This is a genomic window from Nostoc cf. commune SO-36 (assembly GCF_023734775.1).
Lineage (GTDB): Bacteria > Cyanobacteriota > Cyanobacteriia > Cyanobacteriales > Nostocaceae > Nostoc > Nostoc commune_A.
In genome coordinates this window covers 2,146,200-2,203,870 of sequence record NZ_AP025732.1, presented here as the reverse complement: position 1 = coordinate 2,203,870, position 57,671 = coordinate 2,146,200, and the positions used below count along the sequence as shown (strand labels likewise).

At 41.9% G+C, this 57,671-nt stretch carries 43 protein-coding genes, 1 other RNA gene and 6 pseudogenes (2 of these 50 cut by a window edge); 29 read left to right on the top strand and 21 right to left on the bottom strand.

The genetic code is table 11. The annotated features are described in order from the left end of the window. Window positions 1-651, bottom strand: the 5' portion of a protein-coding gene (gene moaA / locus ANSO36C_RS09695) for a GTP 3',8-cyclase MoaA (protein ID WP_251959354.1). Its footprint begins 336 nt before the window's first position; the window shows 651 of its 987 coding nt (coding positions 1-651); it begins with the start codon at window positions 649-651; the stop codon falls past the left edge of the window. A 162-nt stretch (window positions 652-813) separates the two neighbouring features. Between moaA and ANSO36C_RS09690 the strand changes: the two genes are divergently transcribed. Beyond that, window positions 814-1,845: a hypothetical protein gene (locus ANSO36C_RS09690; RefSeq protein ID WP_251959353.1), complete on the top strand. Its 1,032-nt coding sequence runs from the start codon at window positions 814-816 to the stop codon at window positions 1,843-1,845. A gap of 133 nt (window positions 1,846-1,978) precedes the next feature. On the opposite strand, the gene ANSO36C_RS09685 is transcribed toward ANSO36C_RS09690, so the two are convergent. From ANSO36C_RS09685 to ANSO36C_RS09665, 5 genes are all read right to left on the bottom strand, one after another. Next, complete coding sequence (locus ANSO36C_RS09685) at window positions 1,979-2,209, bottom strand: hypothetical protein (RefSeq protein WP_251959352.1); 231 nt, start codon at window positions 2,207-2,209, stop codon at window positions 1,979-1,981. Continuing rightward, window positions 2,187-2,474 carry a BrnT family toxin gene (locus tag ANSO36C_RS09680; RefSeq protein ID WP_251959351.1) on the bottom strand — a complete coding sequence of 96 codons (288 nt, stop codon included), beginning with the start codon at window positions 2,472-2,474 and terminating at the stop codon, window positions 2,187-2,189. Before ANSO36C_RS09680 ends, ANSO36C_RS09685 begins: the two co-directional genes overlap by 23 nt. Window positions 2,475-2,658: 184 nt before the next feature. Further along, on the bottom strand, window positions 2,659-5,025 hold the full coding sequence (locus ANSO36C_RS09675) for a filamentous hemagglutinin N-terminal domain-containing protein (RefSeq protein WP_251959350.1): 2,367 nt from the start codon (window positions 5,023-5,025) through the stop codon (window positions 2,659-2,661). A gap of 510 nt (window positions 5,026-5,535) precedes the next feature. Beyond that, window positions 5,536-5,847, bottom strand: coding sequence for a hypothetical protein (locus ANSO36C_RS09670; protein WP_251959349.1), 312 nt, complete (start codon window positions 5,845-5,847; stop codon window positions 5,536-5,538). A gap of 532 nt (window positions 5,848-6,379) precedes the next feature. Then, window positions 6,380-7,207, bottom strand: coding sequence for a carbohydrate ABC transporter permease (locus ANSO36C_RS09665; protein WP_251959348.1), 828 nt, complete (start codon window positions 7,205-7,207; stop codon window positions 6,380-6,382). 181 nt (window positions 7,208-7,388) lie between these two features. Between ANSO36C_RS09665 and ANSO36C_RS09660 the strand changes: the two are divergent. The 5 genes and pseudogenes from ANSO36C_RS09660 (at window position 7,389) to folE (ending at window position 12,274) form a co-directional block, all read left to right on the top strand. Then, a pseudogene (locus tag ANSO36C_RS09660) lies at window positions 7,389-8,084 on the top strand (aldehyde oxygenase (deformylating)). A gap of 220 nt (window positions 8,085-8,304) precedes the next feature. Beyond that, window positions 8,305-9,325, top strand: a pseudogene (locus ANSO36C_RS09655) (long-chain acyl-[acyl-carrier-protein] reductase). Between the two features lie 102 nt (window positions 9,326-9,427). Then, window positions 9,428-10,429, top strand: coding sequence for an acetyl-CoA carboxylase carboxyltransferase subunit alpha (locus tag ANSO36C_RS09650; RefSeq protein ID WP_251959347.1), 1,002 nt, complete (start codon window positions 9,428-9,430; stop codon window positions 10,427-10,429). Between the two features lie 334 nt (window positions 10,430-10,763). Beyond that, window positions 10,764-11,489: an SDR family oxidoreductase gene (locus ANSO36C_RS09645; RefSeq protein ID WP_251960291.1), complete on the top strand. Its 726-nt coding sequence runs from the start codon at window positions 10,764-10,766 to the stop codon at window positions 11,487-11,489. 77 nt (window positions 11,490-11,566) lie between these two features. Then, entirely contained in the window at window positions 11,567-12,274 is a 708-nt protein-coding gene (gene folE, locus ANSO36C_RS09640; RefSeq protein ID WP_251959346.1) for a GTP cyclohydrolase I FolE, read from the top strand. 72 nt (window positions 12,275-12,346) lie between these two features. Here the strand turns inward: folE and ANSO36C_RS09635 are convergent, their stop codons facing one another. Continuing rightward, complete coding sequence (locus ANSO36C_RS09635) at window positions 12,347-12,976, bottom strand: phosphoribosylanthranilate isomerase (protein ID WP_251959345.1); 630 nt, start codon at window positions 12,974-12,976, stop codon at window positions 12,347-12,349. Window positions 12,977-13,087: 111 nt separating this feature from the next. Here ANSO36C_RS09635 and psaK (ANSO36C_RS09630) point away from each other — a divergent pair, with 111 nt between their 5' ends. The 4 genes from psaK (ANSO36C_RS09630) (at window position 13,088) to ANSO36C_RS09615 (ending at window position 17,716) form a co-directional block, all read left to right on the top strand. Continuing rightward, a complete protein-coding gene (gene psaK, locus ANSO36C_RS09630) occupies window positions 13,088-13,342 on the top strand; it encodes a photosystem I reaction center subunit PsaK (RefSeq protein WP_251959344.1) in 255 nt (84 codons plus the stop codon). Between the two features lie 510 nt (window positions 13,343-13,852). Next, window positions 13,853-15,049, top strand: coding sequence for a site-2 protease family protein (locus ANSO36C_RS09625; protein WP_251959343.1), 1,197 nt, complete (start codon window positions 13,853-13,855; stop codon window positions 15,047-15,049). A gap of 258 nt (window positions 15,050-15,307) precedes the next feature. After that, complete coding sequence (gene der / locus ANSO36C_RS09620; RefSeq protein ID WP_100898952.1) at window positions 15,308-16,678, top strand: ribosome biogenesis GTPase Der; 1,371 nt, start codon at window positions 15,308-15,310, stop codon at window positions 16,676-16,678. Window positions 16,679-16,798: 120 nt separating this feature from the next. Then, window positions 16,799-17,716 (top strand): energy-coupling factor transporter transmembrane component T family protein, encoded by a 918-nt coding sequence (locus tag ANSO36C_RS09615; protein ID WP_251959342.1) that lies wholly within the window; start codon window positions 16,799-16,801, stop codon window positions 17,714-17,716. A gap of 250 nt (window positions 17,717-17,966) precedes the next feature. Here the strand turns inward: ANSO36C_RS09615 and ANSO36C_RS09610 are convergent, their stop codons facing one another. Beyond that, a complete protein-coding gene (locus ANSO36C_RS09610) occupies window positions 17,967-18,644 on the bottom strand; it encodes a hypothetical protein (RefSeq protein WP_251959341.1) in 678 nt (225 codons plus the stop codon). A 112-nt stretch (window positions 18,645-18,756) separates the two neighbouring features. Further along, on the bottom strand, window positions 18,757-20,751 hold the full coding sequence (locus ANSO36C_RS09605; protein WP_251959340.1) for a heavy metal translocating P-type ATPase: 1,995 nt from the start codon (window positions 20,749-20,751) through the stop codon (window positions 18,757-18,759). A gap of 569 nt (window positions 20,752-21,320) precedes the next feature. Between ANSO36C_RS09605 and ANSO36C_RS09600 the strand changes: the two genes are divergently transcribed. Further along, window positions 21,321-21,701, top strand: coding sequence for a hypothetical protein (locus ANSO36C_RS09600; protein ID WP_251959339.1), 381 nt, complete (start codon window positions 21,321-21,323; stop codon window positions 21,699-21,701). Between the two features lie 136 nt (window positions 21,702-21,837). Here the strand turns inward: ANSO36C_RS09600 and ANSO36C_RS09595 are convergent, their stop codons facing one another. Beyond that, window positions 21,838-23,037 (bottom strand): ISAzo13 family transposase, encoded by a 1,200-nt coding sequence (locus ANSO36C_RS09595; RefSeq protein WP_251960248.1) that lies wholly within the window; start codon window positions 23,035-23,037, stop codon window positions 21,838-21,840. A 378-nt stretch (window positions 23,038-23,415) separates the two neighbouring features. Here ANSO36C_RS09595 and ANSO36C_RS09590 point away from each other — a divergent pair, with 378 nt between their 5' ends. The 10 genes and pseudogenes from ANSO36C_RS09590 (at window position 23,416) to ssrA (ending at window position 32,102) form a co-directional block, all read left to right on the top strand. Continuing rightward, the gene (locus tag ANSO36C_RS09590) at window positions 23,416-24,618 is read left to right on the top strand and encodes a class I SAM-dependent methyltransferase (protein WP_251959338.1); all 1,203 of its coding nucleotides are present in this window, start codon (window positions 23,416-23,418) and stop codon (window positions 24,616-24,618) included. A 529-nt stretch (window positions 24,619-25,147) separates the two neighbouring features. Beyond that, window positions 25,148-25,588 carry an ATP synthase subunit I gene (locus ANSO36C_RS09585; protein ID WP_251960290.1) on the top strand — a complete coding sequence of 147 codons (441 nt, stop codon included), beginning with the start codon at window positions 25,148-25,150 and terminating at the stop codon, window positions 25,586-25,588. A gap of 57 nt (window positions 25,589-25,645) precedes the next feature. After that, window positions 25,646-26,408 (top strand): annotated as a pseudogene (gene atpB, locus ANSO36C_RS09580) (F0F1 ATP synthase subunit A). Window positions 26,409-26,556: 148 nt separating this feature from the next. Next, on the top strand, window positions 26,557-26,802 hold the full coding sequence (gene atpE / locus ANSO36C_RS09575; protein WP_251959337.1) for an ATP synthase F0 subunit C: 246 nt from the start codon (window positions 26,557-26,559) through the stop codon (window positions 26,800-26,802). Between the two features lie 181 nt (window positions 26,803-26,983). After that, window positions 26,984-27,415, top strand: coding sequence for a F0F1 ATP synthase subunit B' (locus ANSO36C_RS09570; RefSeq protein WP_100899338.1), 432 nt, complete (start codon window positions 26,984-26,986; stop codon window positions 27,413-27,415). A gap of 188 nt (window positions 27,416-27,603) precedes the next feature. Beyond that, window positions 27,604-28,176 (top strand): F0F1 ATP synthase subunit B, encoded by a 573-nt coding sequence (locus tag ANSO36C_RS09565; protein ID WP_190940135.1) that lies wholly within the window; start codon window positions 27,604-27,606, stop codon window positions 28,174-28,176. Beyond that, window positions 28,173-28,727 (top strand): ATP synthase F1 subunit delta, encoded by a 555-nt coding sequence (gene atpH / locus ANSO36C_RS09560; RefSeq protein WP_251959336.1) that lies wholly within the window; start codon window positions 28,173-28,175, stop codon window positions 28,725-28,727. Before ANSO36C_RS09565 ends, atpH begins: the two co-directional genes overlap by 4 nt. 176 nt (window positions 28,728-28,903) lie before the next feature. Continuing rightward, window positions 28,904-30,424, top strand: coding sequence for a F0F1 ATP synthase subunit alpha (gene atpA / locus ANSO36C_RS09555; RefSeq protein ID WP_251959335.1), 1,521 nt, complete (start codon window positions 28,904-28,906; stop codon window positions 30,422-30,424). A 165-nt stretch (window positions 30,425-30,589) separates the two neighbouring features. Continuing rightward, window positions 30,590-31,537 (top strand): F0F1 ATP synthase subunit gamma, encoded by a 948-nt coding sequence (locus tag ANSO36C_RS09550; RefSeq protein ID WP_251959334.1) that lies wholly within the window; start codon window positions 30,590-30,592, stop codon window positions 31,535-31,537. A 172-nt stretch (window positions 31,538-31,709) separates the two neighbouring features. Further along, window positions 31,710-32,102: a transfer-messenger RNA gene (gene ssrA, locus ANSO36C_RS09545) on the top strand. Between the two features lie 305 nt (window positions 32,103-32,407). On the opposite strand, the gene ANSO36C_RS09540 is transcribed toward ssrA, so the two are convergent. Continuing rightward, window positions 32,408-32,866, bottom strand: coding sequence for a helix-turn-helix domain-containing protein (locus tag ANSO36C_RS09540; RefSeq protein WP_251959333.1), 459 nt, complete (start codon window positions 32,864-32,866; stop codon window positions 32,408-32,410). Window positions 32,867-33,809: 943 nt separating this feature from the next. Here ANSO36C_RS09540 and ANSO36C_RS09535 point away from each other — a divergent pair. The 3 genes from ANSO36C_RS09535 (at window position 33,810) to ANSO36C_RS09525 (ending at window position 37,932) form a co-directional block, all read left to right on the top strand. Further along, on the top strand, window positions 33,810-35,549 hold the full coding sequence (locus ANSO36C_RS09535; protein ID WP_251959332.1) for a diflavin flavoprotein: 1,740 nt from the start codon (window positions 33,810-33,812) through the stop codon (window positions 35,547-35,549). A 140-nt stretch (window positions 35,550-35,689) separates the two neighbouring features. After that, window positions 35,690-37,402 carry a diflavin flavoprotein gene (locus ANSO36C_RS09530; protein ID WP_251960289.1) on the top strand — a complete coding sequence of 571 codons (1,713 nt, stop codon included), beginning with the start codon at window positions 35,690-35,692 and terminating at the stop codon, window positions 37,400-37,402. A gap of 350 nt (window positions 37,403-37,752) precedes the next feature. Next, complete coding sequence (locus ANSO36C_RS09525; RefSeq protein WP_251959331.1) at window positions 37,753-37,932, top strand: hypothetical protein; 180 nt, start codon at window positions 37,753-37,755, stop codon at window positions 37,930-37,932. A gap of 20 nt (window positions 37,933-37,952) precedes the next feature. Here ANSO36C_RS09525 and ANSO36C_RS09520 read toward each other — a convergent pair. After that, window positions 37,953-39,247, bottom strand: a pseudogene (locus tag ANSO36C_RS09520) (dicarboxylate/amino acid:cation symporter). 192 nt (window positions 39,248-39,439) lie between these two features. On the opposite strand from ANSO36C_RS09520, the gene ANSO36C_RS09515 reads away from it, so the two are divergent. The 3 genes from ANSO36C_RS09515 to ANSO36C_RS09505 all read left to right on the top strand — a co-directional run bounded on the left by ANSO36C_RS09515 (window position 39,440) and on the right by ANSO36C_RS09505 (window position 42,793). Then, window positions 39,440-42,070, top strand: a complete 2,631-nt coding sequence (locus ANSO36C_RS09515; RefSeq protein ID WP_251959330.1) for a DNA polymerase III subunit alpha — start codon at window positions 39,440-39,442, stop codon at window positions 42,068-42,070. A 290-nt stretch (window positions 42,071-42,360) separates the two neighbouring features. Continuing rightward, entirely contained in the window at window positions 42,361-42,573 is a 213-nt protein-coding gene (locus tag ANSO36C_RS09510; RefSeq protein ID WP_251959329.1) for a type II toxin-antitoxin system HicB family antitoxin, read from the top strand. A gap of 1 nt (window position 42,574) precedes the next feature. After that, entirely contained in the window at window positions 42,575-42,793 is a 219-nt protein-coding gene (locus ANSO36C_RS09505) for a type II toxin-antitoxin system HicA family toxin (protein WP_251959328.1), read from the top strand. Between the two features lie 98 nt (window positions 42,794-42,891). Here the strand turns inward: ANSO36C_RS09505 and ANSO36C_RS09500 are convergent, their stop codons facing one another. Next, entirely contained in the window at window positions 42,892-44,610 is a 1,719-nt protein-coding gene (locus ANSO36C_RS09500; RefSeq protein WP_251959327.1) for an Rqc2 family fibronectin-binding protein, read from the bottom strand. Between the two features lie 320 nt (window positions 44,611-44,930). Continuing rightward, a pseudogene (locus tag ANSO36C_RS09495) lies at window positions 44,931-46,258 on the bottom strand (glycosyltransferase family 4 protein). Window positions 46,259-46,878: 620 nt separating this feature from the next. Between ANSO36C_RS09495 and psaK (ANSO36C_RS09490) the strand changes: the two are divergent. Further along, the gene (gene psaK / locus ANSO36C_RS09490) at window positions 46,879-47,139 is read left to right on the top strand and encodes a photosystem I reaction center subunit PsaK (RefSeq protein ID WP_251959326.1); all 261 of its coding nucleotides are present in this window, start codon (window positions 46,879-46,881) and stop codon (window positions 47,137-47,139) included. Window positions 47,140-47,232: 93 nt separating this feature from the next. Here psaK (ANSO36C_RS09490) and ANSO36C_RS09485 read toward each other — a convergent pair whose 3' ends face one another. The 5 genes and pseudogenes from ANSO36C_RS09485 to ANSO36C_RS09465 all read right to left on the bottom strand — a co-directional run bounded on the left by ANSO36C_RS09485 (window position 47,233) and on the right by ANSO36C_RS09465 (window position 52,569). Continuing rightward, entirely contained in the window at window positions 47,233-47,973 is a 741-nt protein-coding gene (locus ANSO36C_RS09485) for a DUF3891 family protein (RefSeq protein ID WP_251959325.1), read from the bottom strand. Between the two features lie 511 nt (window positions 47,974-48,484). After that, window positions 48,485-49,177: a manganese catalase family protein gene (locus tag ANSO36C_RS09480; protein WP_251959324.1), complete on the bottom strand. Its 693-nt coding sequence runs from the start codon at window positions 49,175-49,177 to the stop codon at window positions 48,485-48,487. Between the two features lie 161 nt (window positions 49,178-49,338). Then, window positions 49,339-49,639, bottom strand: a pseudogene (locus tag ANSO36C_RS09475) (GlsB/YeaQ/YmgE family stress response membrane protein). Between the two features lie 704 nt (window positions 49,640-50,343). Then, window positions 50,344-51,726 (bottom strand): oxygen-independent coproporphyrinogen III oxidase, encoded by a 1,383-nt coding sequence (gene hemN / locus ANSO36C_RS09470; protein WP_251959323.1) that lies wholly within the window; start codon window positions 51,724-51,726, stop codon window positions 50,344-50,346. A gap of 120 nt (window positions 51,727-51,846) precedes the next feature. Further along, entirely contained in the window at window positions 51,847-52,569 is a 723-nt protein-coding gene (locus ANSO36C_RS09465) for a biliverdin-producing heme oxygenase (RefSeq protein ID WP_251959322.1), read from the bottom strand. Between the two features lie 591 nt (window positions 52,570-53,160). Between ANSO36C_RS09465 and ANSO36C_RS09460 the strand changes: the two genes are divergently transcribed. Next, on the top strand, window positions 53,161-55,404 hold the full coding sequence (locus ANSO36C_RS09460; protein WP_251959321.1) for a DUF1796 family putative cysteine peptidase: 2,244 nt from the start codon (window positions 53,161-53,163) through the stop codon (window positions 55,402-55,404). A 66-nt stretch (window positions 55,405-55,470) separates the two neighbouring features. On the opposite strand, the gene ANSO36C_RS09455 is transcribed toward ANSO36C_RS09460, so the two are convergent. Together ANSO36C_RS09455 and ANSO36C_RS09450 are read right to left on the bottom strand one after the other, a co-directional pair. Further along, a complete protein-coding gene (locus ANSO36C_RS09455) occupies window positions 55,471-56,322 on the bottom strand; it encodes a hypothetical protein (protein WP_251959320.1) in 852 nt (283 codons plus the stop codon). Between the two features lie 269 nt (window positions 56,323-56,591). Next, window positions 56,592-57,671 carry the 3' portion of an acyl-CoA synthetase gene (locus ANSO36C_RS09450; protein WP_251959319.1) on the bottom strand. It continues 423 nt past the right edge of the window, so the window shows 1,080 of its 1,503 coding nt (coding positions 424-1,503); its start codon lies off the right edge, out of view; its stop codon occupies window positions 56,592-56,594.

Below are 57,671 nucleotides of genomic sequence, written 5' to 3'. Positions count from 1 at the left end.
GCCCCAGCGATCGCGGATTTGTTGCCGTAAATCGGCTGAAGATACCCAACCGCGATCGCCAAATAAATCCACATTACCAATGGGCATAAATTCAATAAATCGAACGTGCCACTGTTTATCAATTGTCAGGGCGGCTAAATCGAGAACTTCGTGGTCATTAACGCCCCTGATCACCACCACATTCAGCTTCAGGGGGTCGAATCCGACGTGATGGGCAGCTTGGATTCCCTGCCAAACTTGTTGCCAACGAGAACGCCCTTGATTACCAATAATTTGATCGAAAATGTCGGGATCAAGAGAGTCCAGACTAATATTAATTCGTCGCAGACCAGCATTGTAGAGGTTTTGTGCCATCGGAGCCAGCAAAAAACCGTTGGTGGTCATTGAGAGGTCTTTAATTTGGGGGAGACTTGCGATCGTACTTACCAAATCCACCACACGCGGACGCAATAAGGGTTCGCCCCCAGTCAAACGAAATCTGGTAAAGCCTACGGGAATAAATACTTCTTGAATTAAGGTGAGTAGTTCCTCATCACTCAATAACTGTTGCTTGAGAATATAGTCCAGTTCTACTCCCTCTGGCATACAATACTGACAACGAAAATTGCAGCGATCGATTAAGCTAATGCGGAGGTAATCTACCTGGTTCATCGTTTTATTTTTATTGTCTCTGATTAATTAAAGACTTTACAAAAATGGTTTACCCCTCCCTACTATATTTGTTGTAACTCAAAATACCTTACTCCCCCTTAAGTATGAGTCCACAGATTGTGGCATAATAAGCCGATCGCATCCACTAGTTAGTCATCAATCGTGCAAGACACCGACTCCATCAACGACCTTGCTGCTGCTTTACTACAGCCAGCCGATATCAGCTTTGAACTGCCCGATCCAGAAGATGAACAGATTCTAGAGTCAGATTTTCAACAGCAGCTAGAAATAGCTTGGCAGGTATGCGATCGCTTTGATTTGCAAACTGAAATCTGGCGGGGGCGAATTTTACGCGCCATCCGCGACAGAGAAAAAGTGGGTGGTGACGGACGCGGTACTGGCTTTTTGCGATGGTTAAAAGAGCGGGAAATCAGTAAAAGTCAAGCTTATGCCTGGATTCAACTGGCGAATAGTGCTGATACTCTGATTGAAGACGGTAAACTTGACCCCGGTTCTGTGAACAACTTCAGCAAACGGGCATTTATTGAAACCTCCAAAGCAGTCCCAGAAGTGCAACAGATGGTGAGTGAAGCCGCCCAAAAAGGCGATCGCATCACTAGGCGGGAAGTGCGTCAACTCAGCGATGAATGGACAGCCATGTCCTCAGATTTATTACCTGAAGCAGTCAAAGAAAAAGCAGCAGATAACACCCTTCCCCCACGTTACATTGCCCCTCTGGTGAAGGAAATGGAAAAACTGCCAGAATCGCACCAAAAGTTTATCCAAAAGGAAATTGCTGCTAACCCTGATGTGGATACCCTGAAACAGGTAACTACCGAAGCGCGTAACTTGGCCAAATATCTCAAAGGGGCGGCTCAAGTTCAAGCGCTGACGAAAGAAGATGTTGATATTGAAACAGCCTTAGAAGAGGCGCAAAGAGTCGGCTGTTTGAGCATTGCTGCTGATTTGGTCAATCAAGCATCGCAAATTGAACAAACGATCGCCAAATTGTACATGACTTGGAAACGCATTGGTAATTTAGCAGATCGATTATATGTAGATACTGGCGCAAGTACACCCAACTTGCGATCGCTCCTCACTTGCTTGGAACCTCTGGGTGGTGAAATCATGGAATTGCAACTTAGTGGCGCGACTGAACACACTATACGTTTGCAAATTCAGGAGACGAGTTAGGGAGTAGTGAGTGGGCGATGCTTACGGTGGTCACGTAGCTCTGCCGTACCACTTCCCTACGGGACGCTGCGCGAACGTGGAAGCAAGCTACGCGCAGCGTCTCGTAGAGAAGTGCTGGCTACACCTACGCAGTTTATTTTTCAGTCTTTGGAATTGCTGAGATTAAGGCACGGAGAGCCTTGTTAACAGCTTCTGATGTTTTGAATATCTCAGCAATATCAGCATCAAGGATAACTGTCAAAGGAGCTTTTTCTTGCTGACTGGCGAAACGGTTTGGCAAGGCTTTGCGATAGTCAAAGTTATACTCTAGAAGCAAGTCATCATCTGCGTTGTTGTGGAATTCAGAACCCTGTGAATTCTTCATAATCTCTTCGTTCTTTCTTGGTTGCTAGACGTGCGCTAATGATACGGATAATGTTTGCTCTTTCTGTAAAACAGACCAATAACAGGCGATTGTCTTGGTCGTGTCCGATGATGATTTGCCGACATTCACCAACAGAGTGCCATTCATCGTTGAATATGTAAGCTAGAGAGTCGTTGAAGACTGTCTTAGCTGCTTCAAAGCTGATGCAGTGCTTGTTGAGATTCAAACTAGCTTTTTGTTTATCCCACTCAAATTCTAAATTCATGCCCTGATATCAGGCTACTCCACTTGCGATGAAATCCTAATTTGTGGAAAGCATAACGATCGCAACAAGAGTAGTAATTGCGATCGTTAATACTGTCCTAAATCAATTGGTCATCTGTCCTTTGAAATACAAATAACTAATGACAACCCTCACGAGTAAATATACAACTTAAATGCATAACAGCTTACTTAGCAGCGCAAGATGTAGCGGTGAGCGAGGAATTATGGGGCGAAGCAGTGGGTACTTGAGCAACCAGAACCACGTTCCCATCGGCATCTGTAACCCATCCTTGGGCTTCTACAATTTCTGTAGGTTCATTGGCAGAATTAACTTTCTGTGATTTATCTTCTGTGTTTTGCTGCGCCTGAGCAACGATTTTTTTCTGAATACTGACAGTACGATTCTGGCTCTGTGGTGAGAGTGTGATCCAATCTGCCAGCACTGCATCCTCAGCTATCAATGGCTGCGTGGGATCGGCTACTAATCCTCCACGTCCAGTAGTAATAAATGAACTCCTTGCAATTTTTTCACCAGAACTACAACTAGCAGCAATTTGCTGCGAAGCATCAACCAGATTCACGGGTAATTCCACTAATCCTTTACTAGGGTCAGCATCTGGTGAATTGATTTGTATGATGCCATCTAATGAAGGATTTTGCTGAGAAAATGCGGTGATATCGCTGGTTGGAATATTACTTGGTTTTAATTGATTTGCATCTCTAGTGTTGAACAGCTTCTCTACGTCTGCACGGGTGCGCGGCACAAACCCAAAGCTGTTTTTAGCGGTGATGGTGATTTTACCACCAGAGCCAAAGAAGCCGTTGGCAGTGATATCGTTGTTTCCGAAGGGAGTGGCAACAAGGAAACCATTAGGTGCTTTGATGGTGATATCACCGCCAGTTTCCTCGCCCCCTCCATTAGTGGATATTTGACTATTGCGGCGCATCAGTAACAAGTCCCGCACCTCTAGCGAAATATCACCACCCTTACCTGACTCACTATTAGATGTAAGTTTTCCTTGGTTGTCCAACAGTATGGAGTGAGCAGTTATATTGAGTTCACCTGCTGATCCTAAATTATTCACATCTCCTTTGTAGATTGCATTCGGTAGAAGTTTTGGAAGTTCACTGCTCACAGTTATTGCAGCTCCATCCTGTACAATTAATTGTCCTGTGGCGATTGTCACTTTTCCAGCATCTCCAGAGCCTAAAGTCCCAGCGAACAAGCCGCTGGGCAAGCCATTTGGTGCCGTTCCAATTAGTTCTATAGACTCTGAGGCGTTGACAGTCAAATTTCCTCCTGAACCTATGGCTGGTATAAATTCTAGTGGAGTCCGATATGCTCCACTAGACTGTGTTGATACTTCTGCCCCACCTTGGATAAGCAATTTCCTAGTGTTGATTGTAAGTTCACCTGCCTTTCCATCAGATGTAGTTATGCTAGAAAGTGTACTAGGTAAAACCCTGTTATCGGACATAGTAAAGGTACCAATTAGCTCCACTGAGTCGGAGGCGTTAACGGTCAAATTTCCTCCTTTACCATTGCCTCTAGTAGAACTAAATACTTGTGCGCCATCTCGAACAATTAATTTTTTGGTGGTAATTGTTAATTCTCCACCATCACCGACGCCGTTATTGCGATTTCTCAAGCGCACGAAAGGGCCATTTAGTTCCACGACATTGCCGTGTACCTGGATGTTACCACCACCGACCCCACTGACATCCACAGTAGATGGAATTTCAGAACCGTCAACACTTCGCCGAATGAGTTGAATGTTCTGGAAATTCTGCACACCTTCATATCTTAAGACCCAATTTTGGTTGTTTGAATTCAGATTGACTAGGCTATTACCAGCGACACTTCCTAACTCAATCCGTCCTGATACTGCTGTTAAACTTCCGCCCTCTAGCGTTATATCACCGCCTATGAGTGCCAAGGTTTTACCTCTCGGCACCTGTAAACCAACAGGTTCACCAAAACTATTAATTGCACCATTTGGGCTTGCTTGGGATTGATTGCGGATGGGAGCCGCATTGGCTCCGAATTGTAAGCCAATGGGAACGCTTACTGTCAGCAAGGGTGTGGTTTGGGGATTTGTAGCACTAAACTTTGTACCATCGTCAAAGTTTAGACTACTCGCTGTACTTGCAATAAATGAACCGCCGATGTTTAAACTAGCATTGTTACCAAAAATAATCCCGTTGGGATTAATCAAAAACAGGTTAGCTGGGCTGTTAGCTTTAAGGATGCCATCAATATTAGAAATAGAGTTACCTGTTACCCGGCTAATAATGTTCTGAATACCCTCAGTATTTTTAAACTCAGCCGTAGTCCCATTGAGTACAGAAAACTCCTTAAAACTGTGGAACAAGTTGCTTTCTAGTTGGGTTCCACCTTCAATAGTTGTGATATTGTCCTGTGTTGTAACTTGAGAATTATTAGGTAGAGTACTATCAGGAGTAATTTGGGCAAAAGCACAATTAGCAGAGAAAGCTATTGCGCCACCTATTACAATTCCTAACCCTTGAAACCAGCCACGCAAAATACTCATAGCGAATAATAAACTCCTAAAAAAAAGTACTACTTGCTAAATAGTAGTAACACTATACCTCTATTCAGTAAACTATATCTATCTCAAGAAACTACAATATTTAAATCGTTAATATACGATTTGCTATTCCCTAAATCTGATAATATTCGTCATTACAAATAATATAATTAAAGGCACAACAAAGTTATGCCTCTACGGAAAATTTTTATTCTACCCGGCTAAAAGCAATATTGTTAACTTAACTACTGATAAACTTGCTAATTGAGAATAAAAACACAATTTTGTGACACTACTAACAAAATAATTGTGTTTTTCGAGGAACGTCAATTATGAATCGCCAAGAAATAAGTTATCCAATCTTGTGGGGTGGGTATCTTGTCCGCTTTTTTTATGAACGATCAAGACACTCACCCACAATAAATAGTTGGATATTTTTTATTTACAATTTCCTTACCTTTCTTCTCAATTAATCGAGATTAGGTGTGAAGTTGACAATACTGCTACGGTTTTCTAGCATTTAATGCAATTTCCCTGCCAGTCTTCGCAGCATTGCAATTTCAAGACAACAGGGCCTAAACCTGCTGGCAAAAATCCCTGTGGTTGCTTGTTATCAACAGCACCAGTGGATGGAATTGGAGCTAATTCAATATGGCACTCAAGCTTAATTTTCAGGACTCTATCTTTTGATATACCGTTTTCTTCGAGTAGGGTGCGGAAATTAGAGATTTTCAAAATTTCCATAATTTCCTGCTGAATTTTCTCTTCTACCCGCTCTAAAGTTTCAGACTCAATGACTGCTTGTTGTGAAGTTTGAGATTTCATGAATTTTGCTCTCCTTGCAGACTGGTAAATGTGTGAATTTATCTTGTGGTGTACTAAATTAACGTGATTTCAAGTAGTACAGTTTGGCAACAAAAAAATCAAGGATACAGAGTCTAGAGTGGCGCTACAGCATTAGGTTTCTAAAGCTCTTGCGAACTCCCATAATTATTACTTCAATTCGACTAGTAACAATTACGCATTGCGTAACAAAACTTCATATATTTTTGCCGGATTTCCTTAAAGCCTTCATGAATCTGGCGACCGTTGACCACTCAAGAGGATTGAGTAATTGATAACTCCTCACACTCTGCTTACGGTTTGGATAATACCATTTCATTAAATAGCTGATACAAATACATAGGTAGGGGCGTACAAATGTACGCCCCTACCTATGTATTCTGTTGCAAGGATTTTTGAAAATGGCGTGGCGAAAAAGTGATACTTTCGATGGGCTACGCCAACATACTACACCTAAGTTTGGTAGAAACTGCGAGTCGCTTGTGCGAAGGTTATTAAAAGCGATCGCACCACACTAATTTTTAATCCCCGTTGCAGCAATACCCTGAATAAACTGACGCTGACCGATGAGAAATAATACCATTACCGGAACCGTCGCTATAGTTACCGCCGCCATCATTAAAGGCCAATTATTTGTAAATTGCTCTTGAAACTCAGCTAACGCCAGTTGCACCGTCCTTAATTCCGGTCGTGTCGTAAATACCAGAGGCTTAAACAAATCATTCCATTCGCCGATGAAGGTGAACAAAAACAGCGTCACCAAGGCCGGACGGGCTAAAGGTAACATCACCCGCCACAAAATTTGCAGTCGGTTCGCCCCATCTATGGCGGCGGCTTCCTCTAACTCCACCGGAATTGTCTGGAAATACTGACGTAACAAGAAAATCCCAAAACCGTTGACAGCAGTGGGTAAAATCAGCGCCCAGTATGTATTTATCAGGTGTCCCCACTTCAAAACCAAAAAAATAGGAATCACCAATAACTGAAAGGGAATCACCAAAGTTGCTAAAACTACCAATAGCAGTGCTTGGCGTCCCCGAAACTTCAGCCTTGCTAGGGCATAACCAGCCAAAGCAGAAGTGACAATTTGAAACGCCGTCACAGCGATCGCTACCAAGGTAGAATTAGCAAACGCCAGCAAAAATTTCCCCTGTTGCCAGGCAACGCGGTAATTAGCTAAAGACCAGTTATTTTTGGATAAATTATCTGGGCTGGTGGTGGTTGATGCAAAGGAGGTGAGAAAGACCACAAACAATGGTAGTAGAACGATAAATGCCCCTAGCAGTAAGACTACTAGGCTCAAAAAATTGCCAGATTTTAGATTCGGGTTTGGTTTGGACATAACTTGAGTTTCAAAGCATTTATTTCGCTAGTACTAGAGCATCACCCTCAGCAAAAGTTAATCTATAAACATAGTTACTTGTTAAGTTAAATTAAAACCACAGTGATTGTTACTCTCAGTTCATGAGGTAAATTCAATCCTGGTGTCAAATAATTCTTCCCTTACAGGAGTAAACATAACCATGCAGCAGCTTACAGGCCAGTTAAAGAATTAGATTTCAAGAGCGAAACATACAAAGATGCTTATAGCCGGATTAATGCGATCGTGATTGAAGGGGAACAAGAAGCCCATGAAAATTACATCACGCTAGCTCAACTGCTGCCAGAATCTCATGATGAACTGATTCGCCTCTCGAAGATGGAAAGCCGCCATAAAAAAGGATTTGAAGCTTGTGGACGTAATTTGCAAGTAACCCCAGATTTGGAATTTGCTAAAAAGTTTTTCTCTGGACTACACCAGAATTTCCAAACAGCAGCAGCAGAAGGCAAGGTAGTTACCTGTCTGTTGATTCAGTCTTTGATTATTGAATGTTTTGCGATCGCAGCATATAACATTTACATCCCCGTCGCCGACGACTTTGCCCGCAAAATCACTGAAGGAGTAGTAAAAGAAGAATATAGCCACCTCAACTTTGGAGAAGTTTGGTTGAAAGAACACTTCACAGAAGCTAAAGCTGAACTTGAACTTGCAAATCGCCAAAACCTACCCATCGTCTGGAAAATGCTCAACCAAGTAGAGGGTGATGCCCACACAATGCAATGGAAAAAGATGCTTGGTAGAAGACTTTATGATTCAGTACGGTGAAGCATTAAGTAACATTGGTTTTACAACTCGCGATATTATGCGCTTATCAGCCTACGGACTCATAGCCGCTTAAAAAAGTTAGGAGTGAGAAATTATGAGTCGAACTCTAATACCATTCAGTTAAGCCCAAAGTCCTTGAGAGAGAAGCGAAATGCATCTCTACAGATCAAAACTCAGAACCAAAAACCCTTAACCCATGAGGTATTGAGTCGTACTCCTAACTCCTAACTCCCAACTCCCAACTCTCGGAAATTTACACGCGCTCAGGACAGCATAAGCTTAATAATCACTACATGTTTGGTCTAATTGGACATCTGACTAGTTTAGAACACGCTCAAGCGGTAGCTAAAGAATTGGGATACCCAGAATATGCCGATCAAGGGCTAGACTTCTGGTGCAGCGCCCCGCCGCAAATTGTTGATAGCATTATTGTCACCAGTGTAACTGGGCAACAAATTGAAGGACGGTATGTAGAATCTTGCTTTTTGCCGGAAATGCTAGCTAGTCGCCGCATCAAAGCCGCAACGCGCAAAATCCTCAACGCAATGGCCCATGCACAGAAGCATGGCATTAACATCACAGCTTTAGGGGGATTTTCCTCGATTATTTTTGAAAACTTTAAGTTAGAGCAATTTAGCCAAGTCCGCAACATTAAACTAGACTTTGAACGCTTCACGACAGGAAACACACATACTGCTTACATTATTTGTAAGCAAGTAGAAGAAGCATCAAAACAACTAGGAATTGATCTATCAAACGCTACTGTTGCTATATGTGGGGCAACTGGGGATATTGGTAGTGCAGTTACTCGCTGGCTAGATGCGAAAACAGATGTCCAAGACCTTCTGCTGATAGCCCGCGATCAAGAACGTCTCAAAGAGTTGCAAGGCGAACTGGGGCGAGGAAAAATCATGGGTTTGACAGAAGCACTGCCCCAAGCTGATGTTGTCGTTTGGGTTGCCAGTATGCCTAAAGGCGTGGAAATCGACCCCACTACTTTGAAACAACCCTGTTTATTGATTGATGGTGGTTATCCTAAAAACTTAGCAACAAAAGTTCAGTATCCTGGTGTATATGTGTTAAATGGTGGGATTGTAGAGCATTCCCTGGATATTGACTGGAAAATTATGAAAATCGTCAATATGGACGTGCCAGCCCGCCAGTTGTTTGCTTGTTTTGCTGAATCAATGCTGCTGGAATTTGAGAAGTTATATACGAAACTTTTCCTGGGGGCGCAATCAGATTACCGTAGACAAAATGGAGCAGATTGGTAAGGTATCAGTGAAACATGGATTTAGACCTCTGCTGGTTTAGTCATTAGTCATTTGTCCTTGGTCATTAGTCATAAAGGACAAAGGACAAAGGACAAAGGATAAAAGATAGATAACTTATAACTCGTAACTTATAACCCCTACGATGGCAACTACCGAGCGTAAACCGCTACTGTTAGATTTTGAAAAACCCTTAGCAGAACTCGCAACCCGAATAGATCAAATTCGGCAACTTGCAGAAGAGAATGGGGTCGATGTTTCTGGTCAAATTCGCCAACTAGAAGCTCGTGCCATGCAACTGCGTGAGGAAATTTTCACTAGTCTATCCCCGTCCCAGCGATTGCAAGTCGCTCGTCATCCCCGTCGCCCCAGTACTCTCGATTACATTCAGGCTATTAGTGATGAATGGATGGAATTGCATGGCGATCGCTGTGGTGGTGACGATCCGGCTTTAGTTGGTGGTGTTGGTCGTCTGAGTGGGCAACCTGTGGTGATGTTAGGTCATCAAAAAGGTCGTGATACCAAAGACAATATTGCCCGTAACTTTGGAATGCCTTATCCTGGCGGCTACCGCAAGGCGATGCGGTTAATGGAACACGCCAATAAATTTAGTATGCCGATACTAACTTTTATTGACACGCCAGGAGCTTGGTCTGGGGTAGAAGCAGAACACCAAGGTCAAGGAGAAGCGATCGCTTACAACTTGCGGGAAATGTTTTGCTTAGATGTGCCAATTATCTGCACAGTCATTGGTGAAGGTGGTTCCGGTGGCGCACTCGGTATTGGCGTAGGCGATCGCCTACTCATGTTTGAACACTCCGTTTATACCGTCGCCACTCCCGAAGCCTGCGCCGCAATTTTGTGGAAAGATGCTGGCAAGGCTCCCCAAGCTGCCGTGGCTTTGAAAATTATTTCCCACGACCTGAAAAAATTGGGAATTATCGACCAAATACTGCCTGAACCCACTGGTGGCGCTCATTCCGATCCTTTAAAAGCTGCTACCATTCTCAAGCAAGTGCTGCTAGAAAATTTGGACGAACTCAATCGTTTAACCGCTCCAGAACGCCGCCAACTGCGTTATGAAAAATTCCGCAAAATTGGTGTTTTTACAGAAGTTGGCCCACTAACGGCACTGCATAATGATTGATTAATAAAGCAAAAATGCTATAATTGCCTATGTGCTTAAAGATTTTTAACAATCTAGCCATAGGCATTTGTATGTTTGATAAATCTACTCAATTTCATTGAGTAGCTTTTGTGTTATTGAGTAATCTAATTTCAGTGTCCGGCGTGGTTTTCCAGGCGATGATTTGTTGTCTTCACTGTTAAAACCCACAATACGCCTAGTATTGCACTGAATCATAGCAGTTACTTAATTGAAATCATCAGATTTTTAGATTCCTTTAATCTATCCAAACCGAGAAGTGTGAATAATTGGGTGGTAATAGGCTTTGGGAACTGCCAAAAAATTGGGAGACACCATGAGTGTTGAGCAAAAACGACGCGCCCTGATTACAGGGGCAAGTAGTGGGATTGGGAAAGCAACGGCTTTAGCCTTTGCGAAAGCGGGAATAGATGTCGCCCTAGTTAGCCGTTCTTTGGATAAGTTGGAGGCGGTAAGAGAAGCAGTCAAGCATACTGGGGTGGAAGCGAAAGCTTACGCTGTAGACTTAGCGCGGCTCTCCGAAGTCAAAGAGAAGATCCAAGCGATCGCCCTTGACTTTGGTGATATAGACATTCTGGTAAATAATGCCGGCATCGCTTATACAGGCAATTTGAGCGAAACCCCCTTAGAGGACTGGCAGCAGGTAATTGACTTAAATCTTACCAGCGTGTTTCAGTGCATTTTGGGAATTTTACCTTCAATGCGCGATCGCGGCACAGGCACAATTATCAACGTCGCCTCAATTGCCGCCAAGCAACCCTTTGCCGGTTGGGGAGCATACAGCATCAGCAAAGCTGGTTTGATAGCCCTCTCTCAAACCCTGGCACAAGAAGAACGCATCCACGGCATTCGTGTCACATCTATCTGTCCCGGCGCAGTCAATACCGAACTTTGGGACACAGAAACAGTTCGTGTCAGCTTAGACCGTTCCAAAATGTTAACCCCGGAAATTGTGGCTGAATCAATTCTCTACACAGTTCTGTTACCACAACAGGCAGTTATTGATGAATTGACCCTAATGCCCAGCGCTGGCGCACTTTAATTAGTCTTTTGCCCTTTGTCTTTTGCAAATGACTAATGACTAATAACTAATGACTAAACCATAACCAAGACTTAATCATGACTACTGCTAGTTCCAACGGTTCTAATTCCTCTCAATCACCTCTGATTCCCGACTTGGCAGAAGCCATAACTCCTAGACCCGATCGCAATACTCATAACGGGCGACAAGCGGATGTGTTCCCGCCAAAAGAGGAGCAGATGGAGGAAATGAAGGAGGCCGTGCGGACACTAATATTGGGCGTTGGTGAAGACCCCGAACGTGAAGGACTCCTCAAAACACCCAAACGAGTAGCCGAGGCAATGCGGTTTCTTACCAGTGGCTATAACCAATCCCTTGAAGAACTCGTTAATGATGCCATCTTTAATGAAGGTCATAGCGAGATGGTACTAGTTCGAGATATTAATTTCTTTAGCCTGTGTGAACACCACATGCTGCCATTTATGGGTAGAGCGCACGTTGCTTATATTCCCAACCAAAAAGTTGTCGGACTGAGTAAGCTAGCCCGTATTGTTGAGATGTATTCCCGGCGCTTGCAAGTACAAGAGAGGTTAACCCGCCAAATTGCCGAAGCAATCCAGACCATTTTAGAACCTCAAGGCGTAGCCGTTGTCATGGAAGCTAGCCACATGTGTATGGTAATGCGAGGCGTTCAAAAACCAGGTTCTTGGACTGTAACTAGCGCAATGGTTGGTGTCTTCCAAGAAGAACACAAAACCCGCGAAGAATTTTTTAACTTGATTCGCCACCAAGCGGCATTCTTTTAAAGAATTGGGCATTGGGCATTGGGCATGGGGCATGGGGCAATAGTCCTCTCCCTCTGCCTCCCCTGCTCCCTACTATCTACTAGCTAATTTTTCAAACAACTTAGCTACTTTATCTAAATCCTTATCTCCAGGTGTCCGTTCCACACCACTAGATAAATCAATGCCGCTAGGATTAACCTGACTGAGGGCTTCCAAAATATTATCGGCTGTTAATCCTCCTGCTAAAAACCAAGGACAATTGGGATTAAATTGCTCTAGCATTGTCCAATCTAAGGTTTTGCCCGTACCACCCAATTGTTGCGGATGGTATGCATCAAGCAGTAAAGTATCTACGTATTTTGTGTAATCAACTACTGTGTCTAGATGCTCAAGACTATTAATTCTCATAGCTTTAAGAATTTCGACATTGGGTAAAGCTTGACGCAATTGGTAGCAAAAATCTGGTAACTCATCTCCGTGTAGCTGTACACCAGTCAACCCAGAATCAAGGACTATCTGACTGATTTCGGGGATACTAGCGTTGGCAAAAACACCAATTGTGTCAATATTTGCCGGGAGTTCTGCTACTGCTGCCCGAATTTGGGATGTAGTCACGTAGCGAGGTGAGGTTGGCACACAAATAAATCCTAGTGCCGTGGCCCCCATAGAGGCGATCGCTACAGACTGCTGTGGTTGAGTAATGCCGCAAATTTTAACGCGCATGAAAATTTAACAAATTTAAAATAATCCTCAAGAAAGTCTAAACTATCCGCAAAACTTTTGTACCTTGGTAATTTTATAATTTTGTAGGTCTACATTTTAGGAGACAAAAGCTTGATTTCATCTATTTTACTAGCAGCCCAGGCAACTGTTCCCACAACACCTGCGTGGAATCCTACAGTTGGCATCATCATCAGCATCACTTGCTTAGTAATTGTTTTGCTAAGTACTAGGATCGAAAAACCCTTAGTTGGCCCCAAGTTCCCCATCCTGCCGATTAGTGTTCCAACATTCGTTGCAGCGATGGCTTTTGGTCATATTATCGGCGTTGGCATCGTTTTAGGACTGACTAACATCGGTCGTCTGTAGTTTTGCGATGATGGCGGCGTTACAACTAACGCCGCCATCAATACAAAACTCCTAAAAACGATTTTGGTTCCTTCTCCAGCAAAATAACTCATGAGCATTAGCCAGTCAGTCTTCGCGTAGTCAGCCTAACTGAGGGGGGAGATACTAACCTTCCCTTGAGGGACGATTCCAGCTACTTCATCAACGGAGGATTGATATGGCTTTAGAAACAGGTTAATCCCCTTTACAAGGCTTATTCAGTTAATTTATGCAGGAGAAAGAACGGGGAAGCAGGGGAAGAATAAAAATTACCTATTTCCCCTCTGCTCACTGCTCCCTGCCCCTTTGCCTCTTCCCAATGCCCCACTTCAGAGCTTTGCTCACAGGCATTAATTAGCTATTCTAGAAATAAGAGCAGAGCATTTCGTCACTCGGCACTATCGAATTGATGCTCGGAAATATATGTATAAGTATATACGCAAATATTGCAGTACAGAAACTACTGGCGATATCTAGTTTTAGGACAATGTAATGCAAACAAATTGGAAAATTGGGTCTTTATTTGGAATTCCCCTGTTTTTAGACCCGTTATGGTTTGTGATTTTAGGGTTGGCAACTCTTAACTTTGGGGTAGCTTATCAAGAATGGGGGACTGTTATAGCTTGGAGTGCTGGAATAGTTATGGCACTGTTGCTATTTGGTTCGGTATTGTTACATGAGTTGGGGCATAGCTTAGTAGCCCGATCGCAAGGCATTAAAGTTAATTCAATTACCCTATTTCTATTTGGCGGGATTGCTGCTATTGAAGAAGAATCTAAAACTCCGGGCAAAGCTTTTCAAGTAGCGATCGCTGGGCCTATGGTGAGTATCATCCTATTTTTCCTGCTCCGGCTAGTATCTATTGTGATACCTGATACTAATCCACTCAGTGTCATGGTTGGAGATTTGGCGAGAATTAACTTGGTGGTGGCGCTATTTAACCTGATTCCCGGTTTACCTCTAGATGGAGGACAAGTGTTAAAAGCAGCACTATGGCAAATCACAGGTAATCGTTTTCAAGCCGTACACTGGGCTGCAAGGGCTGGGCAAATTTTGGGTTATGGTGCGATCGCTTTAGGATTTGTTGTCGATTTCGTGACGAGGGAGTTAGTACTTGGTTTGTGGATTGCGCTGTTAGGTTGGTTTGCTGTCCGCAACGCTAACACCTATGACAACATGACAACATTGCAAGAAGGCCTACTAAAAGTGGTGGCAGCCGATGCGATGACACGCGATTATCGAGTTGTTGATGCTGATCAGACATTGCGTTCTTTTGCTGACTTATACCTGTTGGAAACCACTCCCTCACAGGTTTATTTTGCTGCTTCTGATGGGCGTTACCGGGGTCTAGTTTCCATTGACGATTTCCGTTTAACCCAAAGGAGTGAATGGGAAACTCAAACTTTACATAGCATTGTGCATCCGTTGACAGAAATACCCACTGTTACAGAATCAACATCGATCGCTGAGGTGATTAACAAACTGGAGAATGAGCAATTACCTCGAATTACTGTACTTTCTCCGGCTGGCGCTGTCGCTGGTGTCATTGATCGAGGAGATATTGTGCGATCGCTAGCACAAAAGTTAAATTTGCAGATAACCGATGCTGAAATTAAGCGCATCAAGGAAGAAGGGAGTTATCCACCTGGTTTGCAATTGGGAGTAATTGCAAAGTCAAGTACAAATTAAGCGTCACACCTTCGTCATCTGTTTGCAATAGATTCGTCAAAAGCGTGTGTGATAGTTAATTTGGTATTTAGTTACAAAATGCTTTTTTTGGGTAAAAGGTAGGAGTTCCCTACCTTTTTTATTTTTGAAACTATGCCGTTACTCATTAGCCCATCGTAGATATCGCCTCAGATAATTGGGAAATTATTAAAACTTCAAGTTTAAAGAGAGTAAAATGTAAGTACGTGATATACTACGTCTCTCACTTACCCTGGTTTTATGGCACTGCCAATTGTTGCAATTATCGGACGCCCAAATGTAGGCAAATCCACCCTGGTTAATCGACTCGCCGGGGAACAAACGGCGATTGTCCATGATGAACCGGGAGTGACACGCGATCGCACTTATCTACCAGCTTTCTGGAATGGTCGTGAATTTTTGGTGGTAGACACTGGTGGTTTAGTTTTTAATGATGATACCGAATTTTTACCACTAATTCGCCAACAGGCAATGACAGCCCTGGCAGAAGCATGTGGCGCTATCTTTGTCGTAGATGGTCAAACAGGCCCCACCTCAGCAGATTTAGAAATTGCCGAATGGATGCGCCAACAAACTGTACCTGTGCTACTAGCTGTAAATAAATGTGAATCCCCAGAACAAGGCTTAATGCAAGCTGCCGAATTTTGGGAATTGGGATTGGGCGAACCTTACCCCATCTCCGCGATTCATGGAAGTGGCACAGGAGAGTTACTCGACGAGTTAGTTAATCACATCCCTGCTATTGAAGACATTCCAGAAACGAATGAAATCAAAGTAGCAATTGTGGGACGCCCGAATGTGGGCAAATCGAGCTTACTAAATTCTTTTGTTGGGGAAGAGAGGGCAATTGTCAGCCCAATTTCTGGTACTACCCGCGATGCTATTGATACCGTCATTGAACGGGAAGGGCAAACCTACCGCTTGATTGACACCGCCGGTATTCGCAAAAAGAAACACATCGAATACGGCACAGAATTTTTTAGTATTAACCGTGCTTTCAAAGCGATTCGTCGCGCTGACGTGGTTTTATTAGTAATAGATGCCGTAGATGGAGTCACTGAGCAAGACCAAAAATTAGCTGGGCGAATTATCGAAGAAGGTCGAGCTTGCATCATCGTCGTTAATAAGTGGGATGCCGTCGAAAAAGACTCTTACACAATCTACGACTACGAAAAAACTCTGCAATCACGGTTACATTTTACCGAATGGGCAGAAACAATTTTTGTGAGTGCCTTGTCAGGACAACGGGTAGAAAAGATTCTCGAATTGGTGAAAACTGCGGCTGAATCACATAAACGCCGTGTTAGTACATCAGTAATTAACGAAGTCTTAACAGATGCCGTTAGCTGGCATTCACCCCCAGCATCCCGTGGTGGGCGTCAGGGCAAGATTTATTATGGTACACAAGTAAGTAGCCAACCACCAACGATCGCCCTATTTGTCAATGATTCCAAACGATTCAACGACAACTACCGCCGCTACATTGAACGGCAATTTCGGCAACAGCTAGGATTTAAAGGCACGCCAATTATTTTACTGTGGCGGAGCAAAAAAGTCCGTGATGCCGAAAGTGGTAATGTTAATAGAGCAACTCGCGTCAAAATAAGTTAGGAGACGCGATGAATCACATCTGCACAACAGAGACGTGATTAATGGTGTCTTTACAGGAGTTATGAGTTAAAGTCAAGACTTCAAACTGCAAACTCCTCATTCCTAACTCCCAATTTTAAAATGGATTTATTGCGATCGCTGCCACTTGGACTTTATTTAGAACAACCTCAAACTTGGCTGCATAAAATCGATCCGCGAGTTAAGTTCGCCTGGTTGATGAGCTTTTTAACCAGCTATGTTTTAGCTAACAATTTTTGGCGGGTGCTGCTGGTGGTAGTATTGATTCTTGCAACCTTAATTGCGAGAATTCCTCGACGAGTATGGCAGCAGCAAATGGGTTGGCTCTTAATGTTATCGTTTTTTGTATTAGCGATCGCAGCCATAAGTCCTGATGCAATGGGAGTAGATTATCAACCACGCCTGCCAGCTAATGAACAAATATTAACCCAGCCACCAAACTCCAATAATGTTGTTCAAGAGCAAGTAAGTAATAAGAAATACAGCTATGTGCTATTTCACAAAGGCCCAGTCAAAGTAACTCGCCGCTCTTTGGATTTGGCAGTACGCCTGAGTACACTTATATTTACCGTAATTTACAGCACCAACCTATATCTGCTAACAACCGCACCAGAAGAAATTACATCTGGTATAGAAAGTTTAATGCAACCACTGCGACGCTTTAAGTTACCTGTCACAGAAATTGCTTTAACTTTAACCCTATCCTTGCGCTTTATTCCCTTAGTTTTAGAAGAAGTGCAAAACTTATTTCGCTCCGTCATGACAAGGGCAATTAATTGGAAAAAGCTGGGATTGAAAGGAGGGTTTAAGGTTTGGATGACAGTAGCAGAGAGATTGTTAGAAAATCTGCTTTTACGAGCCGATCAAATGGCGAATGCAATGATGGTGCGTGGTTTTACCAGTCCTAATGAGCATAGAGTGCAGTGGCACGACTTACGATTAAAAGGGCGTGACTGGCTTGCGATCGCAACTTTAATCTTATTCTGGGGAATACGGCTAGCTATAGGAACTCAGGTATAGCTGTTAGCTTATAAAAATACATGGATAGGGGCGTACATCTAGTCAGAGAGGCGGAGATCGTCAAAGCTTTCCATCGAATGTGCGAGGTTCAAATGAAATATAAGCTAATACAGTTCAGTTCAACATTTCTTTCTTCTCTCAGTGTTCTCTGCGTCTCTGTGGTAGCCTGCGGCAAGCCAAGCGTCTACGTTAAAAAAATTGACTTGGATAAAAAATTTTAGCCTTAACTGAACCGTATTGAAATATCAGTCTACTCACTTGGGTTCAGTACAACAATAATTTCTGCTAACCTAATTCCCAAAGGTTTCCAGTGGGGATTGCTGGAGGAAAAAGTAGCATCTCCAGACACTGATTGGTAGTCATTGGGAAACTTTTCAGAAGCATTGGGAGCCGTATCTACTCGTAAAATGAGTTTGCCTTGATAGTGGGATAATTTGCTACTATCTAACAAAATCGTGCCGCCGTAATCCCATGCCAATCCATAGAGTTTAAAATCACCTAACTTCTTACGTAATTCGCTCAAAGGGGTTCCAACACCGATACCTTCGCGGGTTTTCCAAGCTGAACCCAGGTTACGCACATCTAAAGGTTTAGTACGAGTATTATCACTCCAAACTACTAAGAGCGTTCGCCCCTGATTGAGGTTTACCTGAGTAGCTGCAAAACTACCCATTCCTTCAGCACCAGAGATAGTTTTATCAACGAGATGAGATGCACCAAACAGTTTAACTAAATCCTGCTTGGTAGTTGTGCGTGTTATCGGGCTAACTCTTTCCCCAGGAACAATTAAACGATCTTCTAAGGGTTGCAATTTAGCAACAGTAATTGGATGATTGATTTTCTGCGGTAGTGCAAAGGCTGGGTTGGCTGAATAGTTTAGCAGTAAAGCTAAAGTAGCTGTAGCAATGCCGTTGATTGATAAATTCATAGGTTCTATTTTGGGTAGCAGCTTATGAGTGAAAAGTGTAAAATAAGCCACGCCTTACTCTTCAATAATTACTACAATTTCCCAATTACAGAATCCCGATTTTCCAAAAATTTTATTTCATCGCTCTAGTTGCGTTTAAAATTGCCAGCATTGCGACTCCGACATCAGCAAATACAGCTTCCCACATTGTCGCTATACCAAAAATACCCAATCCAATAAAGACACCTTTAATTGCTAAAGCAAATCCAATATTTTGCCAAACAATTTTGCGAGTTTTTTTGGCGATTTGTATTGCTTCTGCAACTTTTGATGGTGCATCTGTCATGATTACAATATCGGCAGTTTCTATTGCGGCATCTGAGCCTAAGCCGCCCATCGCCATGCCAACATCCGCTCTAGCAATCACTGGCGCATCATTAATGCCATCCCCTACAAAGGCAACTTTACCATGCTTACCGGCGGTGCTGAGTAACTTCTCAATGGCATTAACTTTTTCTTCTGGTAATAACTCTGCTTCGTAAACATCTATGCCTAGCTGTTGAGCAATACAGGATGCGATCGCTTGATTATCTCCTGTCAACATGACTGTTCTTTTTACACCCATTCTCTTGAGTGCTTGAATAGCCTCTCTAGCATCTTCTTTCAGTTCATCAGCAATGACAATATACCCAGCGTAAATATTATCCATTGCTAGATGAATAACTGTTCCTTCTAACTGGCAATTATCATGAGCAATTTTCTCTTTATGTAATAAGCGATCGCTTCCCGCTATCACTACCCTATTTTCAAATTTAGCTTTAATTCCATAACCTGCTATTTCTTCATAATCTCTCATCTCAAATTCATCGATTTTTCCACCATAAGCCTTGCAGATAGATTGCGCGATGGGGTGATTTGAGTGTGATTCTACTTTGGCCGCTAATTGCAGTAATTCTTGTTCATTCCAACCATTTAATGGTACTATTTTTACTACTTTAAATACACCTTTAGTTAAAGTTCCTGTTTTATCAAAGACAACGGTATTGACCGCATTTAAAGTATCTAGAAAAGTAGAACCTTTAACCAAGATTCCTCGTCTAGCTGCACCTCCCACGCCTCCAAAGTAACCTAATGGGATACTTATAACGAGTCCACAGGGACAGGATATAACTAGTAAAATTAGGGCGCGATAAAGCCATTCTGAAGAAGTTGTACCCGCAATAAATAAAGGAGGCAATATTGCAACAGCTAAAGATGTCAAAACTACTATTGGCGTATAATATCGCGCAAATTTAGTAATAAACTTTTCTGTTTCTGCTTTTTTACTTTTGGCATTTTGCACCAAATCTAAAATCTTGGCAATGGAAGATTCATCAAAGAGTTTTGTGACTCTAATACTGATCACACCCATTTTATTGATCATCCCAGCCAAAACTGTTTCTCCCAACCTCACCGTTCGCGGTACAGATTCTCCAGTTAATGCGGATGTATCAACTTGCGAATTACCATCTATAATTTCACCATCTAAAGGAATTTTTTCTCCGGGTTTGACAATAATAATATCCCCAATATTTACTGTTTCTGGCGATACTTTTTTTAGTTCTCCTGCTGTTTGAAGGTTGGCATAATCTGGGCGGACTTCCAATAACGCTTTGATGGAATTACGAGAACGACTGACGGCAATATCCTGAAACAATTCACCAATTTTATAAAATAGCATTACTCCGACAGCTTCGGGTAATTTATGAATTGCGATCGCGCCTAGTGTCGCTACTGTCATCAAAAAGGTTTCATCAAATACTCTACCTCTAAGTATATTACGTCCAGCAGTTTTTAAAACACTCCACCCACTTAATAAATAAGCAGGGATGAAAAGCAGATATTCACCTATTGAATAGAATGTATTGTGTAATTGATTTTCAAAAATTACACCTGGCGCATATATACTTAAAATCGCTACTAAAGATAATACCTCATTTTTCAGATTGAATTCTCCGCCGTGATCGTGATTGTGATCATGGTTATGATTATCATCATGATTGTGATTATGAACATGGTTATGATTCTCGTGATGGTCATGTTCACAGTTGCAACAATTTGAAGATTCTGAATGTACTTTCTGCTTCATTTTTATATACAGGCTACTAAATTACTTGATATATAAGCCTTTTTACAAATGTAATTAAAAAAATGACTTTTTACAAGTTAATCACTTAAGAACGAGAATCTATATCAAAAATATTGCTAAACATTTACACTATCTTTTGGTTTCAATAAATATTTCTAATCTTATAAAGCTAGCTCTAGCAGTTATCAATTACATCTAACAATCTAAAATATAACTTTTGTTCGGAGTCAGCAATTTATCTCTCTGCATAAAAATTTGGAGGGTTAGAGCCGCTAATTACGAGATTTAATTTGATTAAGCTTTTATACTTACATCAAGCGAACAATCACCATCTTGGCAATATACAGTTGATTAAATCTGCTCAAGTACACAACTTGCGTCTCAAAGCTAGACATCAACCTGTTGATTACTGAATTATGCTGTAGCAAATAATTTGTAACAAAACTGAGTAAAAATGGAACTTTATTGAGTAACAAGTATCAAGCTAGCTATTCTTAGGGAAAATTCACTTGAAGTTTGAAAGTTAATCGAATACCCTAAACTAGTAGAACATTTTTTCAAGGAAATCTATGAACAAAAAAATTCTTCTAAATTTGCTTTCCACTTCCTCAATCTTTGTGTCGATGATGTCTACGCTGGTAGCATTTAACCCTGCCCATGCTAGTGGTAGTATTACACAGCGATTATTGCACACAGAAGATGGTCGTACCTGTATCACTAACCCACATGGTGGAAACGATTTTGTGTGTATTCGAGATTCAGAAAGAAAGCAACCCTACACCTCTGCACGTTCCTCAACTATTGTCACATCAGTGTCAGATGAGAATGTTGCCATGTTAAACTTTACTGAAGAGGAAAGCGATGCTGCAATTAGAGTATTTGGCTGCGACTGTCCATTATGTGTAAATTCTTTGCGTCAGTTGCAAGGTACTGGAAACTTGGTGTACTAAGATTCAATAGCGCTGATAGCGACTAGAAATTTTGTTAGATACACCTGATTAATCACGTATAGAAGATATACAAAACCAAAAAAGCATTTTTAACTAAATACCATTAGAGAACTCCACAAAAAAAATGATCCAATAGCTATGTGGGTTTAGCAAAAATTTCTACAAACCATTTTCTGAGATTGGGGAGGCGGTGAATCTGTGTTTCAATTTCTGCCATAGCGGAGGTAGTAAGTTTAACTCCTGTAGAATAAACTGTTTCTACCAATGTGACCACCGGATTTTTACCCTTAAATGTGAGAGTTTGGGCGAAATTCAGTACAGTCTCAACAGTGTCAAGTAAACTACCATTCCAATGCTGTTCTAACCAGCCAAAACAACGTTCTATCGGGTTATATTTGCTATGATAAGGCGGATAATAAGCAAGTTGTAACGTCAGTTGAGATGATGTACCAAAATCTACAATCCGCTTCATAAATTGAGTGCGGCGAGAATTATTTTCAGGTCCATTATCCTGATTAATCACCAGTTTTTGAATATGAGCAAATCTGTGTTTGACAGTTTGCCACCAGCTTTCAAGCAAATCAACAATACAATCAGCGGTTAATTTGGAAGAAACAAAGAATAAAAATAACTCGTTGTATTCAGGTATAAAAATGCCGTAGGGAATCAGAGTTATCTCCGTCGGGAAGTCGTGGTCTACTGAGATGGTTGGCATTCGATTTTTACCCCCACGGTCAAATTCTCCAATCTTAACTGCTACCTTAGCATCAATGGAAATTCGCAGAGTATGAGGGTCATTGTCAGCTTCACTATTAATTTGTTCAACTTGTTCAAAAATCGCTTCTGTTTCGGGAATTTTCTTGATAGGCTTGGTTTTCAGAACTCTTTTTAAGGTATAGCCTAAATCATTCAATTTTCGTCGAATTGTTTCTGATGAAGGTAGTTCTTCCTCTGTGTAACCAAATTGTTCAATTAGTTGACGACGGACTTCGCTTGCCGTCATGCGTGTATACAAACGTATACTTTTAAAACTGGGGTCAGTTTGACTTTGTGGGTCTACTAACGATTTTATATCCCTCAACAAGTTTGATAATTTTGCTTCAGCCCGCTTGCGTCCACTACGCCTGAAACCATCAATAAAAGGCTGACCACTCTCTAACTCCTGCATCCCTTTACGGATAGTGCGCCTATTCCATCCCAACTCCCTTTCCGCCACAGTTTGTCCACCTATTCCCAAACCTTTGACTACTTCTGCCATGAATTGTCTTCGGTCACTTCCCTTGAGTTTTTTCGCTGTTTTGATGTACAGAGATTTTAGGTGCGCGGTGAGTTGAATGATAGATTTTGGATACATGAGCTAGACTGCACACTGAATTTATCTTTCTCTTATCATAGGATCAATTATTCTGTGGAGTTCTCTTACTATTATGGCGTTGCTGATTAGATGTATGAATCTTGGTCTAGAGATTGCCAATTGCTAGTTTCTACAAAGGTTTTAAAATCAGTCAAAGCATCAAACCACTCAAATCCATATTAGACGCTATTAAAAAATGTGTGTATTGACATCTGATGATCAACCATTTGTTAATTGACAAATGTAAAATTTATATAACAAACCAGTTTAGCTCAACTTCCTGAAAACGGGTGGTAAAACTTCTTGGCTGTGAGCAACAAATATTCGATAAACTCAGAATTGCCCCAAGATTTACTTACTATGTCCGATTCCCAAACCGTTAGTGCTGCTGTTGCCAAACTCTACAATACCTACCCCTTTCCGCCAGAAGCCTTGTTGGATGAACCACCTCCAGGCTACAACTGGCGCTGGAATTGGCTAGCTGCTCATAACTTCTGCACAGGTCAAAAACCCCAAAAGCAAGATATTCGGATTTTAGATGCAGGTTGCGGTACTGGTGTGGGTACAGAGTACTTGGTTCACCTTAATCCTCAAGCTTCGGTTGTGGGAATTGACCTCAGTACTGGCGCTTTGGCTGTAGCAAAAGAACGTTGTCAACGTTCTGGGGCTAACCGTGTTGAGTTTCATCACCTCAGCTTGTTTGATGTGGAACAGTTACCGGGTGAGTTTGATTTAATCAACTGTGTTGGTGTTTTGCATCATACCTCCGATCCCATTCGCGGTATTCAAGCTTTGGCGCAGAAGTTAGCCCCAGGTGGCTTGATGCACATTTTTGTGTATGGGGAGTTGGGACGCTGGGAAATTCAACTCATGCAAAAAGCAATCGCACTTCTTCAAGGTGACAAAAAAGGCGACTACCGCGATGGTGTCCAAGTCGGACGACAAATATTTGCTTCTTTACCAGAAAATAACCGACTTGTCAAATACGATAAACAACGTTGGTCATTAGAAAACCACAAAGATGAAAACTTTGCGGATATGTACGTTCATCCCCAAGAAATTGACTACAACATTGAGACGCTGTTTGAATTAATAGATGCTTCGGGATTGGAGTTTATTGGTTTCTCTAATCCGAGTTTCTGGGATTTAGAGCGACTTTTGGGCAAAGCACCAGAGTTACTAGAACGGGCAAAAGATTTGAGCGATGCCTGCGGCGGGCAAGGACAACGCCAGGTTTACCGCCTGATAGAATTACTAGATCCAGAAGTAACTCATTACGAATTTTTCCTCGGTCGTCCTCCCTTAATTAAGTCCGACTGGTCAGACGATAACGCCCTATTAGCAGCGATTCCCGAACTTAATCCTTGTATTGAAGGATTTCCCAGCCAATGTTTCTTTAATTACGATTACCAGATTGTTAATTTATCTGTACCAGAGTTTGAATTTATGCAAAAGTGTGATGGTAATTCAAAAGTTGCGGAGATTTTGGCAGATGGACAACTGGGATTGGATGGAGTTAGAACGCTTCTTCAGCAACAGCTGATTTTATTGACACCTGTTTAATTACACTTCATGTTGCTACTAAGTTAAGATTCGTCAATTTATACTCGTGGTGAAGAGCGATCGCGCATCACCACTTTTGGCAAATTAATGTAAATTAGGAAAGTACCTAAGAAACAGGGTATTGTACATCCCAAAAGTTGGAGTTTTCTGGAATTTAGCAGTGGTGCGATCTTTGATGACTTGCCGCTACTCTACAATTTCTGATTTGCGGTACGTTCATACGATAACTCTTGCACCAGTTAATTTTATTGACACCAACTTACTTCAAACTTTGGAGGAGAATTATTCACTGAAAAAAACTGGAATTGGAAGAAATTTTGAATTTTCAGGCAACATTTATTAATTATTCACCGATACGCTCTCTCTCATCATCAACCGCTCTCTCGCTTCTGTGAGCGCGATTTTACTGACTGTGTAACGTTGCCAAGAAGTTAATTGTTTTTTCCTAAAGTATTGTTACCGGATCGTGATATGATTCAGCTGACTGAATGTGCAGTCATCATATTTAACTGTACTGGTTTCAAGTACCGTGAGCTTGTCAGACGAATCAATTGCGCCCACTCCGACAACGCAACAAGATGCTAAAACTGGTTCTGAAGATACAGAATCAGGTAACTCTATGCAAGAGTTCCATCAACTCTTCCAGCGATTGTTGTTAATCACGCTTGTCTTGACGGGGGTTATTTTTATCTCTGTGTGGATTTTTTATTCCTTAAACATTGCCCTAAATTATTTAATTGGGGCGTGTACAGGTGTGGTTTACTTAAAAATGTTGGCTAGAGACGTTGAGCAGCTCGGTAGTGAGAAAACCAGTCTAAGCAAAACTCGTTTTGCTCTGTTTATTGGAGTGATGATCGTGGCAACTCAATGGCGTGAGCTACAGATTCTGCCCATTTTTTTGGGATTTCTAACTTACAAAGCCACGCTCTTCGTCTATATGGTGCAAATTGCGTTCATTCCTGATTCTTAAATCAGGCTCACAAAGATAGTAATCCCATCCTCGCTCGTTGGGGAAAATGCTTGAAGAATGCAAATGCTTAGTGTCTTAAACGCCTTTAATTCTTTTCCCCTCGCCGCATTAGAAGTAGGTCATCATTTCTACTGGCAGTTGGGCAATCTTAAAATTCATGGGCAAGTTTTTCTCACCTCATGGTTTGTGATTAGTATTCTAGTAGTGGCTTCAATAGCTGCTACTCGCAATGCACAAAGAATTCCCAAGGGCATCCAGAATTTGATGGAGTATGCCCTAGAGTTTATTCGTGATTTGGCCAAAAACCAACTTGGTGAGAAAGAGTACCGCCCTTGGGTGCCATTTATTGGCACATTGTTCTTGTTTATTTTCGTATCGAACTGGTCAGGTGCGTTAATTCCCTGGAAGCTCATCAAGCTACCTTCGGGCGAATTGGCCGCTCCCACCAATGACATCAATACGACTGTTGCATTGGCACTGCTAACTTCCTTAGCGTACTTTTACGCGGGTTTTAGCAAGCGGGGTTTAGGCTACTTTAAGAAATATATAGAGCCAACACCCGTTTTGTTGCCGATCGCAATTCTCGAAGATTTCACCAAGCCCCTCTCCCTAAGCTTCCGACTATTTGGTAATATTTTGGCGGATGAATTGGTAGTAGCGGTGCTGGTGCTGCTAGTTCCTCTATTTGTACCTCTGCCTGTAATGGCCTTGGGTTTATTTACCAGTGCCATTCAAGCCCTGGTTTTTGCCACCCTCGCCGGAGCATACATTCATGAGGCAAGTGGAGGGGCATGGCGGAGATGAACATGAGGAGCATTAAACTTCTCAGTTGATAGCACAGTTCCAAGAGCATATTCGCTCAAAACATCGCAAAGCGCGATCGAAAGAACTCATGTGCAGCGTGAAAACCACGTTTCTAATCGTTAACGTACTTTTGTAGTTTTGTAATCAAAGCAAGGAAAATCAACATGGATCCATTAGTTCAGGCTGCTTCAGTTCTCGCTGCTGCTTTAGCGATTGGTTTAGCTGCAATTGGCCCTGGTATTGGTCAAGGAAACGCTGCTGGACAAGCAGTAGAAGGTATTGCTCGTCAACCTGAAGCAGAAGGAAAAATTCGCGGTACTCTGCTATTAACCTTGGCATTCATGGAATCCTTGACTATTTATGGTCTAGTAATTGCCCTGGTATTGCTGTTTGCTAACCCCTTCAGCTAATACCTGAAAATTTTGTGAGTGTGGAGTCGTGAACCATCACGCCTCTACAATCAAAATATTTTGGGTATCGTAATATTTCTAATGTTCAGTTGACCCTTGTTGGCTATGGGTCTCTAAAAAATGAAAGGTTGGATGATGTTGCTAGCCATGAAAACTGCTACTCCAGCCAAAGAGGAGACAAATGTTTGATTTCGATGCTACCTTGCCCTTCATGGCATTGCAATTCCTGCTATTAGCAGCTTTGTTGAATGCAATTTTCTATAAGCCACTGACCAAGGTACTAGACGATCGCGATAGTTATATCCGAACGAATACCCTTGAGGCGAAAGAAAGCTTGGCAAAAGCCGAGCGCTTGGCTACCGAATATGAGCAACAACTCGCAGACGCTCGCAGACAATCGCAAGCTACCGTAGAAGCAGCTCAACTTGAAGCTAAGAAAATTACTGCCGAGAAAATCGCCGAGGCCCAAAAGGAAGCTCAGTCTCAACGAGAACAAGCTTCTGTTGAAATAGAACAACAAAAGCAAGAAGCTTTTCGCACCTTAGAGCAACAAGTTGATGCTTTAAGCAGGCAGATTCTAGAAAAACTATTGGGGCCAACTCCAGTTAGATAAACTAACTAGACTGGTTCTGTGAAAGCATACGCGCAACTGGGCCCTAGTCCAGAGCGCAAAATTCAAGTGTCAAAAAAGGCACTTTTTCCCTTCTAAGGGAAAGATACTTAATTTCCTTACGGGGAAAAGATACTTAATTCCCCTACGGGAAAATAGAACGTATTAGCAAGCGAGCAGCGCACTTGTAAATGGGTATCATGGGGACATTCTTATTACTTGCCGCAGAAGCGAACGCTGTTCACTCTGAATTGGCAGAAGGCGCAGGAGAAGGTGGTTTCGGTCTAAACCTAGACATTTTTGAAACCAATCTGATCAATCTAGCGATTCTGGTTGGCATATTATTCTACTTCGGACGTAAAGTTTTAAGCAATATCCTGAACGAGCGACAATCCAATATTGCCACTGCAATTCAGGAAGCAGAAGGGCGCTTAAAAGAGGCAAAGACTGCCCTTTCGCAAGCGCAAGAGCAGTTGAAGCAATCTCAAGCAGAAGCAGAACGCATTCGCCAATCTGCCCAAGAAAACGCCCAAAAGACGAAAGAAGCCTTGTTAGCGAAGGCAGCGCAAGACGTAGAACGCTTGAAACAAACAGCAGCAGCAGATTTAAACAGCGAAACTGATCGAGCGATCGCTCAACTACGGCAACGAGTTGCTGCACTAGCATTGCAAAAAGTCGAATCGCAACTTAAAGGTGGGATTGCCGACGATGCTCAACAAAGTTTAATTGACCGCAGCATCGCACAACTGGGAGGCAATGTATGACAAGTCAGGTAGCGGCAGCCGAAGTAGCCCAACCTTACGCACAGGCACTTTTGTCAATAGCGCAATCGAAAAATTTGACAGAAGAGTTCGGGGAAGATGCGCGGACTTTCCTAGGACTGCTCAGAGCAGACAAACAGCTACACAACTTCTTCAGCAACCCGTTTATTCAGGCTGAGAACAAAAAAGCTCTCATCAAACAAATACTCGGTGAAAGCTCTAACCCCTACTTACGCAACTTTTTGTTGATATTAGTAGACAAACGCCGCATTGCATTCTTGGAATCGATTTTTCAACAATATCTGGCGCTGTTGCGGCAGCTGAATCAAACCGTATTAGCGGAAGTAATTTCAGCCGTTCCCCTCACAGAAGCTCAACAGCAGGCAATCACCGAAAAAGTGATTGCCATCAGTAATGCTCGTCAGGTAGAACTAGAAACCAAGGTAGACAGCGAGTTAATTGGTGGTGTGATTATTAAAGTAGGTTCGCAGGTTATTGATGCCAGTATCCGGGGTCAATTGCGTCGCCTTTCATTGCGCTTAACTAATAGCTAGAAAGTTAGGAGTTAGAAGTTAGAAGTCAGGAGTTAGGAGTCAAGAGTTAGGAGTTAAGTAAATAGTAATTTATTTTGACTTTTAACTTTTAAGCTTTGCTTTTTTAACTCATCACTCTTAACTCATCACTCCTAACTATTGAATTTTCCCCTCTCGAAAGCAAACAAGATAGACACATGAGCATATCAATTAGACCTGACGAAATTAGCAGCATTATCCAACAACAAATCGAGCAATACGATCAAGAGGTCAAAGTTGCTAACGTTGGTACTGTCCTCCAAGTAGGTGACGGTATTGCCCGGATTTATGGTCTGGAAAAGGCTATGTCTGGGGAACTTTTGGAATTTGAAGATGGTACAATTGGCATCGCCCAAAACTTAGAAGAAGACAACGTGGGCGCGGTGTTGATGGGTGAAGGGCTGGACATTCAAGAAGGTAGTTCTGTAACCGCTACTGGTAAAATTGCCCAAGTACCCGTAGGAGAAGCCTTAATTGGACGAGTTGTAAACGCTTTGGGTCTTCCCATCGATGGTAAGGGAGACATCAAATCCTCAGAAAGCCGTTTGATTGAATCTCCAGCACCAGGTATCATTGCCCGTCGGTCTGTACACGAACCCATGCAAACGGGTATCACAGCTATTGACTCAATGATTCCCATCGGTCGTGGTCAACGGGAATTGATTATTGGCGATCGCCAAACCGGAAAAACTGCGATCGCCATCGACACAATCATCAACCAAAAAGAAGAAGATGTAGTTTGTGTATACGTTGCGATCGGTCAAAAGGCTTCCACTGTTGCTAACGTGGTGCAGACATTGCAAGAAAAAGGCGCGATGGATTACACCGTCGTTGTCTTTGCTAGTGCCAGTGAACCAGCAACCCTACAATACTTAGCTCCTTACACAGGCGCAAGTATTGCTGAGTACTTTATGTATAAGGGTAAAGCTACCCTGATAATTTACGATGACCTCTCCAAGCAAGCCCAAGCTTATCGGCAGATGTCCCTACTGCTGCGTCGTCCACCCGGACGCGAAGCTTACCCTGGAGATGTATTCTACATTCACTCTCGTTTGTTAGAAAGAGCAGCAAAACTGAGTGATGAATTAGGTAAAGGCAGTATGACCGCCCTACCAATCATCGAAACCCAAGCTGGTGACGTTTCAGCATACATCCCCACCAACGTAATTTCTATTACCGATGGTCAGATATTCCTATCTTCTGACTTGTTCAACGCTGGTATCCGTCCGGCTGTGAACCCAGGTATTTCAGTATCCCGCGTGGGTTCTGCGGCTCAAACCAAGGCAATGAAAAAAGTTGCCGGTAAGATTAAATTGGAATTAGCCCAATTTGACGATCTGCAAGCCTTCGCACAATTTGCTTCCGACTTAGATAAAGCCACCCAAGATCAGTTGGCACGGGGTCAACGGTTGCGCGAACTTCTCAAGCAGCCACAAAATTCGCCACTGTCGGTATACGAGCAAGTAGCAATTTTGTATGCTGGTATTAATGGGTACTTAGATGATGTGCCTGTAAATCAAGTAACCACCTTCACCAAAGGTCTGCGGGATTACTTAAAAACTGGTAAAACCCAGTATGCCGAAGGAGTAAAAAGCTCCAAAGCACTAGGTGACGCAGAAGAAGCTGCCTTGAAAGAAGCACTCACCGAATATAAGAAGACCTTCAAAGCAGCAGCCTAGCAATTTTGGATTTTGGATTTTGGATTTTGGATTAAATCTAAAATCCGAAATTCCAAATCTAAAATCTAAAATCGGATTTTGGATTCAGGATTTTGGATTCAGGATTAAATCTAAAATCCGAAACCCCAAATCTAAAATCTAAAATCTAAAATCTAAAATCGGAATATGGCCAATCTAAAAGCAATACGCGATCGCATCCAGTCGGTCAAAAACACCAAAAAAATCACAGAAGCCATGCGTCTCGTAGCTGCGGCTAGAGTGCGCCGGGCGCAAGAACAAGTGCTAGCGACTCGCCCCTTTGCCGATCGCTTGGCACAAGTATTGTATGGTTTGCAAAGCCGTCTGCGCTTTGAAGAAGCAAACCTACCACTGCTGAAAAAAAGAGAAGTTAAGTCAGTTGGGCTATTGGTAATTTCAGGCGATCGCGGTCTATGCGGCGGCTACAATAATAACGTTATCCGTCGTGCAGAAAACCGCGCCAAAGAAATTAAGGCAGAAGGTTTAAACTATCAATTTGTGTTAGTCGGACGCAAAGCTACACAGTACTTTCAACGCCGCGATCAGCCTATTGATGCTACCTATAGCGGTTTAGAGCAAATTCCCACCGCAGCCGAAGCCAATCAGATTGCCGACCAACTACTTTCCTTATTCCTTTCCGAAGAAGTAGATCGCATCGAATTAATCTACACCAGATTCCTTTCCTTGGTTAGCTCCCGTCCTGTGATTCAAACCCTACTGCCCCTCGATCCACAAGGTCTAGAAGCAGGCGATGATGAAATCTTCCGCTTAACAACCCGTGGCGGTAAATTTGAAGTCGAACGGGAAAAAGTGACTAGCCAAGCCCGCGCATTGGCTCCTGACATGATTTTTGAGCAAGATCCAGTGCAGATTCTCGATTCTCTATTGCCCCTGTATCTAAGTAACCAGCTATTGCGGGCACTGCAAGAATCAGCAGCTAGTGAACTAGCAGCGCGGATGACAGCCATGAGTAATGCCAGTGAAAATGCCGGTGAATTGATTAACACCCTCACATTGTCTTACAACAAAGCCCGACAAGCTGCAATTACCCAAGAACTCCTTGAGGTTGTTGGTGGTGCTGAAGCACTAACTTAGAAAAATACTTGTTGTGGATTATGGCAAATAGCCAATTGCTAATGGTTTTAAAATTAGCGATTGGCTATTTTGAGTAATTGGAGCTATATATTCTGACTTTGATAATTACGAATTACGAATTACGAATTACGAATTCAATAATCGCGTACTATAATTGAAATATGAAGCGCATGGGTCCGTCACGGTTTCGACAGGTTGGCGAACGCTGCTCTGTGATTCAGGTCGAGAGTGAGTCTCCTCTCGGAAATCAAAGGCTCAAACAAAAAGTAAATGCGAATAACATCGTTAGCTTTGCTCGTAAGCCTGCTCTAGTAGCAGCTGCCTAAAAACCTCTTACAGGTTCGAGCGTCTTTAGTTTGACTCCGTTAAGGACTGAAGACCAACCCCCAACGGATGCTCTAGTAAGCGTTCTCTGGTTGGCTTACTAGCTAAGATTAAATCAGAGCATCCTACGTTCGGGATAATGAACGATTCCCGCCTTGAGGGTCAGAAAGGCTAAACCTGTGAATGAGCGGGGGGTCAATACCCAATTTGGACAGCAGTTCGACTCTGCTCGGATCCACTAAGAATAAGTAACAATTCCACCAAGCATTTTACTGTTTGGTGGATTTTGTTTTATCTAAGGGACTTCAGTTAAAAAAATATCCCATCACTGCGGGACGCTCCGCGTTTGCGTAAGCGTCCCGCAGGGTACATAGGGGCGCAAGGACTTGCGTGCCTACAAATCTAGAATCTTCTTTAACTAACTTTGGGGGTTTAAGTCCCCTGCCTCTACAGGCAGCCCGTTTTGGGTCGCGGTCTAAATCCCCGTCGCAAAACGTAATTGCGAATTGCGAATTGCGAATTGCGAATTGTTTTAATACTTTTCAATCAGCTAATTATCTGTTCTTGAGGTTGCTTGCGTGCGCTTCCAAACCTCCTTCCCCTTTTTTTTAGTACCCGTCGTAATCGATCTGCACTCAAATTAACTTGACGCTCAGATGCCAGTTTTTTTGCTAATTGTTTAGAGTTATAACTCTGTGGCTCTTGAGCTAAACAATTTTCTAGATAAACTAAATCTGATTCCGAATATCGGGGTTTTCCTCCTCGACCAGGAGCATCCCACAAACCTACTAAACCCACCTTTTCCCAGCGATGAAGGGTTTGACGTACTGTTGAAATTGCCCAGTTCAAACCTTGAGCAATTTGCTCATTTTTTAAGCCGCGATTATTCAGCAGTAAAACTTGAGCGCGATCCTTAGTACGTTGAGGAACATCCTTGGCTTTTCTTAACTCTTCTAGAGTCAGCTTTTCTTGTTCTGTGAGAAAGACTTTTAATCGGCATCCCATAAATAATAACCTTTTATACAGTCAGTCCCTTCTCTGCGAGACACTACGCAAACGGGGAACTCAAAACTACACCATTAGCTTGTTGGACAAATTCATTAGATAGCCAGCAACTTTTGCTTATAGCTATGACAACAATAATTTGTTGGCGTTGTCCTGATTAATATCTGAAGTCGATAATAAAGGACTGTATCATTAAAATTCTTAGATTATTCGTATGCTTACGGAGATTTATCGAAACTTTAAAAATGATTTTTACGCTATCTTGCACTTGTATGAGCAGAAAAAGATATACAAGCCTAGTTCTTTTTATCCAAACCATCTCAAAAAATTTGATTAGATTACCTCCAAAAAAGTATCTGTTTTTTCAACTTTACATAAGCTTTATATTTAACATAACAATATTATTGGCTGAGACAAAAATATATTTAATACCCATTATAAAAATAATATCGACAGCATACTTGATGCCTGTTAAAAAGTGAGGAAAACTTTTCCTACCTTTCCTACCTTTCCTACTTTTACTAGTTATTTGTAATAGTACACCTAGATAAAACTAACTTTTTCTACTTGATATCTAGATACATTGGTTGCTGTTGAAATTTATTCTGTGGCCAGATAGATTAACACAAATGATTTAGCATTAATATATCAACTAACAATAAAATATTGATTAAACCATGCTTTTCCGATAAAAAGTATGACGACAATGATGTTTTTGAATTAAGATAAAATAAGATAGATAGCCAAATTAAATACTCAGTAAAATTTTCAGAATAAATTAATATTTAGTATGTTTTATGAGACATATTTTTTGCTAAAAAACAGCAATAATTGATACAAGTTAAATTTTGCGAAAACTGATATTCATTACAACTTCAACAATAAATAATAGAGACAATGGGGGCAGAAGAAAAACCTGTTAATTTGCGCTCGGAGACGAATAATGGTAGCGATGTCTACGACAGGCAATGCCCACGCAGAGAACGTTCAACATCGGCTAACTATACAAACTGTAGAAATTGCCCCTAACACAACGGCGATTCGCTCTCTTGATTGGGATCGCGATCGCTTCGATATCGAATTCGGGCTGCAAAACGGCACAACCTATAATTCATATCTAATTAGGGGTGAACAAACAGTTTTGATCGATACTTCTCACCAGAAGTTTCGCGATCTGTATTTAGAGACTCTCAAAGGTCTTGTTAACCCAAAAACAATTGATTACATAATTGTCAGCCACACAGAGCCAGACCATAGCGGTTTGGTGGAAGATGTTCTTCAATTAGCTCCTAGAGCTACCGTTTTAGCCTCAAAAGTTGCACTTCAGTTTTTAGAAGGCTTAGTCCACGATCCTTTCTCGAAGCGAGTTGTCAAAACCGGCGATCGCATCGATATTGGCAAAGGACACGAAATGGAATTCGTGAGTGCGCCTAACCTGCACTGGCCGGATACAATCTTTAGCTTTGACCGCAAAACCCAAATCCTGTACACCTGTGATGCTTTTGGGATGCACTTCTGTGACGATCGCACCTTCGACGAAGATTTAGAAGCGATCGAAGCTGACTTTAGATTTTACTACGACTGCTTGATGGGCCCTAACGCTCGTTCGCTGCTGAATGCGATGAAGCGGATGGGTGATCTCGGAAAGATTAATATTATCGCCAATGGTCACGGGCCATTATTATACCACCATTTAGATGTTCTAACCGGGTGCTACGAAAATTGGAGCCAAAAGCAAGCTAAAGCAGAAACAACAGTTGGCTTGTTTTTTGTCTCAGATTACGGGTATGGCGAACGCCTTGGTCACGCAATTGCCGAAGGTATACTAAAAACTGGTATTGGCGTAGAAGTACTCGATCTGAATACTGCTGAGAGCCAAGAAATTCAAGAACTAGCCGGGAGAGCAGCTGGCATTATTATTGGTATGCCCCCGACTACTTCCGCCGCCGCCCAAGCTAGTATCAGTTCGGTGCTAGCTGTCGCCAAGAACAAGCAATTGATTGGGCTGTTTGAATGTTACGGTGGGGATGATGAACCCATTGATACACTCCGCAGACAATTTCTCAACTCTGACATCAAAGAAGCTTTCCCACCCATTCGGATTAAAGAAGTTCCCAGCGCATCAACATTCCAGTTGTGTGAAGAAGCGGGTAAAGACATCGGACAATTGCTGGTGCGCGATCGCAACATCAAGCAAATCAAGTCCCTCGATGTCAACATGGAAAAGGCGCTGGGTCGCATTAGTAGTGGACTGTATATAGTCACTACTAAAAAAGATAATGCCTCAAGTGCAATGCTGGCATCCTGGGTAACGCAAGCGAGTTTGCAACCATTAGGATTGACAATTGCCGTTGCCAAAGACCGCGCCATTGATTCCTTAATGCAAATAGGCGATCGCTTCGTCCTCAACGTTTTGGAAGAAGGCAATTATCAAGAACTCAAGAAGCACTTCCTCAAGCGCTTGCATCCCGGTGCTGACCGCTTTGCTGGGGTGAAAACTCAAACCGCGAAAAACGGTTCCCCAATTCTAACTGATGCTCTGGCATACATAGAATGTGAAATCCAGAGCAGCATGGAATGCAGCGACCACTGGATTTTATATTGCACCGTCCAAGAAGGTCGTGTCTCCAAAAACGATGGATTGACAGCCGTTCGCCATCGCAAAGTAGGTAATTACTACTAAAGATTGGTTATGGGGCATAGGGCATGGGGCATTGGGTACAAGTTATTCTCCTTGTTCCCCTTGTCCCAATTCCCCTTGTCTCAATTCTCAATGCCCAATTCTCAATGCCCAATGCCCAATTCCCCAACTTTAAAACAGCTATGACCAATTCCAAGCCACGCGACGTCCAAGTTCTACCAATTGCTACCAATACTAAACTTCTGAAAGCACGTAGTTGGTCACGTCTGCGGTTTGAAATTGAATATGCACTTGAAAGAGGTACTACCTCCAATTGCTATTTAATTGAAGCTGATAAAACCGCACTTATTGATCCACCGCCAGAAAGTTTTACCGAAATTTATTTAGAGGCATTGCGGCAGACTTTAGATTTACAACGTTTGGATTATATAATCCTGGGTCATTTTAGCCCCAATCGAGTTGCCACCCTCAAAGCAATTTTAGAACTAGCACCACAGGTAACTTTTGTCTGTTCTCTTCCTGGTGCGAACAATTTGCGTGCTGCTTTCTTAGATCAGGATTTGAAAGTCTTGGTGATGCGGGGGAAAGAAACTCTGGATTTAGGCAAGGGTCATGTTTTAAAATTCTTACCCACTCCTAGTCCACGTTGGCCGGAAGGACTTTGTACCTACGATCAGCAAACCCAAATTCTCTACACAGATAAGTTATTTGCAACTCATCTCTGTGGTGATGAAGCGTTTGATGATAATTGGGAAGCGCTTAAAGAAGACCAGCGTTATTACTTTAACTGCTTGATGGCTCCCCAAATTCCTCATGTGCAAGCAGCTTTGGAAAAAATATCAGATTTACAGGTGAGAATGTATGCTGTGGGTCACGGGCCCTTGGTACGCACTGGGTTAATTGAACTTACCAAAGCTTATGGAGAATGGAGCCGTTCTCACAACGATCGCGAAATTTCTGTTGCCCTACTTTACGCTTCAGCTTACGGGAATACAGCGACTTTAGCACAAGCGATCGCTCTGGGACTAACTAAAGGTGGAGTTGCAGTTAAATCAATCAACTGCGAATTTGCTACCCCTGATGAAATTCGCATCAACCTGGCACAGTCAGAGGGTTTTATCATTGGTTCTCCTACCATCGGTGGTCATGCGCCAACTCCCATTCATACTGCTTTAGGTATTGTGCTATCAAGCGGTGACAACAGCAAACTCGCTGGGGTTTTTGGTTCTTATGGCTGGAGTGGCGAAGCCTTTGACTTAATCGAAGGTAAACTCCGGGATGCTGGATATCGCTTTGGCTTTGACACCCTGAAGGTGAAGTTTAAACCTGATGATGTCACTCTTAAGTTTTGTGAAGAACTAGGTACAGACTTTGCCCAAGCGCTGAAAAAAGCTAAAAAGGTACGCGTACCACAACAAGCCGCTACTCCAGTGGAACAGGCTGTTGGTCGGATCGTTGGTTCCGTCTGCGTGGTGACAGCGAAACTTGGAGATGTGTCTACGGCAATGTTAGGCGCTTGGGTTTCTCAAGCCACCTTTAACCCACCCGGATTAACTATGGCGATCGCCAAAGACCGAGCGATCGAATCTTTGATGTATCCAGGCGGTAAGTTTGCCTTAAATATTCTACCTGAAGGCAATCATCAAGACTACATGAAGCATTTCCGTAAATCTTTCGCGCCTGGGGAAGACCGATTTGCCAACTTTAGTACAGCAGTTGCGGATAACGGCTGTACTGTCCTCACCGACGCTCTAGCATATTTGGAATGTTCCGTCAACCAACGTCTGGAATGTGGCGATCACTGGGTTGTGTATGCAACTGTGGACGAAGGTAAATTACTCAAGCCTGATGCTGTTACTGCCATTAACCATCGCAAAACCGGCACTCATTATTAAATAGTGAGTAACTTAACTTAACCAAACCGCTTTAGCTTAAATATAGCCAAGGCGTTTGATAACAAAAATTCTCTTTTTTCTTATGGGACGGACATCTTGTCCGTCCCAATTTTTTTGTCGAGATGCAAAATGGTATGACTTTTCACCGGATGTGGAATCAGAAAAATGGTGTCTGTGAATTTCAGTATTAAAGCGGAAATAACATAAATTCATTTACTGAAATTCCGCAATTGCCACCAAGACAATTGTAGGAACGCAGTGTAGCCTTTAACTAGCAAAACAGTATGAGGCACTTGTTAAACAAAATGCCAACTATAGCCACTAAACTTTTATAATATTCTCTTGTTCTTATGGCTCCAAAACACACCAAGATTAAATTTCCCCTTTGGCAGTATCTGAACCAGCCTTTATTTAGTCGCGAGACTAAATTAGTATTGAATCCCCAACGCTTTGCATTGATCTGGCATCTTCGACTTCTAGAACGCTGCTGGAGTAAAGAATGTGATGCCAAAGGGCCTCAACAGCATTAGATACCTCAAAAGCCGTCAAATTAAGCCTCGTCTACAGAACGAGGCTTTTTGCCATCAAGTAAAGCACTGACAGTCATATCTCCCATAACATTAATCGCAGTGCGGCAGCGATCCAAAAACCAGTCTACAGTCACTAACAAAGCAATGTACTGGGTAGGTAAGCCTACAGAAGTGAACACCAATGTCATCGTTACCAGCCCCGCATTGGGAATATTTGCCGCACCTACAGATGCAAAAATCGAGGTAAGGATGACAATTAATTGCTGTCCTAGAGTCAGATGTTGCCCAATCAATTGGGAAATATACAACGCAGACATTGCTTCGTAAAGGGCAGTGCCATCATTATTAAAGTTTGCCCCGACTAATGCCCCTAAAGCAGCAGAAGATTCTCTTAAGCCAACTTTTGTTTGCAAAACCTCAAAGGTTATGGGCATTGCCGCCGCAGAAGAAGAAGTTGAGAAAGCTGTCAAAAAGGCATCAGAACCGCCAGCTAGAAATTTTAGCGGGTGTACCCAAGAACCAAATTTTACTCTGGTGAGGTAGTAGCACGCCTGCAATGCCAATGCTAACAGCACCGCCACGATAAATGCAGCCAAAGATTTAAATGGTGCAAATCCTTGCATAGCAACTGTTTTAGCAACAATTCCAAAGACGGCGAAAGGGACTAAGGCAATTACCCAGTTGAGGACACCGACTACCGCCTCAAACAAAATGCCGATGACATCCTCTATCGGTTGGTATCCGTTTTTTTCCCTTGGGCAATTTGTTCAGATTTTAATCCCCGCAGGACGATGCCAAAACTTAGGGCAATCACAATCAGTTGAATGACATTATTATCAACTAATGGCTTCAGGACAGCTTCTGGAACAGCATCTTTGAGTATTCCCCAAGGGTCTAGACTCTGAGTAGGTATTTCTGTAGTTGTTGAGGTAGCTACATTGCCCCACGTTCCCGGACGCAGCACATTCGCTACCAAAAGTCCCACTAAAATAGCTACGGTAGTGTTAGTCAAAAGTAGCACTGCCAGCCGCCGTCCGGCTGTACCGGGGATATCGGTAGTCATTAAGGTATGCAGCACCGCTACCAAAATCAGGGGCGTAGCTAGGGCGCGGAGAGCCTTTAGCACCAATTCAGCCGGAATTGCTAAATTATTGATTAAGGTGGCGTTGTTGGGATTGGGATTCCCCGCACCAAGGGCAATTCCAACGCTGACTGCGGCTATTAGGGCGATGAGAATTTGCAATGTGAGAGGGATACGCTGCCACCAAGGGCTAGCTTTGGTTTCAGGCGAAGTAGTACTCTCTTTTTGACTCATTGGCTAGATACGGTTAACTGCTGTAACTATTAAAACAACACTAATGATAGTGATAATTCCAGAAAAAGAACAGCTTTAATTTTGGTTAAAAACTGTTAATCTAAGATTCCGTTGCTTTGCAAAATCTAGCTCAAAAGGGTATACCACAAGGTAGGCCCCTAGAGGTGTCTTGGCTTGTGGTTGGAGATGCTTATGTCCTTTGTCCCTTTACATATTCACAGTGACTACAGTTTGCTCGATGGGGCAAGTCAGCTACCAGAGTTGGTAGATCAAGCGATCGCACTGGGAATGAAAGCGATCGCTCTTACCGATCATGGTGTCATGTATGGCGCTGTTGAACTGATCAAAATTTGCCGTAGTCAAAATATTAAGCCGATTATCGGCAATGAAATGTATATTATTAACGGCGATATTGAGAAACAAGAACGCCGTCCCAAATATCATCAAGTAGTTTTAGCTAAAAATACCAAAGGTTACAAAAATTTAGTCAAATTAACCACAATTTCTCACCTTAATGGTGTTCAAGGTAAAGGAATTTTTTCTCGTCCCTGTATTAATAAAGATTTACTAAAACAATATCATGAAGGCTTGATTGTCACCAGCGCTTGTTTGGGTGGAGAAATTCCCCAAGCGATTCTCAGTAATAGACCAGATGCCGCCCGGAAAGTTGCTCAGTGGTATAAAGATGTATTTGGTGATGATTATTATCTAGAAATTCAAGATCACGGTTCCCAAGAAGACCGGATTGTAAATGTTGAAATCGTCAAAATTGCACGCGAACTAGGGATTAAAATTGTTGCTACCAATGATTCGCATTTTATTTCTTGTTTTGACGTTGAAGCCCACGACGCTTTGCTATGTATTCAAACTGGCAAATTAATTATTGAAGATAAGCGGATGCGTTATAGCGGCACAGAATATCTCAAATCTGGTGAGGAGATGCAGCAGCTATTTCGCGACCATTTGCCGGATGATGTGATTGCCGAAGCGATCGCTACTACTGAAGAAGTCGCCGATAAAGTCGAGCCTTACCATATTATGGGTGAGCCTCAGATTCCTACACCCCCCATTCCCTCTGGTCATACTGCTGACACTTACGCCGAAGATGTTGCATGGAGTGGACTTTTAGAACGGTTAAATCGCAAATCTCGTCAGGAAGTCGATTCCGTCTATAAAGAAAGATTGGAATACGAACTGAAAATGATTCAGCAGATGGGTTTTTCCAAATACTTTTTAGTTGTATGGGACTACATCAAATTTGCTAGAGATAACAATATTCCTGTAGGGCCAGGTCGGGGTTCGGCGGCTGGTTCATTAGTCGCTTATGCAATGCGAATTACTAATATTGATCCCGTACATCATGGGCTACTATTCGAGCGTTTCTTGAACCCAGAACGGAAATCCATGCCTGATATTGATACGGATTTCTGTATTGAACAACGGGATAAAGTTATTGATTATGTCACTGAGAAATACGGCGCAGATAGAGTTGCTCAAATCATTACTTTTAACCGTCTAACTTCTAAAGCAGTTTTGAAAGATGTCGCCAGAGTATTAAATATTCCCTATGGGGAAGCTGATAAAATGGCGAAAATGATTCCTGTGGTGCGGGGGAAACCAACGAAACTCAAGGTGATGGTTTCCGATAAAACTCCAGAACCAGAGTTTAAAGAGAAATATGATAAAGAACCCCATGTTCGCCATTGGCTTGATATGGCGATGCGAATTGAAGGAACTAACAAAACTTTTGGTGTTCATGCCGCAGGTGTGGTAATTTCAGACGAACCACTTGATCAAATTGTGCCGCTACAGAAGAATAATGACGGTTCTGTGATTACCCAGTATTTCATGGAAGACCTGGAATCAATGGGTTTGTTGAAAATGGATTTTCTGGGTTTACGGAACCTAACGCTAATTCAAAAAACTGTAGATTTGATTCAAGAAACGAGAGGATATCGAGTTGATCCTGATGAAATTCCGCGTCAGGAAAGAAAAGCCCAGAGGATATTAGCGAAAGGTGAGCATAGCAGTTTACCAAAAGATGTACAAAAAACTTATGAATTATTAGAAGCAGGTGAGTTAGAAGGAATATTTCAACTAGAATCTTCTGGGATGCGTCAGATTGTGCGAGATTTGAAGCCTTCTAATATAGAAGATATTTCTTCTATTTTGGCACTTTATCGACCGGGGCCATTAGATGCGGGACTAATTCCTAAATTTATTAACCGCAAACATGGTCGAGAAAAAATTGATTATCAGCACCAAGTTCTGGAACCAATATTAGACGAAACTTATGGAATTATGGTCTATCAAGAGCAAATCATGAAAATTGCTCAGGATATGGCTGGATATTCTTTAGGACAAGCTGACTTGCTGCGTCGAGCGATGGGTAAAAAGAAAGTTTCTGAGATGCAAAAACAGCGAGAAAAATTCGTGGATGGCGCAGCGAAAAATGGCGTTCAGAAAAAAGTTGCGGATGAATTATTTGAGCAAATGTTGAAGTTTGCTGAATATTGTTTAAGCTATGATACGGAAATATTGACAGTAGAATATGGATTAATGCCGATTGGAGAAATTGTAGAAAAACGCATTGAATGCACTGTCTACAGTGTTGATAATAATGGAAATATTTACACGCAACCTGTGGCACAATGGCACGATCGCGGACAACAAGAGGTGTTTGAATATTGCTTGGAAGATGGTTCAATAATTCGGGCAACAAAAGACCATAAATTTATGACTGTTGATGGTCAAATGTTGTCAATTGATGAAATATTTGAACGGGAATTGGATTTGATGCGGGTAGAGGGTTTGCCGAATTGATGTTCCCATGTCTTGAAGTCATAGGATTATTAGTGCCAAACTATCAAATATAAATAAGAGAAACGAACCGCCAAGGACGCAAAGGACGCAAAGAAAGAAAGATCGCTCCACTCATGGGTGTTCATGGCGGGCATCTTTATAGAGTAAGACTTACGCAAAATATCTCTAAAACTCTGATTTCTCCGTGCCCTCTGTGCCTCTGCGGTTGGTTATTCCGTAACTCGTGCGTAAGTCCTATAGAGAAAGGGTGATGCTATGCTTGCTATAAAAAGGATTGAGGATACAGTACGATGAAAACTCGCAGCTTTGCAGTCCTCATTTATAAAGAGGACGATATGTATATAGCTGAGTGTCCCGAAGTTGGTACGGTCGATCAAGGAGAGACAATCGAACAAGCAATTGCTAGCTTGAGAGAGGCAACGCGGCTTTACTTAGAGGAATTTCCTCTACCTGAAACATCTCCAAGATATATGACCAGCATTGAGAATCACACTATGACCTAAGTTGCCACGAACCTCAAGTAGGGAGGCAATTCGGGCACTGGAGCGTTTGGGTTTTGAGCAAATTCGACAAACCGGTAGTCATGTTATGATGAAAAAGCAAACGCCGGAAGGGACAACTGGCTGTGTTGTACCCGTGCATCAAGAATTGAAGGTAGGGACATTGAGCGGCATTCTGAAGCAAGCGCAAGTTACACCGGAAGAGTTTATAGAAAATCTGTAAGCGATCGCTCGCTTTGACCACGAATTGGATTTGATGCAGCTTGATGGGACTGGGGAAACAAGGAGAATAACTCATGCCCAATGCCCAATGCCCAATAACTAGACTATTTGCGGTTTTCCCCAAAGTATGGTTTCTTGCTTGTAAATAGCAATTCCCGGTTTTGCTCCTTTGGGTTTGTAGACGTGTTTTGGCTGAGTGTAAACTACTGACACTTGCTCGCTTTGACGGGCGCGACTGTAGTAAGCGGCAAGATTAGCTACAAATTGCAAATCAGCTTCTTCTGCAACAGCACCCGGTTCTAGACGTAGTAACACATGGCTCCCTGGAATTTCTTGAGCGTGGAACCAGATGTCATAATCTCCAGCTACACGAAAGGTTAATTGGTCATTCTGGCGATTGTTACGACCGATTAATACTTCAAAGCCGCTGGGGGTAAGGTAACGATGAAAGTTTGTGCTGGGGGGTTCATTAGCACTGCGGCTGCGATATTCTGGATCTTCTAAATACTTTTGTCCAATCAACTCTTCGCGGATTTCTTCTAAAGCTCGCAAATCTTCTGTTGTTTGGTAGGTGTCTATTTGGCCGATCGCAGCTTCTACTTGTTCTAAATACTCAATTTCTGTCTGTACTTCCAATAGTAGTGGTTCCACGGCAGCACGAGCGCGTTTCAGCTTTTGGTGCTGTTTGTAAAGACTTTGGGCATTTTGGACGGCATTTTTATCTGGTTGGAGAGCGATCGCAACTGGCAAATTTGTCTCAAAATCAGCAAGGATAATTTCTTTCATCCCTGGTTCCCAGTTTTGCAAATGAGCCATCAATAAATCAGCTTTTTGCCGATACTCATCAGCTTGATCTGATTGCTGCAAGCGCGTCTGAAAGGTTTGAGCTTTATTCCGTAATTTCGCTAGAATATTATGCAATTTCTGACTCAACTGATGGCGCAATTGGGAAAATAACTGTTGGTCAATTTGGTTACTGTAGTAGCGGTTAAGTAACTCTTGGATATCTTTGACCTTTTCAACTGCACCCCAACCCATCACGGTGTAACCATCTTTTGTCCAAGCGGGTTGAAATTCTTTGGAATCTAGGGCTTGCAGCCATTCTTGCCAATGCTCAAATAGCCGTCGCCAGTCGTCGGGGTTGAGAGTATCGGTGGATGTTTCTGGTGCGATATTTGCTTTTAGGAGCATTAACTCCAGTAGTGCAGCACTCAAGCCACTATAACTTTTGAGCAATTGCCGCTTGAATGCCCCTGGTACTAAACTTACCCGTTCTTGCCAACGTTCTTGGGGTTCGCTCAAACTGGGGACAGTTCCAGTCAGTTTCGGTGGTGTTTCATAAGGTTGTCCGGTTTGGATGGGACGGACACTAGATTGTTGCTGACTGACTTGATGGGCGGCGGTGATAATTATATTGTTAGCGTCGGTGAGAATGACGTTGCTATACTTGCCCATGATTTCTGCATAGACATGATATAGGGCGCTTTCTCCAGGACGACGGGCAAATTGCAAATTAATCACCCGCTCCCAAGGTGCGATCGCTTCAATCGCCACCAGTGCCAAACCACCCAATTGGTGTATCAGTTGTTGGCTAAAGGTAAAGGTATCTGGCGATCGCGGTGGTGGATCGCCGATACAAATATGTGCAGCTTGGGGATGCCAGGAAATCTGTAACCAATCTCGCTGTTGCAGGGTGCGTAATGCCATAGCAATCGTGTAGCGATCGCGCTGGTAAACCTGTTCTAAGCGTGATGGTAGCCAGTTAGCGCGGATTTCGCTACAAGCAGCTGTAAGAGTGGTAAAGTCAACTGGTTGCAAAGCGATTAGTTATTAATATTCAAATGGTAGCGATCGCTATACTTTTATTTTTGTTTAGTCAAAGCATAGCAGACCTCAACTATCATAGCGGTTACTTGGTTTGGTGGTAGCTGCGAATGAAAAAACGCAGAAATATATCATAAGATAAGCTTCTACGCTTAGGTGAAGAGTTACTTTTTTATAAAGCTTGTGTTTGGTGTCGAGTTTTCCAACCTTAAGCGATGCCTACGGCGGGCTTCTCTACGACAGGCTACGCCAACGCCTACGCTGCCAAATTTAAACCCAAAATATTATCTGAGTTACTCACTCACGATTATCTGTTACGCAAAAGAATCATTAGCAACCAAAACTGGGTTTTTTGCTGTTGACTCTCCTAGTTCTTTTGCTATTGACGCTACTGGTTGTGGCTGCAACAGTTGGGTGTAAAGTTCACTCAACTGAGTTGCTACACCATCCCAGCTAAACTTATCTTCGACGCGCTTTCTACCAGCTTTACCCAATTCGTCTCGCCACTCTGGATTTAAGAGAATTCGGTCAATGGCAGAGGCAAAAGCATCTACATCTTGTGGTGGCGCTAATAAACCAGTTTCTTCATTAACCACAGTAAACTGAAGTCCGCCGACATCACTAGCAACAACTGGTGTACTGCTTGCCATCGCTTCGATCGCTACGAGTCCGAAGGGTTCGTAATGGCTGGGAACAACGCAAACATCAGCAGAGGCATAATAAGTTGGTAAAACATCTTGGCTCAGACGACCTGCAAAGATGGTAAAGTCGCTCATTCCCAATTCGTTGACGATTTGCTCAATGCGATCGCGCTCAATCCCGTCGCTGTTACCTGGAGTACTACCACCGCCAATAATTAGCTGGATATTTTTGGAATCGCGTAGCCCAGACTCGTTTACTGCTCTTACCAAAGTTTCTATACCTTTGCGTTGGTCAAAACGCCCCACATACAGTACAACTTTGGTTTCTTTGTCAATCCCCAATTTAGCCCTAGCTGCTTCTTGTGCAATCGAACCAAATCGCTGAATATCTGTACCGCAGGGAATGATGTCGATATTGCCTTCTGTCGAAACTAGCGATCGCATGTGTTCCTTTTCTTGCGGACTTGTCGCTACTATTCGCTCTGCTTTTTCCAACACCTCTTTTTCCACTGCTAATCGCACACTAGCAATCTGAGGAATATCTTCTTCTTGTATAGTGTTGTACTTGATCGCTCCTAAAGAGTGGTAGGTGTGAACCTGTTTACTATCTTGGATTTGCTTTAACTTCATCCCCACCACAACTAGAGAGCCAATAGTTAGTGTGAACTAAGTGGTATGTAATCTCATTTTTGACTTGAAATTCGAGGAAATTATCAACAAATTCTTGCAGATATTCAAAAATTTCATCTCGCGGCACAAACTGATAGGGCAAGCTTTTAAACGAATAGTTCGACAATTTTCGGTGTGTTGAATAATCAAGTCTTGCTCCAGACTCACCTGGCGGGTAAACATACTCAACATGCCACCCTAGGCTGCGCTAGTGCTTCACCCACCTGACGCACATAAACATTTTGTACCCCAGCTTCTTCTTTCCCTATTTCAACCGCCGGATCTCCGTGAACGGAAATCAAGGCGATACGTTTTTCGGTGATAGAGTTCATAGTTTGTGTGTTGATGATTTTAACAAAGTTTTGGCTTGTTCCAAGTTCGTGTCTAGCACACTTTCCTGAAATTGTTTAGAAACTTTGATTAATATTTATTTTAATTTAATATGTCTAATATATTTTTACAACTTCTGCTATAAGTATAATTTTTTAGGTACGGACTTATATTTAATTTCTTTAGATATAGAAAACTTATATACTTGTATCTGATGCTTTTGATAGATGAAAACTAATGCTTTTTTATATGTGGTCTTTTGTTTGCAGATATGATGTTGGTAGCATCAACATTGGCTGTGTATAGATAAAGCCCCGAATAATTAATTTCTGTAGATGTCTAATGGCAGACACCAAAGGCGAACGAGCATTGCAGTACTTTGAATATACAGCAGATTGCAACAGGCGTGAGGTACAGATAATCGTAGGGAACATGCTGTGCCCCTACCCATGTACTTCATTTACCTGAAATACGCTGCATTATTACTGCATTAAAATCATATTGTATTAAGTAGTAAGAATAACTGTTAAATATTGATGCAAAATCGAGTATTTCCTTGAATTTGCTTCGGAAAGTTGCAGATTATATTTTCAATCATTAATAAATTTCAGGAGCAAATCAGGTGTTTACTTCAACCTTACTCGCTGCTGCAACCACACCTCTGCAATGGAGTCCGACAGTTGGACTGATTATCATTATTGCTAATATCGTTGCCATTGCTTTTGGTAAATCTACCATCAAATTTCCCAACGCAGAACCAAAACTACCCTCAGCCAATTTATTTGGTGGTTTTGGTTTACCAGCCCTTTTAGCAACTACCGCCTTTGGCCATATCTTAGGAGTGGGCGTTGTCTTAGGGCTGCATAACTTGGGAAGAATTTAGGTTATTACCCAAACCTTAATTTGATGATTATTTTGTCTCCAACTTTGAGCCAGAGAGTTAGTTCTCTGGCTCTTTTTTATTTTTTGTCAGTCCCTAACTCTTAACGAATGTCCACTCAAGTACCTTAATGGGGGCTTCTTGTAGGGCTTGAGTTAGTTCGCTGTTGCTCTCAAATTTTACCTGGGATAGGGCGCAGGCTTCAACGTTGACCGTAAATTTATCGTCTTGGAAGGGCCAGGGTTTGACAATAACTAAATTATCACTGCGCTGCATGATGTCATAGCGCTGATCGTCAGGGCCCTTGCTAATTTCTAAAAATCGCTCATCAGCAGGTAGTTCTTGCTGACATAAAATAAGAGAAAGGCGATCGCACCACTGCATAAATGCATAAGCAGAATCAACATCTTCCTTTTCGATGCCCAGTTCCTTACGCCAACGTTGCTGGTTTTTAAGTTGCTCATCTAAAAGTTTGTCTAGCTTGGCACTCTGACCCCGGCTTGGCTCATTCAAACGGCTGATATGCATAGAAATTAACAAAGCTACCCATCGTCCACGGTAAAGGGCATTCTTTGCCAGTTCAGCCAATTTATCAGCACCGGCATCTACATCGGCATTTGAGTTGAGGGTGAAGTCGTTTGGCGCACCTCCTTCACTGAGAATATCTTCTTCCCACTCTTTTTCTAGGTCATCGTGATGAGAAATTGCAGCTAGGGTTTCATATAACCTTACTGGAGCATCTTTACGTCGCCACTGTCCCGCCAGTTGAGCTGCTAATAAAGCATGGGCACGATGATAAATGACCTCCCAACCATTTTGCGTAGGGTTGACAATCACAAGGTAATCTCCTGATTCTAGGCTTTGCTTGTTATTTAAATGAATTAATTAATTTTCGAAGTCAGAAATCTTGATCTATATATTAAACCTATTACAAAAATACTTGAATTTTCAGAAAGTCAAGCTACAAATAGTAAAGTTACCTTGAAACCGACTTAAAATACTGCGATTATTCGGTTTAAACCTAATTTAGCTATTAGCCCAATAATAAATTATCGATCAGTTTTTCGGTTTCTGCTACAGGTCTATTGAAGAGCGATCGCTCTGACTTTTTCAGTATTGCTAAATATTATTTAAGAAAAGTATCCAAATACTTAGTTTAAAATCTATATTTATTACTTAAAAAGTCGCTAATACTAACATTTTTGAGTGTAATATACAAGTAAATAGCCCAAGATTTTTTAAATAAGGTGGGCTGTTTGCCCACCAGACTACTGGGAGTTTTTCAGAATATACTAATCAAAAACATTCTTAGCTCCAATTACCTATCCTCAAACTAGAAACTCTGGAATTAAGAGTGACTTTCTAGAGGATTAGCAATATATTTGAATGTTGGTTCAGAATTCCAAGGCCCACGCTCATCTTGACCATTTCCGTTTGTAGATAGGTTGTAGTAGAGAGCAACAGTCTCATCTGGTTTAATATTACCAAAGAATGGATCTGTCAACTTACCCAACGAGTCTAGAGCTTTCATAAACATCTGGGTATGAGAAATTTCTCGTGTTAACAGATGGACTAAAGTCTCTTGGGTTCCTTTATCAGTTGCCAACTTAATCAATTCTTCGTAAGTCTGACGAGCGCCAGCTTCAGCTGCAACGTTAGCTCTCAAATCACGCACTACATCTCCACCCTCATTCAAGTAAGCTGCCGTCCAAGCCTGACCTTGACTATCTAGAAAATGAGGCCCAACCCCTCGGAGTGCAAAGAGAGTACTTTTATAAGCCTCTGTTTGGTCGCTATTCTTAGTATGAGCTTCAATGAGTTTACCAACCATTTCTAAATGGCCGAATTCCTCAATTGCAATGTCTTGCAGCATATCTTTAATTCCAGGATTTTCGACATGGAATGATTGAACCCAATATTGAAGTGCTGCACTAAGTTCGCCAGTAGCTCCACCAAACTGCTCTAAAAGCAACTGAGCAAAACGAGGGTTTGGTTCAGTAACGTTAACGGCATGAATAGGCTCTTTTTTGTGAAAAAACATAGATTTAGACTTCCAAAAACTTTGAATTTACAGAAAGGTTGACTAATTTCCTAGTATCTTCTAGATATAGATAAAGCTAATTTGATGTTTGATAGCTTTTAAAACTAGAAAACTAATAAAATACAGTAATTATCGCCGGGTTGAGAATTGCCAATCAACGATTAGGCATTGCTGCTTCTTCTAATTAATTCCCATAGATAAATAGCAACAATTGTGCCTAACACAGCCACTAAAATACCAGGAAGAATAAAACCAGTGCCAGCGGCAGTAATTTGTAAAGTTCTTGTTTGTAGAAAGGTAAACAGAGTTTGACCGACGAAAGCACCAATGATACCCAGAATCATTGTAGAGATAATTCCGCCGCCTTGATTACTAGGATAGATAGCCTTAGCGTAGGTGTAGCCCGCCGTTAGGCATCGCACCTGCTAAAACTCCTAAAATTACCCAAGCAAGAATACTCAATACTCATAACTGCCTCAACAATCTCACTTATGTATAAGTTATCAACTTTGATTAACAATTCTTTCTATCAGATGGGATAAATGCTAAATCCAAAAGTTAGATAAAAGAGGTTGTATCAATATTTGAATAAAAATTGGCAGTTTTAGTATTAAAATGCTCAACGAAACTTTTGCTAGTTCAATGAGCAATTATTTCATACATAGTTTAGTCTAGAAATAGACAGTAATAAACTAATCGAAATATGTTATTTTATATCTATCTGAAGATAGAAAAACATTATCTAACTTTTTGGAGATGCGCTGAAACTGTAACACAAATAATAAAATCATCTTAAAGTAATTGTTTGTGCCTACTTACTTAAGGCTCTTCTATAACTCTCAGGAAATAAAAATAAAAAATCTTTGTTGTGATTAAGTTTTCTAAATTTAGGGAGTTTTTGGGTTTTGTTCCTTAACCCAACCTACAAATATTTTATTTTTTCAGAGTAATAAAAAAACGTTAATTAATAAGTTTATGATAATTACTAAATATAGTGTTTCGCATTTAAGTGCGTTACAACATTATATTGCAAGGTATTAGGGGTATGGCACTGCCAATACGTGTAAAATTAAGCTCGAACTCATTTAAAATCTTATTTTCAGCCAGCTAGATGCTGTAAATATCCATCATTGGGTTGCCGCGTCTTGACTTGCGGCAGCCCAATATCAAATGGCACGGGAGAATTTTGTCTCTCGCATTCTTGTGTGAGTATCAAATATTACGGCAATATTTCTCACTAGCAATCTACCGATGTCTGTAATCTGGATCTGATTTTTTGATAAACTGACTAGACCATCGGCTTCTAGTGGTTTTAACGCCTCTAGTTCCTCAGAGAAATATTCATCAAAACTGATCTGATATTTGTTTTCAATGTCTTGCTTATGAAGCTGAAAGTGAGACATGATACCCATGATAACATCCCGTCTGATGATGTCATTTTGAGTAAGTTTAATACCTTTACTAACAGGTAAAGTATCTGCTGCAAGTGCCTGATAATAATCCTTCAATTCCTTGTGGTTTTGAGCATAAGCATCTTCTAGCATACTGATGGATGTGGCACCAAAACCAAATAATTCTGTCTCAGCATGGGTAGTGTAGCCTTGGAAATTGCGTTTAAGAGTGCCATTGCGTTGAGCGATCGCTAGTTCGTCATTAGTTTTAGCAAAATGATCCATCCCAATGAATAAATATTGGTTATTTGTCAATTCTTCAATGGTCATTTTCAAAATCTCTAACTTTTCTTCTGCTGCGGGTAGCGCCTCTTGAGGAATATTTTTTTGTGTAGGTTTAATCCACGGCACATAAGCAAAGTTAAAGACAACAATTCGGTCAGGGTCTAACTCAACAGTCTTTTTCAAAGTCTCTCGAAATGTCTCGCGTGTTTGATAGGGTAAACCATAAATAAGGTCTACGTTCACACTTTCAAACTTAGCTTCTTTAACCCAACTCATGACATCAAATAGCATTTCTTCTGGCTGAACACGATTGATAGCTACTTGAACTTGACTATTAAAATCCTGAATGCCAAAACTAATACGGTTAAATCCAATCTGTCTAAGAAAGAAAATGTAGTTTTTATCGATATAGCGCGGATTAATCTCAATTGAGATTTCTGCTTGTGAATCGATGTTGAAATAGCGATTAATGTTTTTCCATAATAATTCTACTTGGTCACGATTTAAATAATTAGGAGTACCACCACCCCAGTGGATTTGCAGCACTTTTCTATCTGGATCGATTAAAGCTGCGGTATTTTTGATATCTTGAACCAAAGACTCTACGTAAGGTTTGGCAATATTCTTGTTGTTGGAAATTACCGTATTACAGCCGCAGAAGTAGCAAGCACTTTGGCAAAAGGGAATGTGGAAATATAAACTCATAGGAGTTTTGCGTTGATTCGATGCTGCGATCGCGGCCTTAAAATCAGTTTCGGTGAATGTTTCGCTTAACTCTGTAGCAGGCGGGTAACTGGTGTATCTAGGTGCGCGAGTGTCGTACTTTTGAATCAGATCCAGATCAAATTTAACACCAGGTAATAGAAAAACCATTGAGTTGCTTTCCAATGAATGAGGGGAATGGGGAGCAGGGGAGGCAGGAGGAGCAGGGGCAGAAGAACTATTGATTGATTCTTGAGCCATGCCCAATCACAAATGACAAATGACAAATGACTAACTTAAATTAGCCGGAGCTATTTCAGTGCTACCTGAATTCTGAGAACGAGTTAGGCTATTAAACAGAACTTGACCGAGTGCTTTAATTAAACTTTCCTCTAACTCTTGAGCCATCTTTAAATTAAACTCAAAGGCATTATTGGCTTCTGCAACAATCTGTTCTGCTGTTATATCATCAATGGGTAATGCATTTAATGCCTGACGATACTTATCCTTAAATGCCTTTTTGTCAGGAATTTGCTCAAAATTGTAAAAGGATGTGCCTTCATAGCCAGAAAGCTTCAACGCTGACTGAGCAACTTTTTGTAGCATTTGACCCCCAGAAAGATCGCCCATGTAGCGAGTGTAGGCATGACCTAGCAATAAGGCTGGTTCAGTATCAGAGATTTCCCGAATGCGGTCAATGTAGCTCTGGGTAGCAGGTGAAGGTTTAATTTGCTCTCTCCAATTATCCCCATAATAGAACACCATGTCTTTTTCGAGCGAGGATTGGCGATTAAGTTCCAAAAAGTAAACCGCACTAATCACAGGATGTTCTACATGGCTCTTTAATGCCGCTTCTAGTTCGCTGTAGACATAATACAAGTTGCTTAAAAACTTGGCGAAGCAGTCTCTATCTACAACTCCTTGCAAAAAACATTTCATGAATGCCACATTTTCTGCTGATGTGTGGGCTTGTTGAGTTCCAGAGCGCAGTTTGATGGCTAGATTGCTACTCATTGTTGCTTCCTTCATGTTCAATCGCAAGGTTTCACGGCAGTCACCGACTCAGGATGCCTGCCAAGTCCAGCTAAAAAATTGTTATTCTAGGTTTAGAGAAGATTTGCATCACTCTATCTAGCAAGTACCACTGCCGATGCAAATCCTAGATATTCTTATTTCTCCTAAGATTATTTAACTATTAATTCATATATAACTATAAAGATATTAATATTTATTTATGTTTTTCTGAATATTGAAGCTCGCATGACTATGAAATCACGCGATTTCTGTTTCAATGTACTTACATATTTCAGGGTTAATAAAAATTTAACTTAGTCTTATCCTTTATTTGATCTGTTCTTAGTTGTAATAAGACTTTTAATGCAATATATTTTACCCAATTAGTATTAAATCTTCCTTCTATAAAAATCCGATTTAATTTTTGAAAAGCTTGACTACTTTAAGCTTTGGGTGATGTAAATCAGAGCTTTAGTATACTTAACAAAATTAATACCTAATTGTTGAGAATTCTATGTGATATTCTCAAGCAAGGTTAAAGGATTCAGCCTGACTGTTTGGTATCGTACTCACTAAATCAGGATAAACTCTATGTATCGATTCCAAATCATTGCACACACGCAAACAGGCGAATCCATAGGTTTAATCGGTTCTACTCCAGAGTTGGGATTGTGGAACATTACCAAATGTATCTACCTACGTACAAGTGGCGATCGCTATCCTTTATGGTGGACAGATATTGAAATTCAAGAGTCAGGCGGTCAACAGAAAGTTGAGTATAAGTACGTGCATCTTGATGCAAAGGGTAACGCCCGATGGGAGAGCTTACTAGATACAAATCGCTGGATTCCGATTGAGCCTAACGATTCTTCCAGCACAATTATTGTAGATGATGGCGCATTCGGTTATGTACAACCTTACCCCTTTGGATACCTTGAGGAACCTGCTGTCAAAATGCCCGTGGAAGAAGGGGCTGAAAGGCTCAAAATTGTAGTAATTGGCAGTTCTGTTGCAGTAGGTCATAAAGCTTGGTTTTTGAAAGGTTGGGTTTGGCTGTTGGCACAAGCTTTACAGCAAAAATATGGGCATAAACTCGTGAATGTGTCGGAAGTGGGAGCGAATGTCAGCAGAACGATCGCGCGATTTGGCTCAGTTGTCACCCCAGAACAACCGGATGTTGTGATCATTGCCCTGTCTCTGGGTAACGAAGGGTTAGCTTACTGCCCCCCTCACGAACGGCGAGCAGTACAGCGACGGTTTGAAAGTGGCTTGCAGCAGCTTGTAAAAATGACGAGGGACATCGGGGCAACTCCAATTCTGGGCGGAGTCTATCCCAATGGCGATTATTCCCAGGAGCATTACTGGCTGATCCGAGACACACACAAGCGAATGCTAAGTTGGGGCGTACCTGTACTGGATTGGTTGGCAGCCCTAGATGATGGGCAAGGACGATGGAAAGCAGGGATATCGTTTGATCCGGCTCACCCGAACACTATCGGTCACAGCCTGATGTATCAGCAGATCGACCAGCACCTCTTCGACATCGACAAAAACGAATTGGCAGAAAAACAACGCTTTCGGGAACCGAATGAATTCTCCATCTACTTTGACAATGCGGGCTTTCATGTCTCTGTCTGTATCGAAGAGAAGCGTTTACGGATTGTTAATGCATCACAATACAGCTACACGATCGCTCCTTATTGGCAGGAATTACAAACAGCACTGCAAAGTAAGGCTGGATTAATACCGGGTATCTACATTGCGAAGGATACCCAACCAGGGACACTGCCTTTCTTTGCTGTAGAGGATGGCGCGATCGCAACTACAATAAACATTCCCCCTGATGCCAACCTAGAATATACCACCGCCTTCAATCTTTTTTCGCCGAACAACGTTTTATTCTATGACGGGCATCTGGGGATTTTGCAAGCGGACGAACGCCACCTCTGGGTAATCAACGAATCAGATAACGAGTACAATATTCAGCCGATGTGGACAGAGGTTTGCAACGCACTGAAAGCGATGCCATCGGGTGTCTATGAAGATCCGCTTTATCCCGACGCCCCCTTTCGCACCATGATGATTGGCAAGGATGGGCTAGAAAGCCGGGTGAAAGCACCAGCGAAGTCTGCGGTGCTGTTCCAATACAAATGCAAATTATCAGATATCAGCCGTGTTGCCATTCTTCCCCTTGGCGATCGCTGTGCCGTCCGCATGATGCTATATAAGATGGAGTACGATGGCCCCGCCTTTCCCTTTGATCTAACGCGCACCACCAATATTGGAGATGTTGCGGATGCGATCGAAAACGGTTTTGATGATATGTGGAATCCTGCCTTCCTGCACTACAGCACCGATGCAGGGAGAATTTACCATAGTAAATGGTCAGGTTTATCCTTTGCCCATGAAGTCGAGGAGACAGACGATCCAACCAGCGATATGTCTCCCGTCCATGAACGGATGCGCGTTCGATACACAGCACGTTCTGAAAGGTTTTGGTACGCACTGCGGCACTGCGATAAAGTGCTTTTTGTTCGCACAGGAATTAGCGATGCCGGTGGTGTGATAGATTTAGTCAACAAGCTACAAAAACAATGCCAAGGGAAGCCATTTCATCTCTTGCTGCTTTCTCCCCAAAGCGGTGATGAGTTTTTAGACCTTCCCAATGTGCTGCACTACAATGTCGAGTTTAATCCCGATCGTATGTATGACGATTTAGGACACTGGATGTACTGCACAGAGGTGATGCGAGGTATTTTGGAATCCCTTGGGGTGTCTAGTAAAAATCTCTTTTGGTGTCCGCCCAAAATACCGAAACTTAATTCAAAAGGCTGAAAAACTAGTCCCAATTATTTTTATAAATTTATGTAAAAAATATTGATGATAAACGTTAGGTTTCATTTAAAAATCTCTATCTAGAGTAAATGAAATACTTTCAAGTTCCACTACCAAGAAATTATTAATTCCAGTTGTTTCCCAGAGGCTCATAAAATCATCTCTATTTATTTTTGAGCCAACAGGTATATTTATACTTTCTTCTTCTGAAGACTTTATTGTTACTAAACTATTACCTATAACTGGAATTGCTTTTCCCATTTTGCCAATCAATATTGAAATTAAAACATCTTCTATATTTAAAGGATTATAAGGTAATTGTTCTATACATTCTTGCAATTTTTTGTTATTCCAAACAAGATATTTAGGTTTATGATAATAAATTGATTCAGCCTTTTCCTTAGTATACTGATAAGCATCTTGATGCCAGATGCAAGTAGAACCATATTTATCAAAACCTTTTAATGGAAACCCAGGAACATGATCGTTAATAAATAACTCCCATATAGCTACTTCAGAAGACCATTTATTTTGTCTTATTAATTGATCGTGAAAATGAGCCTTATTGCTAGATGTTACATAATCCCAAGAGTAATTATTTTCTTTATATAATCTTGGATATTTTGCTTCAAACATACAAACTTTTACGGCATTTTTAGCACGGAACAATATAAGTGCATCACATCCAATTGTTTTTTCTAAATTACTATTTAAAATCTGAGACTGGAAACTAAACAACCCTTTTACAAGCTGACTATTACGTAAAAATAATCTTATATAACTCATTAATGTAGATACATAATCACGCTCATCTAGAATGCAACAATCATATATATCTTTTCTAAGATGTTGATCTAAAATATAAACGCCTTTAGCTATAGAACTGTAGGGATAAAAGTTAGGCTGAATAGATATCATAAATATTTTTTTAGTAAATGATTAGAATGTATTATATCTTCAATCTAAATATAAGTTATTTGACATTATGCAATGTTGTTATATTCCAAAACAATCTTAGTGACTAAGGATTTACTTAAGTTTAAGGAATTACGAGGTTTGAAACTCCAGGTTTAACCCTCTTCCGTCACTCTGGAGTGAAACCTTAATTTTTCGTTAGCTAACAATGTCGAAAATTCGTTAATTTTTCCAAAACTGATGAAAGAGGGCTAATTAGGCGTTGACGATCGCTACACTCGAAATAGCTCAACCACTGTCGGCTTAGTAACTTTCCCCATCGCGTTGCGCGGTAATTCTTCAACTATCAAAATTTGAGTTGGCACTTTATAAACTGCCAATCGCTCTTTTGCCCAACTCCTAAAAGCTTCTAATGTTAAAGGTTGTGTCCCTTGCAATACTAACGCCGCACAAACCCGTTCACCCCACTCTAAATCGGCAACCCCAACCACCGCACATTCTTGAATATCTGGATGCGATCGCAATACTTCTTCAATTTCCAGAGCGGAAACTTTATACCCTCCCGTTTTGATGATATCCACACTTATCCGTCCCAGAATGCGGTAGTTGCCATTCTCAACTACGGCGGTGTCTCCAGTACGGAACCAGCCATCTTGGAAGGCTTTGGCGGTTGCTTGGGGATTTTGCCAATATTCTATAAATACTCCAGGCCCTTTAACTTGGATCTCTCCTGGTGTTCCGGTTGGGACTAATCCGTTCTCATCAACTAATCTCACTTCAACTTCAGGTAAAGGCTTTCCTACATATCCAGCCAACCGTTCACCATGTAAAGGATTCGATAGCGCCATCCCGATTTCAGTCATACCATATCGCTCAAGCAAAAAATGACCACTGATAGTCTGCCACTTTTCTAAAACTTGAACTGGTAATGCTGCCGAACCGGAAACCATCAGGCGCATCTTAGCACAGCCTTCTGACATACTTTTTTGACGTTCTCTTGAGGCATTTTCCCAAGCGGTAATGAGCTTTACATAAATCGTTGGTACTGCCATAAATAAGGTTAAGTCACCGTCACAAATTCGGTTCCAAACGGTTTCGGTATCAAACTTGCTCAACAGATGACACTCCGCCCCAGCCCATAAAGCACAAGTGAGGACGTTAATAATTCCATGAATATGATGTAGTGGCAGGATATGTAAAATGCGATCGCTAGATGTCCATTCCCAAGCAGTAGTTAAACTAGTCACTTGCGCTTGAATATTTTCATGGGTTGTAACCACACCCTTTGGTTTACCTGTTGTACCACTGGTGTAGAGAATTAAGGCGCGTCTAGTAATATCTATCTTTGGGAG

Bases quoted from the DNA above. Each gene is read 5' to 3' on its own strand.
- ANSO36C_RS09650 (WP_251959347.1), top strand. From the start codon at position 9,428: ATGGCAACTACCGAGCGTAAACCGCTACTGTTAGATTTTGAAAAACCC.
- ANSO36C_RS09685 (WP_251959352.1), bottom strand. From the start codon at position 2,209: ATGAAGAATTCACAGGGTTCTGAATTCCACAACAACGCAGATGATGAC.
- ANSO36C_RS09465 (WP_251959322.1), bottom strand. From the start codon at position 52,569: ATGAGTAGCAATCTAGCCATCAAACTGCGCTCTGGAACTCAACAAGCC.
- ANSO36C_RS09540 (WP_251959333.1), bottom strand. From the start codon at position 32,866: ATGGGATGCCGATTAAAAGTCTTTCTCACAGAACAAGAAAAGCTGACT.
- ANSO36C_RS09455 (WP_251959320.1), bottom strand. From the start codon at position 56,322: ATGATATCTATTCAGCCTAACTTTTATCCCTACAGTTCTATAGCTAAA.
- ANSO36C_RS09525 (WP_251959331.1), top strand. From the start codon at position 37,753: ATGGCTCCAAAACACACCAAGATTAAATTTCCCCTTTGGCAGTATCTG.
- ANSO36C_RS09615 (WP_251959342.1), top strand. From the start codon at position 16,799: ATGGATTTATTGCGATCGCTGCCACTTGGACTTTATTTAGAACAACCT.
- ANSO36C_RS09635 (WP_251959345.1), bottom strand. From the start codon at position 12,976: ATGCGCGTTAAAATTTGCGGCATTACTCAACCACAGCAGTCTGTAGCG.
- ANSO36C_RS09605 (WP_251959340.1), bottom strand. From the start codon at position 20,751: ATGAAGCAGAAAGTACATTCAGAATCTTCAAATTGTTGCAACTGTGAA.
- atpH (WP_251959336.1), top strand. From the start codon at position 28,173: ATGACAAGTCAGGTAGCGGCAGCCGAAGTAGCCCAACCTTACGCACAG.
- folE (WP_251959346.1), top strand. From the start codon at position 11,567: ATGACTACTGCTAGTTCCAACGGTTCTAATTCCTCTCAATCACCTCTG.
- ANSO36C_RS09645 (WP_251960291.1), top strand. From the start codon at position 10,764: ATGAGTGTTGAGCAAAAACGACGCGCCCTGATTACAGGGGCAAGTAGT.
- ANSO36C_RS09460 (WP_251959321.1), top strand. From the start codon at position 53,161: ATGTATCGATTCCAAATCATTGCACACACGCAAACAGGCGAATCCATA.
- ANSO36C_RS09670 (WP_251959349.1), bottom strand. From the start codon at position 5,847: ATGAAATCTCAAACTTCACAACAAGCAGTCATTGAGTCTGAAACTTTA.
- atpA (WP_251959335.1), top strand. From the start codon at position 28,904: ATGAGCATATCAATTAGACCTGACGAAATTAGCAGCATTATCCAACAA.
- ANSO36C_RS09680 (WP_251959351.1), bottom strand. From the start codon at position 2,474: ATGAATTTAGAATTTGAGTGGGATAAACAAAAAGCTAGTTTGAATCTC.
- der (WP_100898952.1), top strand. From the start codon at position 15,308: ATGGCACTGCCAATTGTTGCAATTATCGGACGCCCAAATGTAGGCAAA.
- ANSO36C_RS09535 (WP_251959332.1), top strand. From the start codon at position 33,810: ATGGTAGCGATGTCTACGACAGGCAATGCCCACGCAGAGAACGTTCAA.
- ANSO36C_RS09675 (WP_251959350.1), bottom strand. From the start codon at position 5,025: ATGAGTATTTTGCGTGGCTGGTTTCAAGGGTTAGGAATTGTAATAGGT.
- ANSO36C_RS09570 (WP_100899338.1), top strand. From the start codon at position 26,984: ATGTTTGATTTCGATGCTACCTTGCCCTTCATGGCATTGCAATTCCTG.
- ANSO36C_RS09610 (WP_251959341.1), bottom strand. From the start codon at position 18,644: ATGAATTTATCAATCAACGGCATTGCTACAGCTACTTTAGCTTTACTG.
- ANSO36C_RS09625 (WP_251959343.1), top strand. From the start codon at position 13,853: ATGCAAACAAATTGGAAAATTGGGTCTTTATTTGGAATTCCCCTGTTT.
- ANSO36C_RS09510 (WP_251959329.1), top strand. From the start codon at position 42,361: ATGAAAACTCGCAGCTTTGCAGTCCTCATTTATAAAGAGGACGATATG.
- ANSO36C_RS09565 (WP_190940135.1), top strand. From the start codon at position 27,604: ATGGGTATCATGGGGACATTCTTATTACTTGCCGCAGAAGCGAACGCT.
- atpE (WP_251959337.1), top strand. From the start codon at position 26,557: ATGGATCCATTAGTTCAGGCTGCTTCAGTTCTCGCTGCTGCTTTAGCG.
- ANSO36C_RS09600 (WP_251959339.1), top strand. From the start codon at position 21,321: ATGAACAAAAAAATTCTTCTAAATTTGCTTTCCACTTCCTCAATCTTT.
- ANSO36C_RS09590 (WP_251959338.1), top strand. From the start codon at position 23,416: ATGTCCGATTCCCAAACCGTTAGTGCTGCTGTTGCCAAACTCTACAAT.
- ANSO36C_RS09550 (WP_251959334.1), top strand. From the start codon at position 30,590: ATGGCCAATCTAAAAGCAATACGCGATCGCATCCAGTCGGTCAAAAAC.
- ANSO36C_RS09530 (WP_251960289.1), top strand. From the start codon at position 35,690: ATGACCAATTCCAAGCCACGCGACGTCCAAGTTCTACCAATTGCTACC.
- ANSO36C_RS09480 (WP_251959324.1), bottom strand. From the start codon at position 49,177: ATGTTTTTTCACAAAAAAGAGCCTATTCATGCCGTTAACGTTACTGAA.
- hemN (WP_251959323.1), bottom strand. From the start codon at position 51,726: ATGGTTTTTCTATTACCTGGTGTTAAATTTGATCTGGATCTGATTCAA.
- ANSO36C_RS09515 (WP_251959330.1), top strand. From the start codon at position 39,440: ATGTCCTTTGTCCCTTTACATATTCACAGTGACTACAGTTTGCTCGAT.
- ANSO36C_RS09665 (WP_251959348.1), bottom strand. From the start codon at position 7,207: ATGTCCAAACCAAACCCGAATCTAAAATCTGGCAATTTTTTGAGCCTA.